This window comes from Agarivorans sp. Z349TD_8, from assembly GCF_050870825.2.
In the GTDB taxonomy this organism is placed as follows: Bacteria; Pseudomonadota; Gammaproteobacteria; order Enterobacterales; family Celerinatantimonadaceae; genus Agarivorans.
On record NZ_CP194037.2, the window covers coordinates 230,687 to 288,357 of the forward strand.

54 protein-coding genes and 1 pseudogene (2 of these 55 running past the window's edge) are annotated in these 57,671 nt (G+C 45.2%); 33 read left to right on the forward strand and 22 right to left on the reverse strand.

The annotated features are described in order from the left end of the window. The 7 genes from ACRRS1_RS00990 to ACRRS1_RS01020 all read left to right on the forward strand — a co-directional run. A protein-coding gene (locus tag ACRRS1_RS00990) for an alpha-amylase family glycosyl hydrolase (RefSeq protein WP_432468572.1) crosses the window boundary here: on the forward strand, positions 1 to 2,510 show its 3' portion. It extends 1,090 nt beyond the left edge of the window; only the last 2,510 of its 3,600 coding nucleotides appear in the window; its start codon lies off the left edge, out of view; its stop codon occupies positions 2,508 to 2,510. Between the two features lie 111 nt (positions 2,511 to 2,621). Beyond that, complete coding sequence (locus tag ACRRS1_RS00995; protein ID WP_432464189.1) at positions 2,622 to 4,040, forward strand: UbiA family prenyltransferase; 1,419 nt, start codon at positions 2,622 to 2,624, stop codon at positions 4,038 to 4,040. 3 nt (positions 4,041 to 4,043) lie between these two features. Next, entirely contained in the window at positions 4,044 to 5,348 is a 1,305-nt protein-coding gene (locus ACRRS1_RS01000) for an FAD-binding protein (protein WP_432468571.1), read from the forward strand. Then, complete coding sequence (locus ACRRS1_RS01005; RefSeq protein ID WP_432455057.1) at positions 5,345 to 6,079, forward strand: SDR family oxidoreductase; 735 nt, start codon at positions 5,345 to 5,347, stop codon at positions 6,077 to 6,079. Before ACRRS1_RS01000 ends, ACRRS1_RS01005 begins: the two co-directional genes overlap by 4 nt. Further along, positions 6,076 to 6,483 carry a GtrA family protein gene (locus tag ACRRS1_RS01010; protein WP_432455056.1) on the forward strand — a complete coding sequence of 136 codons (408 nt, stop codon included), beginning with the start codon at positions 6,076 to 6,078 and terminating at the stop codon, positions 6,481 to 6,483. The genes ACRRS1_RS01005 and ACRRS1_RS01010 overlap by 4 nt, the downstream gene beginning before the upstream one ends. Before the next feature lie 274 nt (positions 6,484 to 6,757). After that, positions 6,758 to 7,231: a cupin domain-containing protein gene (locus ACRRS1_RS01015; protein WP_432460660.1), complete on the forward strand. Its 474-nt coding sequence runs from the start codon at positions 6,758 to 6,760 to the stop codon at positions 7,229 to 7,231. A 94-nt stretch (positions 7,232 to 7,325) separates the two neighbouring features. Then, complete coding sequence (locus tag ACRRS1_RS01020) at positions 7,326 to 7,832, forward strand: GNAT family N-acetyltransferase (RefSeq protein WP_432455054.1); 507 nt, start codon at positions 7,326 to 7,328, stop codon at positions 7,830 to 7,832. A 117-nt stretch (positions 7,833 to 7,949) separates the two neighbouring features. Here ACRRS1_RS01020 and ACRRS1_RS01025 read toward each other — a convergent pair whose 3' ends face one another. Beyond that, positions 7,950 to 9,341, reverse strand: a complete 1,392-nt coding sequence (locus ACRRS1_RS01025) for an NAD-dependent succinate-semialdehyde dehydrogenase (protein ID WP_432468570.1) — start codon at positions 9,339 to 9,341, stop codon at positions 7,950 to 7,952. A 499-nt stretch (positions 9,342 to 9,840) separates the two neighbouring features. Here ACRRS1_RS01025 and ACRRS1_RS01030 point away from each other — a divergent pair, with 499 nt between their 5' ends. Continuing rightward, the gene (locus ACRRS1_RS01030; RefSeq protein ID WP_432455052.1) at positions 9,841 to 10,479 is read left to right on the forward strand and encodes a glutathione S-transferase family protein; all 639 of its coding nucleotides are present in this window, start codon (positions 9,841 to 9,843) and stop codon (positions 10,477 to 10,479) included. 581 nt (positions 10,480 to 11,060) lie between these two features. Here the strand turns inward: ACRRS1_RS01030 and ribB are convergent. Beyond that, positions 11,061 to 12,163, reverse strand: a pseudogene (gene ribB, locus ACRRS1_RS01035) (3,4-dihydroxy-2-butanone-4-phosphate synthase). Positions 12,164 to 12,545: 382 nt separating this feature from the next. On the opposite strand from ribB, the gene ACRRS1_RS01040 reads away from it, so the two are divergent. From ACRRS1_RS01040 to ACRRS1_RS01080, 9 genes are all read left to right on the forward strand, one after another. After that, on the forward strand, positions 12,546 to 13,481 hold the full coding sequence (locus ACRRS1_RS01040) for a D-ribose ABC transporter substrate-binding protein (protein ID WP_432455050.1): 936 nt from the start codon (positions 12,546 to 12,548) through the stop codon (positions 13,479 to 13,481). A gap of 79 nt (positions 13,482 to 13,560) precedes the next feature. Continuing rightward, complete coding sequence (locus ACRRS1_RS01045) at positions 13,561 to 14,145, forward strand: DUF2291 family protein (RefSeq protein ID WP_432455049.1); 585 nt, start codon at positions 13,561 to 13,563, stop codon at positions 14,143 to 14,145. 5 nt (positions 14,146 to 14,150) lie between these two features. Next, on the forward strand, positions 14,151 to 15,668 hold the full coding sequence (locus tag ACRRS1_RS01050) for a sugar ABC transporter ATP-binding protein (RefSeq protein ID WP_432455048.1): 1,518 nt from the start codon (positions 14,151 to 14,153) through the stop codon (positions 15,666 to 15,668). 2 nt (positions 15,669 to 15,670) lie between these two features. Next, the gene (locus ACRRS1_RS01055; RefSeq protein WP_432455047.1) at positions 15,671 to 16,747 is read left to right on the forward strand and encodes an ABC transporter permease; all 1,077 of its coding nucleotides are present in this window, start codon (positions 15,671 to 15,673) and stop codon (positions 16,745 to 16,747) included. 111 nt (positions 16,748 to 16,858) lie between these two features. Continuing rightward, on the forward strand, positions 16,859 to 17,689 hold the full coding sequence (locus ACRRS1_RS01060) for a transketolase (protein WP_432455046.1): 831 nt from the start codon (positions 16,859 to 16,861) through the stop codon (positions 17,687 to 17,689). Then, a complete protein-coding gene (locus tag ACRRS1_RS01065) occupies positions 17,682 to 18,626 on the forward strand; it encodes a transketolase family protein (protein ID WP_432455045.1) in 945 nt (314 codons plus the stop codon). The genes ACRRS1_RS01060 and ACRRS1_RS01065 overlap by 8 nt, the downstream gene beginning before the upstream one ends. A 1-nt stretch (position 18,627) precedes the next feature. Continuing rightward, a complete protein-coding gene (locus ACRRS1_RS01070) occupies positions 18,628 to 20,121 on the forward strand; it encodes an FGGY family carbohydrate kinase (RefSeq protein ID WP_432455044.1) in 1,494 nt (497 codons plus the stop codon). Position 20,122: 1 nt separating this feature from the next. After that, positions 20,123 to 21,541: an L-fucose/L-arabinose isomerase family protein gene (locus ACRRS1_RS01075; protein WP_432468569.1), complete on the forward strand. Its 1,419-nt coding sequence runs from the start codon at positions 20,123 to 20,125 to the stop codon at positions 21,539 to 21,541. 168 nt (positions 21,542 to 21,709) lie between these two features. Then, complete coding sequence (locus tag ACRRS1_RS01080) at positions 21,710 to 22,654, forward strand: sugar-binding transcriptional regulator (RefSeq protein ID WP_432455042.1); 945 nt, start codon at positions 21,710 to 21,712, stop codon at positions 22,652 to 22,654. Between the two features lie 255 nt (positions 22,655 to 22,909). Here the strand turns inward: ACRRS1_RS01080 and ACRRS1_RS01085 are convergent, their stop codons facing one another. Further along, positions 22,910 to 23,311, reverse strand: a complete 402-nt coding sequence (locus ACRRS1_RS01085) for a DUF2061 domain-containing protein (RefSeq protein WP_432468568.1) — start codon at positions 23,309 to 23,311, stop codon at positions 22,910 to 22,912. A gap of 507 nt (positions 23,312 to 23,818) precedes the next feature. Between ACRRS1_RS01085 and ACRRS1_RS01090 the strand changes: the two genes are divergently transcribed. Then, entirely contained in the window at positions 23,819 to 24,808 is a 990-nt protein-coding gene (locus ACRRS1_RS01090) for a transposase (RefSeq protein ID WP_432468567.1), read from the forward strand. Positions 24,809 to 25,417: 609 nt separating this feature from the next. Then, positions 25,418 to 28,465 (forward strand): STAND family AAA ATPase, encoded by a 3,048-nt coding sequence (locus tag ACRRS1_RS01095; protein WP_432468566.1) that lies wholly within the window; start codon positions 25,418 to 25,420, stop codon positions 28,463 to 28,465. Between the two features lie 78 nt (positions 28,466 to 28,543). Here the strand turns inward: ACRRS1_RS01095 and ACRRS1_RS01100 are convergent, their stop codons facing one another. Next, a complete protein-coding gene (locus ACRRS1_RS01100) occupies positions 28,544 to 28,807 on the reverse strand; it encodes a sigma factor-like helix-turn-helix DNA-binding protein (protein WP_439036001.1) in 264 nt (87 codons plus the stop codon). After that, positions 28,779 to 29,987, reverse strand: coding sequence for an IS256 family transposase (locus ACRRS1_RS01105; RefSeq protein WP_432467449.1), 1,209 nt, complete (start codon positions 29,985 to 29,987; stop codon positions 28,779 to 28,781). Before ACRRS1_RS01105 ends, ACRRS1_RS01100 begins: the two co-directional genes overlap by 29 nt. Positions 29,988 to 30,368: 381 nt before the next feature. On the opposite strand from ACRRS1_RS01105, the gene ACRRS1_RS01110 reads away from it, so the two are divergent. From ACRRS1_RS01110 to ACRRS1_RS01120, 3 genes are all read left to right on the forward strand, one after another. Further along, complete coding sequence (locus ACRRS1_RS01110) at positions 30,369 to 30,926, forward strand: zf-TFIIB domain-containing protein (protein ID WP_432464197.1); 558 nt, start codon at positions 30,369 to 30,371, stop codon at positions 30,924 to 30,926. A gap of 452 nt (positions 30,927 to 31,378) precedes the next feature. Next, positions 31,379 to 32,278: an RHS repeat-associated core domain-containing protein gene (locus tag ACRRS1_RS01115; protein WP_439033342.1), complete on the forward strand. Its 900-nt coding sequence runs from the start codon at positions 31,379 to 31,381 to the stop codon at positions 32,276 to 32,278. After that, positions 32,266 to 32,565: a hypothetical protein gene (locus ACRRS1_RS01120; protein WP_432464198.1), complete on the forward strand. Its 300-nt coding sequence runs from the start codon at positions 32,266 to 32,268 to the stop codon at positions 32,563 to 32,565. The genes ACRRS1_RS01115 and ACRRS1_RS01120 overlap by 13 nt, the downstream gene beginning before the upstream one ends. 412 nt (positions 32,566 to 32,977) lie before the next feature. Here ACRRS1_RS01120 and ACRRS1_RS01125 read toward each other — a convergent pair whose 3' ends face one another. From ACRRS1_RS01125 to ACRRS1_RS01145, 5 genes are all read right to left on the reverse strand, one after another. Further along, positions 32,978 to 34,162 carry an NAD(P)/FAD-dependent oxidoreductase gene (locus ACRRS1_RS01125; RefSeq protein WP_432468960.1) on the reverse strand — a complete coding sequence of 395 codons (1,185 nt, stop codon included), beginning with the start codon at positions 34,160 to 34,162 and terminating at the stop codon, positions 32,978 to 32,980. 71 nt (positions 34,163 to 34,233) lie between these two features. After that, complete coding sequence (locus ACRRS1_RS01130) at positions 34,234 to 35,757, reverse strand: copper resistance protein NlpE N-terminal domain-containing protein (RefSeq protein WP_432468564.1); 1,524 nt, start codon at positions 35,755 to 35,757, stop codon at positions 34,234 to 34,236. Positions 35,758 to 35,773: 16 nt separating this feature from the next. Next, positions 35,774 to 36,568 carry an HAD family hydrolase gene (locus ACRRS1_RS01135; RefSeq protein ID WP_432455031.1) on the reverse strand — a complete coding sequence of 265 codons (795 nt, stop codon included), beginning with the start codon at positions 36,566 to 36,568 and terminating at the stop codon, positions 35,774 to 35,776. Between the two features lie 66 nt (positions 36,569 to 36,634). Continuing rightward, on the reverse strand, positions 36,635 to 37,648 hold the full coding sequence (locus ACRRS1_RS01140) for an alpha/beta fold hydrolase (RefSeq protein WP_432455030.1): 1,014 nt from the start codon (positions 37,646 to 37,648) through the stop codon (positions 36,635 to 36,637). Positions 37,649 to 37,777: 129 nt separating this feature from the next. After that, positions 37,778 to 38,233 carry a DUF2214 family protein gene (locus ACRRS1_RS01145; protein ID WP_432455029.1) on the reverse strand — a complete coding sequence of 152 codons (456 nt, stop codon included), beginning with the start codon at positions 38,231 to 38,233 and terminating at the stop codon, positions 37,778 to 37,780. Positions 38,234 to 38,367: 134 nt separating this feature from the next. Here ACRRS1_RS01145 and ACRRS1_RS01150 point away from each other — a divergent pair, with 134 nt between their 5' ends. Continuing rightward, positions 38,368 to 39,318: a DMT family transporter gene (locus ACRRS1_RS01150; protein WP_432455028.1), complete on the forward strand. Its 951-nt coding sequence runs from the start codon at positions 38,368 to 38,370 to the stop codon at positions 39,316 to 39,318. Between the two features lie 119 nt (positions 39,319 to 39,437). Then, positions 39,438 to 40,370 carry a patatin-like phospholipase family protein gene (locus ACRRS1_RS01155; protein ID WP_432468563.1) on the forward strand — a complete coding sequence of 311 codons (933 nt, stop codon included), beginning with the start codon at positions 39,438 to 39,440 and terminating at the stop codon, positions 40,368 to 40,370. A 5-nt stretch (positions 40,371 to 40,375) separates the two neighbouring features. Here ACRRS1_RS01155 and ACRRS1_RS01160 read toward each other — a convergent pair whose 3' ends face one another. Next, positions 40,376 to 40,735 (reverse strand): DUF2500 family protein, encoded by a 360-nt coding sequence (locus tag ACRRS1_RS01160; protein ID WP_432468561.1) that lies wholly within the window; start codon positions 40,733 to 40,735, stop codon positions 40,376 to 40,378. Positions 40,736 to 41,072: 337 nt separating this feature from the next. Between ACRRS1_RS01160 and ACRRS1_RS01165 the strand changes: the two genes are divergently transcribed. The 3 genes from ACRRS1_RS01165 to ACRRS1_RS01175 are packed head-to-tail and all read left to right on the forward strand — an operon-like array spanning position 41,073 to position 43,267. Next, positions 41,073 to 42,776: an intermembrane phospholipid transport protein YdbH family protein gene (locus ACRRS1_RS01165; RefSeq protein WP_432468560.1), complete on the forward strand. Its 1,704-nt coding sequence runs from the start codon at positions 41,073 to 41,075 to the stop codon at positions 42,774 to 42,776. 17 nt (positions 42,777 to 42,793) lie between these two features. Then, entirely contained in the window at positions 42,794 to 42,934 is a 141-nt protein-coding gene (locus ACRRS1_RS01170; RefSeq protein WP_432456115.1) for a YnbE family lipoprotein, read from the forward strand. Positions 42,935 to 42,940: 6 nt separating this feature from the next. Continuing rightward, complete coding sequence (locus ACRRS1_RS01175; RefSeq protein WP_432455024.1) at positions 42,941 to 43,267, forward strand: YdbL family protein; 327 nt, start codon at positions 42,941 to 42,943, stop codon at positions 43,265 to 43,267. A gap of 13 nt (positions 43,268 to 43,280) precedes the next feature. Here ACRRS1_RS01175 and ACRRS1_RS01180 read toward each other — a convergent pair whose 3' ends face one another. From ACRRS1_RS01180 to ACRRS1_RS01190, 3 genes are all read right to left on the reverse strand, one after another. Further along, positions 43,281 to 43,601 carry a hypothetical protein gene (locus tag ACRRS1_RS01180; RefSeq protein WP_432468559.1) on the reverse strand — a complete coding sequence of 107 codons (321 nt, stop codon included), beginning with the start codon at positions 43,599 to 43,601 and terminating at the stop codon, positions 43,281 to 43,283. Then, complete coding sequence (locus ACRRS1_RS01185; RefSeq protein WP_432455022.1) at positions 43,598 to 43,909, reverse strand: DUF1820 family protein; 312 nt, start codon at positions 43,907 to 43,909, stop codon at positions 43,598 to 43,600. The genes ACRRS1_RS01180 and ACRRS1_RS01185 overlap by 4 nt, the downstream gene beginning before the upstream one ends. Positions 43,910 to 44,153: 244 nt before the next feature. Continuing rightward, positions 44,154 to 44,300, reverse strand: a complete 147-nt coding sequence (locus ACRRS1_RS01190) for a hypothetical protein (RefSeq protein WP_432455021.1) — start codon at positions 44,298 to 44,300, stop codon at positions 44,154 to 44,156. A 312-nt stretch (positions 44,301 to 44,612) separates the two neighbouring features. Between ACRRS1_RS01190 and ACRRS1_RS01195 the strand changes: the two genes are divergently transcribed. Together ACRRS1_RS01195 and ACRRS1_RS01200 are read left to right on the forward strand one after the other, a co-directional pair. Next, on the forward strand, positions 44,613 to 45,002 hold the full coding sequence (locus ACRRS1_RS01195) for a SirB2 family protein (protein ID WP_432464208.1): 390 nt from the start codon (positions 44,613 to 44,615) through the stop codon (positions 45,000 to 45,002). Positions 45,003 to 45,006: 4 nt separating this feature from the next. Next, a complete protein-coding gene (locus tag ACRRS1_RS01200) occupies positions 45,007 to 45,237 on the forward strand; it encodes a hypothetical protein (RefSeq protein WP_432464209.1) in 231 nt (76 codons plus the stop codon). Positions 45,238 to 45,476: 239 nt separating this feature from the next. On the opposite strand, the gene ACRRS1_RS01205 is transcribed toward ACRRS1_RS01200, so the two are convergent. The 5 genes from ACRRS1_RS01205 to def form a co-directional block, all read right to left on the reverse strand. Further along, complete coding sequence (locus tag ACRRS1_RS01205; RefSeq protein ID WP_432456114.1) at positions 45,477 to 46,925, reverse strand: TrkH family potassium uptake protein; 1,449 nt, start codon at positions 46,923 to 46,925, stop codon at positions 45,477 to 45,479. Between the two features lie 22 nt (positions 46,926 to 46,947). Then, positions 46,948 to 48,330: a Trk system potassium transporter TrkA gene (gene trkA, locus ACRRS1_RS01210; protein ID WP_432468558.1), complete on the reverse strand. Its 1,383-nt coding sequence runs from the start codon at positions 48,328 to 48,330 to the stop codon at positions 46,948 to 46,950. 69 nt (positions 48,331 to 48,399) lie between these two features. Further along, a complete protein-coding gene (gene rsmB / locus ACRRS1_RS01215; protein WP_432468557.1) occupies positions 48,400 to 49,722 on the reverse strand; it encodes a 16S rRNA (cytosine(967)-C(5))-methyltransferase RsmB in 1,323 nt (440 codons plus the stop codon). Continuing rightward, positions 49,715 to 50,671, reverse strand: a complete 957-nt coding sequence (gene fmt, locus ACRRS1_RS01220; protein WP_432468556.1) for a methionyl-tRNA formyltransferase — start codon at positions 50,669 to 50,671, stop codon at positions 49,715 to 49,717. The genes rsmB and fmt overlap by 8 nt, the downstream gene beginning before the upstream one ends. Positions 50,672 to 50,699: 28 nt before the next feature. Next, positions 50,700 to 51,197 (reverse strand): peptide deformylase, encoded by a 498-nt coding sequence (gene def / locus ACRRS1_RS01225; protein ID WP_432464213.1) that lies wholly within the window; start codon positions 51,195 to 51,197, stop codon positions 50,700 to 50,702. Between the two features lie 102 nt (positions 51,198 to 51,299). On the opposite strand from def, the gene ACRRS1_RS01230 reads away from it, so the two are divergent. The 4 genes from ACRRS1_RS01230 to ACRRS1_RS01245 all read left to right on the forward strand — a co-directional run bounded on the left by ACRRS1_RS01230 (position 51,300) and on the right by ACRRS1_RS01245 (position 54,675). Beyond that, on the forward strand, positions 51,300 to 52,373 hold the full coding sequence (locus tag ACRRS1_RS01230; RefSeq protein ID WP_432464214.1) for a LysM peptidoglycan-binding domain-containing protein: 1,074 nt from the start codon (positions 51,300 to 51,302) through the stop codon (positions 52,371 to 52,373). Continuing rightward, a complete protein-coding gene (gene dprA / locus ACRRS1_RS01235) occupies positions 52,374 to 53,477 on the forward strand; it encodes a DNA-processing protein DprA (RefSeq protein WP_432468555.1) in 1,104 nt (367 codons plus the stop codon). A 2-nt stretch (positions 53,478 to 53,479) separates the two neighbouring features. Beyond that, positions 53,480 to 53,953 carry a DUF494 family protein gene (locus tag ACRRS1_RS01240; protein ID WP_432455012.1) on the forward strand — a complete coding sequence of 158 codons (474 nt, stop codon included), beginning with the start codon at positions 53,480 to 53,482 and terminating at the stop codon, positions 53,951 to 53,953. 143 nt (positions 53,954 to 54,096) lie between these two features. Continuing rightward, positions 54,097 to 54,675 carry a DNA topoisomerase family protein gene (locus ACRRS1_RS01245; RefSeq protein WP_432455011.1) on the forward strand — a complete coding sequence of 193 codons (579 nt, stop codon included), beginning with the start codon at positions 54,097 to 54,099 and terminating at the stop codon, positions 54,673 to 54,675. A 236-nt stretch (positions 54,676 to 54,911) separates the two neighbouring features. On the opposite strand, the gene glnG is transcribed toward ACRRS1_RS01245, so the two are convergent. From glnG to ACRRS1_RS01260, 3 genes are all read right to left on the reverse strand, one after another. Then, positions 54,912 to 56,321, reverse strand: coding sequence for a nitrogen regulation protein NR(I) (gene glnG / locus ACRRS1_RS01250; RefSeq protein WP_432464216.1), 1,410 nt, complete (start codon positions 56,319 to 56,321; stop codon positions 54,912 to 54,914). Positions 56,322 to 56,333: 12 nt separating this feature from the next. Further along, the gene (gene glnL / locus ACRRS1_RS01255) at positions 56,334 to 57,389 is read right to left on the reverse strand and encodes a nitrogen regulation protein NR(II) (protein WP_432464217.1); all 1,056 of its coding nucleotides are present in this window, start codon (positions 57,387 to 57,389) and stop codon (positions 56,334 to 56,336) included. Between the two features lie 76 nt (positions 57,390 to 57,465). Continuing rightward, positions 57,466 to 57,671: the final stretch of a DUF4124 domain-containing protein gene (locus ACRRS1_RS01260; RefSeq protein ID WP_432468554.1), read on the reverse strand. 337 nt of this gene lie beyond the right edge of the window; the window shows 206 of its 543 coding nt (coding positions 338-543); the start codon falls outside the window, past its right edge; the stop codon is at positions 57,466 to 57,468.

Here is a 57,671-nt window from a genome sequence, read left to right on the forward strand (position 1 = left end):
TATTTTCTTCTGACGATTATTATATTGGTGCTAAATCGAATGCGGGCACCCTAGTCAATTTTGTCGGTAACCATGATATGGGCCGGTTTGCTTATTTCCTGCGTAAGGACTTACCTGAAGCTTCTGAAGCCGAATTGATTAAACGTTTTAAGTTGGCCCATGCTTTCATGTTTTTCGCGCGTGGTGTTCCTGTGATTTATTACGGAGATGAACAAGGTTTTGTCGGTGACGGAGAGGATCGGGATGCGCGCGAAGATATGTTGGCCAGTCAAACCGAGTCTTTTAATGACAACGATCTGTTGGCCACAGATGCCACGACTGCAGAAGCCAATTTCGACCTACAGCATCCTTTGTACTTAAGTCTGAAAAAATACATTGATGTATTTAAGTCAGAGACCGCGTTACGCCGAGGCAAGCAGTTCGAGCGCTATTATGACGATAACGATGAAAGTGCTGGCATATATGCCTTTTCACGGGTGATCCCTGAAGAAGGCTTGGATTATTTAGTGGTCTTTAATACCGCCAATCAAGCTAAGCAAGTGAGCTTGGATGCGACGGGCCAAACCTATCGGTTAGTCTATCAAGAGGATCCCGCAGAGCTAACGCGGCAACAAAATAATCAAGTTGAAGTAAGTTTGGCTCCACTTAGTTTTGCTATCTGGAAGTCGCAGACTGCTCTCGAAGCGGTGGATTTATCAGAGGCGGCACTCTCATTTACTGGGGTCAATAGAGGGGATGTGATTAGTGCCCGCAGTCGTATAGAGGTGACGGTTGACGGATTGAAACCAGCGGCAGTTGATTTGGCTAAAATTGAGTTTTCATATCACGAAAAAGGGAGCACAGAAGAAATTCAATTAGGAGCTGATTGGTCAGCACCTTACAGGATTTTTTGGACGCCTATTGGCATTGACGATGGGACTCAAGTCGAGTTGACAGCTACTTTGGTGAATACCCAGGGTCTGCAACTCAGTCAGTCGATTGATTTAGTGGTTGATCGACGGATCCCTGACGAAATCTCCTTGCACTACCAAAATGGCAATCGTCGTACTCAGGCATTTGCGATTAGCGACCAAGGGGCATTTCGCGGACCACTTGCGGTGGAACAGAACCAGATCCAACTACCGTGGGGCGATAATGATGCGGCACAATTTGTGGTGTTTGAGTCTTTCGATGTTAAAACCGGGCGCTATCAGTTTGACCGACCGTTTTTGGTTGAGCGCTCTCATTTAGTACAAGGAAGCCACCAACTCAAAGATGGCGGTCTTAAATCCGATATTTTTGTGAATAATCTGCAACAGTTGACTAAGCAAGAGCATGCGGTTGATCAAGCCTTACCCCCGACCTTGACACATATGGTCGACCCGCTTGAACAACCTTTTTTCTTGCGAGGTTCGATGAACGGATGGGCGGCCGTTGACCAAATGCTTAAGCAAGCTGACGGCTCCTATGCAGCCACTAGACTGGTTAAAATGGGAGGCAGTGAATTCAAGTTTTCTGACGCTAATTGGACGGCGTTCAATTTGGGAGGGGCGTATGGAAAACTTGGTTTAGTGCAGAGTGATAACCCGGCAAATCTTAACGACATCTTTGTTCGTGATGAGCTCTTTGAGTTTCGTTTGTTCACCATGTCTGATGAGCAAGGGCAGGTGTATCGCTTTCATCATTTGCAGCCAGTACCTGGGCCTTTGGCGAAACCTGTGGCCTTAGAATACCTACCGAAACATTGGAAAATTAAAGGCGATTTACGTTTTGCTTATCTTGATAAAAATAAATATCAGTTGAAAGTTCGTATTGAGCAAGCGGGGACCTATGCACTAAAAATGGATGGCATAGCCGTATCAGACAATAAAAATATTAAAGTTGATCAGAAAGTCGCTGTCAGTACTGGCGAGTCGGATGACTTAACTATTGCGGTGGAACATCCAGGCAGCTACATCTTTAGTTTAGATGCTAAGGATCTCGAGCATCCTAGCTTACTGGTTTATGAAGATACTCACGGCAAGGTTGATCTCGGCCCTTATGCCAAAACCCTATATTTACGGGGTTCGATGAATGGCTGGAGCACTTCTTTACCGATGGGGTACAGCGGGGCCAAACGATATTCGTTGGTCGTATATCTCAGCAAAGGGACTTATCAGTTTAAGTTGGCTGATGAAAGTTGGGGCCCAAGCAGCAATATTGGCGGCGATGCTTCAGTCGCCATCGCTCAAGAGATTGAGCTGGATACGGCGGCAGACAGCGGTAACTTAAGTATGACGCTGGTGGATGACGGGGTGTACCAGTTTACTTTGTTTGCTGCGAATAAGAGTAAGCCTTTACTCACCTTAGAAGAACTTCATCAAGTGATTATTCATTATTACCTGCCAACAGAACAACGCTGGGAAACTGAATTCGTGGATTTAGAACCACAACAAGCAGGCTTTGAGACTTGGTATATCGAATCGCTCGGGACGACATTCGCCAGCGAGCAAGAAGCTCTCGCGGCCTTGGACGCGAGCGAAGAAAGTTAAGCCTCGATAGTTCTAATTTGCTTACCGGTGTCTTTTAAACATCGGTAAGCATACAAGAAATAAGGAAATGTTGAGAATGAATCGCGGTATAAGCAACAAGGAAATCCAACGATGAGTGTTTGTCCTTTGGTGGTCGATCTCGATGGAACGCTGTTAAAAACTGATTTGTTATTTGAATCTTTGATGGCATTTTTACGCCGCCATCCACTGCAAGTTTTACGTTTATTTTGGTGGGTAATTCGGGGGAAGGCCTATTTTAAACATCAGTTGGCTAACTGGGTTGAGTTGGATGTGACCGTGATGCCCTACCACCTAGAATTGTTAGATTATCTCAAGGAACAACAAAACTTAGGGCGCAAATTGATCCTAGCAACGGGGTCGGATTTTGGTTTAGCCACTCAGGTCTCAGAGCATTTAGGGTGTTTTGATAGCACCTTTGGCAGTAGCTTGCATCTAAATTTAGTGGGTAATAACAAACGTGTATTGCTCGATAAACTTTATGGTGCAGGGCGTTATGATTACGCCGGAAATTCCGAGAGTGATTTGTCGATATGGGGATCTGCGCGTCGTGCATTAGTGGTGAACGCGAAGCAAGGGGTGCTTAAAAAAGCTGGTGTTTTAGCCCCTATCGAGCGGGTTTTTCTGCCAGAACGAGGGGTTTGGCGTGGTGCTATTCGAGCGATGCGTTTGCATCAATGGGCAAAGAACAGTTTGGTTATGGTTCCTTTATTTTTTGCTCATCAGTTTGCCGATCCAAATATTTGGTTGAAAGCCTTAGCGGCTTTTGTTGCCTGTGGTTTATGTGCGTCTAGCGTATATTTACTCAACGATTTACTCGATTTGACCGACGACCGCCATCATCATAGTAAACGCCGACGCCCTTTTGCCGCAGGGCAAACGCCGATCCCTTTGGGTTTGCTTATGATCCCGCTGCTGTTAATGGTTACAGCGGTTATTGTGAGCTGGCTCCCGCCGATGTTTGGCAAGGTCTTAGCGGGTTATTATCTGCTGACAATGTTATATAGCTTTTACTTGAAACGGGTGGTGCTGCTGGATGTGCTGGCACTGGCCATGCTGTACACCTTTCGGATTATCGCGGGCGGTTTTGCAGTTGGCATTGCGTTGTCTTTCTGGCTGTTGTCGTTTTCGGTCTTTTTCTTTTTAAGTTTGGCGATTGCGAAACGCTATACCGAACTCATGGTTGCGAAACGAACCCAGAAGCAGGAGTTGCGCGGAAGAGGCTATGAAACCGACGACATTACGCTGATTGCTTCCTTAGGGTCGGCGAGCGGTTATTTATCGGTGCTGGTATTAGCGCTATATATTAACAGCCCCACAATTACTGCTCTTTATACTCATCCGCAATTAATTTGGCTGGTTTGTCCGGTACTGCTGTATTGGATTAGTCGAGTATGGGTGATCGCCCACCGAGGCAACATGCATGATGATCCGATTATGTTTGCGCTCAAAGATCCAACTAGCCTGGTTTTAGGCTCGGGTATAGTTTCAATTATATTAATGGCGATTTAAATTATGAGTGAATTTCAGTCTTGGGGGCAGGTGCCATACGCTGAGCAGAATGTGTCTCCCTTTCTTTGGCGTCATCACAATCCATATCCGGAAGTTGATGCGCAGACCAATATTTTACCCTATGGCAATGGCCGTAGTTACGGTGACAGTTGTTTGAATCACACTGGAAGTCTGTTAAACATTCGACCGCTGAAACGTTTACTGTCATTTGACCGAGTGCAAGGGCGTTTAACTTGCGAAGCGGGGGTTTTGCTGAGTGAAGTTTTAGCATGTATTGTTCCTCATGGTTGGTTTTTACCGGTGACGCCCGGTACCCAATTTGTCACGGTTGGCGGGGCGATTGCGAATGATGTGCACGGCAAAAATCACCATGTTGATGGTACCTTTGGGGTACATGTTGAATGTTTTGAACTACTGCGTTCTAACGGTGAACGTTTGCTTTGTTCACTGCAACAAAATAGCGAATTGTTTCGTGCCACGATTGGTGGTCTAGGTCTCACTGGAGTGATTACTTGGGTGGAGTTTCGGCTTAAAGCGATCGGCTCGAATATGATTGATTCAGAGAACGTGAAATGCCGTAATCTTGATGAGTTTTTCTCTTTGGCCGAAGACTCTGATCAACAGTATGACTACACCGTGGCTTGGATAGATTGTTTGGCCAGTGGCGCATCACTTGGCCGAGGTATTTTCATGCGTGGTAATCATGCCTCGCAAGGGGTCAAGTCAGCGCCTCGTCTTTCCTTATCGGTGCCGTTGACCCCGCCAATTTCACTGATCAATAAACTCAGTCTGAAGGCCTTCAATTTTGCTTATTACCATAAGCAGATGGAGAAGGTTCACCAACAACGTACTCATTATCAACCGTTTTTCTATCCTCTGGATGCTGTGGGTGAATGGAATCGGATCTACGGACCTAAGGGATTTTACCAATATCAGTGTGTGATCCCTCTGGCTGATGCGAAAGCAGGGATGAAAGCGATCCTAACGGAAATCTCTGCTTCTGGCTTAGGCTCATTTTTGGCGGTATTAAAAATGTTTGGTGCCGTCGTCTCCCCAGGATTGCTGTCGTTCCCTCAAGAAGGAGTCACCCTAGCCTTAGACTTTCCTAATCAAGGCGATAAAACGCGTCAATTAATGCAAAAGCTCGACGATATCACCTTCAATCATGGTGGACGGGTGTATCCAGCGAAAGATGCACGCATGTCAGCGGAGCATTTCCAACATTATTATCCACAGTGGCGTCAACTGGAAGCCTTGAGGGATCCTAGACATAGCTCCAGTTTTTGGAGACGGGTAACAGAATTATGAAAATATTAGTCATTGGCGCAACCTCGGCAATTGCTCAATCGGTCATTCGTTTGTACGCTGTCGAAAAGGCCGAAATTTACTTGATTGCTCGAGATGCAGAAAAGTTATCAACGGTGTGTGCTAACGCAGAAGTATTGGGCGCATCGCGAGTGCATAGCTGTTGTGGCGATCTCAATAATTTAGCATTTCAAATCAAAGCGCTTGATGATGCTCAAGTTCAGTTACAACGTTTCGATCTGGCTCTGATTGCACATGGTACGCTCCCAAATCAACAAGACTGCAGCCAGTCGGTGGATGCAACTCTTGCCGCCATTGAAACAAACTTCACGAGTACCGCCGCGCTACTCACTGAACTTGCGAACCGCTTTGTGACTTGGCAAGCCGGCACCATTGCCGTGATTAGCTCGGTTGCTGGCGATCGGGGACGTCAATCCAATTATGTGTATGGTGCGGCGAAAGGCGCTTTGAGTATTTTTGTACAGGGCTTGCGTAATCGGCTATACCGCAACAATGTTGATGTGTTAACCATTAAGCCTGGCTTCGTTGATACGCCCATGACGGCAGACTTTAAAAAGGGGTTGTTATGGGCATCGGCAGATCAAGTTGGGCTAGGGATTAAAAAAGCGGTTACTCGGCGACGTTCCGTGGCTTACTTACCTGGATTCTGGTTCTTTATTATGAGTATTATTCGGCTCATCCCAGAAATACTATTTAAGAGGATGTCGCTTTGAGTTCTCGTTTAATCGTTCTGTATATTTTATTCGCCATCGCCGCGACTTGGGGGAATTTGACCACTCAGTGGTTGAGTGATCAGATTTATAAAGGGCCGGGGCAGTTTTATATTTCGTTGTTTACGGGAACTTTTGTTGGGTTATTGCTTAAATATTGGTTAGATAAGTCTTACATTTTTTATTTTCAAACCGAAAGTCGTGGTGATGATATACAAAAGTTCATCTTATATAGTTTTATGGGAGTTATCACCACCGTACTATTTTGGGGGACCGAATTGCTTTTTGCATTGTGTTTCGTCGATCTAGAGGGGGCCAAGTATGTGGGAGGTATCGTTGGCTTGGCGATGGGCTACCTACTAAAGTTTTACTTAGATAAACGCTATGTGTTTGTTACTGCAAATTAGTCATAGGGTACGACTTGACGACTGCTTGGGGGCCTGACAATGAGTTAGGCCTTTCTATTTTGAGTGGAATGAAAAGCCAGCTCTCTGGGCGGGTACTATTGACGGACCAATGGATTTTGAAATTTGCGTGACTGGCCGTGGGTATACGCGTTTTTAGCTGTGTTGGCTAATCGGATGAGTGGGGCGTTCATTCATTTTAGGCCGAATTCAGTGCACTTGGCTGCTATTGCAAGTACACTTTTGGCTGGATTCGAGCAGCAAATGGAGTAACTAAATGATGGATATTCAGCCGATCAATGTCGAATTAATACCAGAAAATAGCGCAAAAGCACTCTATCCTGAGCCATTTGCGTCGATGGTTAAGAGCCGGCGTAAAAGAAAGTTAGGTGACTACTTTGGATTGATGAATTTTGGTGTAAATCTGACGACTTTAGCACCTCATTCGATCTCTGCACTCAAGCATCATCATTCTAAACAGGATGAATTTATATACATTGTTTGCGGAACACCAACCTTGATTTACGGTGAAAAAGAAATTCTCATGTCTGCCGGAGACTGTATGGGTTTTAAGGCGAATACAGGCATCGCCCACCAACTCATCAATCGGACTGCGTTTGAGGTGAGTTATCTAGAAGTGGGGGATCGAACGCTGGACGATGCCGTTGCATATCCTGATGATGACCTCGCTTTGATTCATGAAAAGGATGGTTCCTGGTCGGTATTACATAAAGACGGCTCAGCCTATTAGCCCGCTCATGTGTTCATCAAAACAGTCGCTAGTTAAGTTGTCGCATTGTAAGATGCTGGCGTCTGTTTAGCTTGGCTATAGAGAAGGATTGTGCGTGGAAATTAGGTTTGGACGGCAGTCAGATATCGCTGCAATTACCGATATATTTAACTTTTATATATTGAACAGTTACGCTCGTTTTGAAGAGCGCATATTCACGCTGGAGGATCGCCAGCAATGGTTTGAGCAATTTCGGGCCGACTCAAAATATCAGCTTTATGTTGCCTGCCATGAGAATGACATTTTGGGTTTTGCTTGTTCTCAACAATACCGGGCGATTGAAGCATTTGACGATACTGTCGAGGTGACCATTTATTTACTTGAACGGGCAAAAGGGCAACGCGTGGGATCATTATTGTACCAGCGTCTTTTTAGCGAACTGGCTACTCAGAATGTTCATCGAGCGCTTTCTGGTATCGCGTTACCAAATGCAGCATCGATTGGATTGCATCAACAATTTGGATTTAGCCAAGTGGGAGTGTTTGATCAGTATGCGAAGAAAAATGGCCAGTATCTCAGCGCGATGTGGCTAGAAAAGGTGTTTTCTAATCATCCCGCTTAAGCATTCATCAGCCTGTTATGGGTGATAGCGAGCATTTAATTTTATAAAGTCAGTGGACTTTATTCATTGTAAATAAAACTGGGCGGTAACCACCCAGTTTTTTAATTCCTGCTCATCCTAGAAAGGGGCGTCGATATCAACCACATTCACCAGTTTATGGTTGACGAACTCCTTGATCCCTAAACCAATCAGTTCGCGACCATAACCGGAGTTGCGTATTCCTCCGAAGGGGAGATCTGCTTTTACCATGGTTGGATGGTTCACGAAAACCATTCCAGTAGAAATGCGGTGGGCAATTTGTTCGCCACGTTTTTCATCCGCAGTGAATACTGAGCCACCTAAACCAAATGGCGAATCGTTGGCAATATTTACCGCATCATCTTCATCTTCAGCGGGTAAAATCATTGATACTGGTCCAAAAAATTCCCAATAGTAAGCCGGATTATCGGCCGTAAGGTTGGTTAAAATAGTTGGCTGTACAAAAGCTCCCTGCTCTGGGACTTTAGGGCCGACTTCAGTTGCCGTAGCACCATAAGCCACCGCTTCTCGGATCTTCTGTTTCACTTCATCTGCGGCGGCTTGCGATGATAAAGGCGCTAATGTTGTTTCCACATCCATCGGATCGCCAGCCTTTAATGCGGCAACCCCTTGGCTATACAGGCTTAGAAATTCATCATAGACAGATTTGACAATAATCATGCGTTTAGAGGATACGCAGACTTGACCACCGTTCCAGTGACGGCCAAATACAGCCCATTTCACGGTTTTTTCGAGTTCTGCATCTTGCAGTACCACAAAAGCATCGGCGCCGCCAAGTTCAAGGGTTGATTTCTTCATTGCTTTACCTGCTTGAGCGGCCACAACTGCCCCAGCACCTTCTGAGCCCGTCAAGGCTACGCCGCGAACAAGTGGACTGCTAATGATTTTTTCAACTTGAGAGCGAGTGGCATATAGCTGTTGGAATGCGCCATTGGGTAAACCCGCTTCAGACATCAATTTAGCAAATGCAGCTGCGGCTTGAGGAACATTAGAAGCATGTTTGAGTAGTAAAGTATTGCCAGCAGATAGTTGTGGCGCCAAAATGCGGGCAATTTGATAGAAAGGAAAATTCCAGGGTTCGATCGCTAGCAGTACGCCGAGTGGTTCATGGTGTAAGGTTGCTTTACCTTCACTGGAGTCTGCTACTGGCAATGTTTCTGGGGCGAGCAGTGTTTCTGAGTGTTTAACATAGTATTCCATGATCTGAGCGGATAGCTCGACTTCGGCTTCAGCTTCAAGCAACAGTTTGCCCATTTCCAAGGTTAGGATCTTGGCATATTTAGTTTTGTTCTCTCTTAGTATATCGGCCGCGCGTTGTAAAATTTCTGCGCGCTGAGCAAACGATGTTTCACGCCACTTTAAAAAAGCTTGGTTGGCATTGTTTAGCGCCAGCTCGACTTCGTCGTCGGTCGCGTCAGCAAATGTTTTGATTAGGTCGCCAGTATAAGGATTCACGCTTGCGTAACTCATAAATAAAACCTCTAGAAAAATAGACTTTGGTGGTGAAGAGATGGCTGTCGGGTCATCGTGTATGGATAGACTGACGCAGCCGCTTAGCATTGCTTGAATGAAGCCGATTTGGCAGAAAAACAACAACTCAAATGGCTTAGGAATAAGATAAATTCTTTTCTTTAAACAAAACCTTAAGCGATTTCGATGAGGTAATTATGATGATAAAGAGTGGATAGAAGAAATTGTTTCAAACTATCTTATTGATAGTTTTTCCTGATGAGTCAACGTTGATACCACATTTTTGACCCCGACCTCATTTAAGCTGGGGCCTTCCGGTAGGGTTTGTGGTTGGTCTCTGGGTAACCGCTGGATTTATTTCAGCGGCGACACCTAGCGTTTTCAACTTTGCTTAAATACAGCGCTAGTGAAAAATGCAGCCATAAGTCATCAAGCCTAGGTGTAATCCTTGCTTGGATCGGTCAATATGAATTGCTTACAAATTGAATAGGAAATCAGCGTGTATCAACTTTACTACTATCCAAATAACGCAAGCTTAGCCCCGCATTTTTTGTTGTTTCATATGCAGCTCAAGTATCAATTATTGCTGGTTGACCGGAAATCCAATTTTCAAAAATCGCCAGAGTATCTAAAGCTAAATCCAGTGGGGCGAATACCGACACTGATTGATGAGGGGAGGGCAATTTTTGAAAGCACTGCCATTTGCATACATTTGTGCGAACAGCATCCCGAGCACCAGCTTATTCCTGACTTGGGGAGCAGGCTGCGCCCCTTGTTTTTTCAGTGGTTAGCTTATTTAAATAATACCCTTCAAGCGGAATTGATGGTTCGTTACTATCCGCACCGACACACCGACGATGCATGCGCCATTCCGAATATTGTAGCGGCACAAGATGAGCGGATCGCGGAAGCGTTAGCAGTGATTAATGCTCAGTTAGTGGGTAAACAATACTTGTTGGGTGAGCAGATCAGTGCATGTGATTTCTTCTTGTTTATGTTGGCCGAATGGTCATTACCGAGTAAGATCTCGCCTTTAGATTTTGAAGATTTGGCTGCCTATTTAAAACGTCTGTCGGCGCATCCAACAATTCGAGCGGTTTGCCAGTTAGAAGGGATTGATTTGACTCCTTTTGAATAACGGTGGGCTCAAGATGAGCCATGATTGAATTCACCTCGGCACGACCTTGGTAGGCCTTGCCGAGCGCAATCATCGTCTCTCCAAAGGCTTTATGCCTAACTATAATCACAATCCCAAAATCGACAAGCAAGCTCTGGCTTGATCTGATGCTGCGGTTTTGGCTGTCAGTAGACACTCTCGAAGTCTGTGTAAGATCAACATCTCTTGTTGAACTTTTGTTTTTACGGAAGCTGCTCGGGTATTTCGTCTATTACTGGCCTCAAAAGCTGCCAAGGTGTCCTTAAGCTCATTTTGTTACCACGAACAAATGGTTTTATATGTTGCGCAGGGTTCAGTTCTACATGATGCTCCATTGCTGAAAATACTCTGCCCTGCTAATGAGAAAATTATCGAGGAAATTATCGAGACAGCCATCTTAAGATACGATTGCATGAGTGACTGCCCCTGCTCATTTCTGTCAAGAGGAAATTATCGAGACAGCCATCTTAAGATGCTATTGCATGAGTGACTGCCCCAGCTCATTTCTGTCAAAAAAACGCTTCAAAGGTGGTCAAATTATATTGTTGTTCGGTAGTTGCGGGCTAATCTTGGCTGATTTCATATTTGTGAAAGGTATCTTCAATGCTGAGGTCAAATCCAGAGAGCGCGCCATACTTAACCGTGCTTGAAGTCAACAAACGCATTTTATGCACTCCTAAATGTTGCAATATTTGCGAGCCGATGCCTATTTCACTGCTTGCATATGGACTGTTGTTGCTACCTTGTTCAGCTGATTCAAAATAGCTTGGGCACTGAGTTGTCGACCAATGAGTACCAATATGCCACCAGTGAGACTGCTTTGGATTTGCTCCAAGGCGTCTTGAATATTCCACTTCTTGCTATCGATCTTAAATAGATCGAGTGGATAATTAAGCGCATGCACTCGCACCAGCGGGGCGCAGGCTTGGTCACTTTGAAAGTGCTCGCTTACTAGCGCGTAATGTAACTGTTGATCGATGGTATCTTGATAGGTCATGAGTTTGAATCTGCCATGTTGAGTATTCAGATGTTGCTCTAAAATACACTTCACGACTGTTTCGGTTTTTAATCGAAATTTGATTAAGTCAGCAATGGTTCCCAACTTGATATCATGTTTTGCTGCGAATTCTTCTAGCTGCGGCCGGCGGGCCATACTGCCATCCGGATTCAGAACTTCGATAATGGCACAAGATGGTTCAAGACCTGCAAGTTTTGCCAAATCACATCCCGCTTCAGTATGGCCCGCACGGATTAATACGCCACCAGGTTTGGCGACGATAGGAAAAACGTGTCCAGGAGAGACGATGTCTGAAGGCTGCGCAGCGTCACGGCTGGCCATCTTAATGGTATGAGCTCTATCTTGAGCGGAGATCCCTGTGCTAATTCCAGTGGCGGCTTCAATGGAAATGGTAAAATTGGTGCCATATTGTTCGGTATTATTTTTTACCATAATGGGCAGTTTAAGCTGCTGGGCGCGTTGTTCGGTAATAGTTAAACATAGTAGTCCGCGACCTTCAGTCACCATGAAATTAATCATCTCTGCAGTGATGTTCTCGGCAGCAACTAATATGTCACCCTCATTTTCTCTATCTTCATCGTCCATCAGGATGACCATCTTCCCGAGTCGAATATCTTCAATGATGTCTTCAATGCTACTTAAAGTCATATTTCGTGCTCGCTTGAATTTAAAATTACCAATGAATATATATGCTAGCGTTGCAGTTTAGCACTTTCAGGTGCGATTTTCATGAGTTCATTTGTGCATGTTTCGTTATCTGGATACAACTTTATTCCAATATATAAATCCTTTTAAATCAGTTAATTAGTATTATTTAGGCTTGGTTTCATCCTTTCCAACAGGCTGGCGTATGGATCGTTATCAGTATTATTTTTGGACCGTTTGATGTGCGGTTACGAGCAATTTATATTCAATGACTGTGATGCTGCTCAGGTTTTGTACATCTCGATGTGGACAGATTTTAGATCATTCACTAAGCTGATTTTGAATAAATAACGTTACGTGAATATATATTCAAGGGGTGATTATAATGATAAATAAAATACTAACTATCAGCGCATTAGCGTTAGCGACTACCTTCTCTAGCTTGTCTATGGCTGATAACGGTTTAATAGCAATTATTACGCCGTCCCACGATAACCCTTTCTTTAAGGCGGAAGCGATGGGGGCAAAAGCGAAAGCAGAAGAGCTGGGCTACACAACCTTGGTAGCGTCTCACGATGATGATGCCAACAAGCAAGACCAGCTCATTTCAACTGCAATCGCGAGAAATGCCAAGGCCATTATCCTCGACAATGCGGGTTCTGATGTGACTATCGGGGCTCTCGAAAAAGCTAAAAAAGCCGGGGTTCCAGCCTTCTTGATTGACCGTGAAATTAATAAAACAGGTATTGCGGTTTCTCAAATCGTATCCAACAACTATCAAGGTGCTCAGCTTGGCGCAGAGAAGTTTGTGGAATTGATGGGAGGAGAGGGGAATTTCGTTGAACTCTTAGGTCGTGAATCTGATACCAACGCCCATGTTCGCTCTCAGGGTTACCATGATGTGATCGACGATTACACCGACATGAAAATGGTGGCTCAACAAACTGCAAACTGGAGCCAGCCAGAAGCGTTTAATCGCATGGAGTCTATTTTACAAGCCAACCCAAATATTAAAGGTGTGATTTCGGGGAACGATACCATGGCTCTTGGTGCCGAAGCTGCGCTTAAAGCGGCTGGCCGGAGCGATGTGATTGTGGTGGGTTTTGACGGCAGTGATTATGTTCGAGATTCCATTATTGCGGGCGCAAATATTAAGGCAACGGTCTTACAACCAGCCTGGGACCAAGCGCAAATGGCGATGGTGCAGGCCGACAAATATATTAAAACTGGCAGCACAGGCTTAGATGAAAAACAATTAATGGATTGTTTATTGATCGATGAAAGCAATGCGAAAAACTTAGATACCTTTGCAATGAAGTAAATCCAATAGGAGCTAAGGCTTGCTTTAGCTCCTTTTTCTACTCGGCAATATCCAGTGGTATGTAAAGGATAGTTAGAACATGAGCGTGATGAATTTAAGCAAGTTTTCTTTAGTTCCATTGTTTTGTGTGGCGCTATTGGGATGTGATGTCGTTAAGTTGGACCAAAATGGCAAACCAATTATTCCGATGACTGCAAAAGAGGCTGCATCTCTTCAAAATTTAACACCAGAGGTGCTCGCAGAAAAATTTTGGGGGGACATTTTAAAAGAAGCAAAGGTCAAATCTAAACCGCTTGAACAGGGGAATAGTGGCGGCCTCAAAAGCCAGTTTGTTCGCATTAGTGGAGTGGTTGACCAGGTTGATGATAGTAAAAAAGCCGCGACAATGACGGTGGTGACCGGTGACCAACATGTGGTGTTACAGATTGGCCCGATCGTACGTGGCAACTCCATTAGAGATGCGACCAGTTTCATTAATTTTGACGACTTTAAGAACCAAGTTCAGTTTGCTCGTTTATCAAAAGAGCTGAATAAAAAAGCAATCCAAAATTTTGCTCGTCCTGATAGCTCTTGGGCCGGGAGTCCGGTCGAAGTATTAGCGGCCGTGACTTATAAAAATATGGGTGTCACACAAGTGATTCCTCTTGAAGTTATGAAGAGGTAGTCGGCATGAATTCGATGAATAAAGACATCATCATGAGAGCAGAAAATATCTCGATGGTATTTCCTGGCACCAAGGCCTTAGACCGTGTTTCGTACAATGTATACCGTGGCGCGGTGAACGTGATTATCGGTGAGAATGGTGCTGGTAAGTCCACCTTAATGAAGATACTCGCAGGGGTACAGAAGCAAACCGAAGGGCAAATGTTTATCGCAGATCAGCCGATCGCTTTCGATAGTACTCGTGGTGCGGCTGAACATGGCATTGGTATGGTTCATCAAGAGTTGAACCTTTCAGAAAATCTTACGGTTGCAGAGAATATTTTTCTTGGGCGTGAGAAACAGAAGGGTATTTCTCCCATCGATAATGCGAGTCAATGTGAGCTTGCAGCAAAACTCATGACACGTCTGAAACAAGATATTAATCCGAATGACCTAGTTGCCAACCTTAAAGTGGGTCAAAAGCAGCTGGTTGAAATAGCGAAGGCACTCTCAACTGAAGTGGACATCTTGATCCTCGATGAGCCGACTTCGGCCTTGAGTAAAAAAGAAGTCGACATTCTGTTTGAGGTGATCCGTGACCTTACCGCGCAAGGCGTTTCGATAATTTATATTTCTCACCGTTTAGAAGAGCTGATGGAAATTGGCACTTACATCACGATCTTAAGAGATGGCAAATTCCAAGCCGAAGCCGCGGTTGAAGATATCAGTGTTCCCTGGATTGTGCGTCAAATGTTAGGCAGTGATCCGGTGGTCGATTTTCTTCCGGAAGATAGAGAATTTGGAGTCAAAGTTCTCGAGGCGGAGGGCATTACTTATATCAATGAGTCTGAAGCGAAAGTGGTCAACGATGTGACCTTTTATGTTCGAGAAGGGGAAATTGTTGGTATTTATGGCTTGATGGGGGCAGGGCGAACCGAGTTGTTTGAGTGTTTGGTTGGGAAAGCGACTTACGCTGGCCGTTTTTCTTTAAATGGAAAAATTATTCGAGCCACTACCACCACTCCCGACCGAGTCAAAATGGGCATTGGATTGGTCCCGGAAGATCGCAAACAATCGGGTATTTTCCCGGTTAGTTCGGTGGCCAGTAACTTGACAATTTCAAGCCTTTGGAAGCGTTTAAAGGGGCTCGCTATCTCTGAGCAAGAAGAAGACAAGGCGGTTGCGGAAGCGATCGATAAATTGTCGATTAAAGTTTCTTCACCGAAAGTGGAAATTCAGGCTTTAAGTGGCGGGAATCAACAAAAAGTAGTGATCGGTCGTTCATTGCTCACTGAGCCGAAAGTGCTGCTGCTGGATGAGCCCACTCGAGGTATTGATGTTGGGGCGAAAGCAGATGTGTTTGAAATGATGGTTAAACTTTCCGAGCAAGGGATAGGCGTGTTGTTTTCCACCACCGATCTGAAGGAAATCATGGCGGTTTCGGACAGGATATTGGTGATGTCTAACGGCAAGCTATCAGCAAATGTTTTGCGTAGAGAGACCACCGAAGAAGAATTAGTACTAGCAAGTGCGCAGGGATTTTAATTATGAAAGCCAAAGTAATCGAGGGCATGGCGATGCCAACATCTCAGTTTAATTCAGCAAACATCGGTTTGATGTTATTGAAGTTAAGAACTTTTATAGCATTATTCATTATCTTAGGATTTTTCTCATTTACCGTGGATGGATTCCTTGCTCCGGGTAGTTTAATCATCATGGTTAAACATATCTCGATCAATGCTTTTCTCGCCTTGGGAATTACATTTGTCATCATCACCGCAGGTATCGATCTATCGATCGGTGCAACCCTTGGGTTTTGTGGCATGGTTGCAGGCTTCATGATTTCTAAGGGGATCGTGTTACCCATGTTTGGCATTGCTATATTTCCCAGTGTGTGGGTGATCGTGCCAACTGTAATGGTCGTTGGGGGCCTGATTGGTGCATTGAATGGAGTTCTTATCACGCGTTACAACGTTGCGCCCTTTATCTGTACTTTGGGCACCATGTATGTGATTCGGGGAGCTGCCATGTTGTTGTCTGGGGGAGAGACATTTCCAGGGCTACAGGGGAACGCGTTACTGGGTAATACGGGCTTTGACCAGATTGGTGCGGGTTATTTGTTTGGTATTCCGTATGCCATCTGGATGATGTTTGTGGTTGCGGCAATTATTGCATATGTGGCTAAAAAACTGCCCTTTGGTCGACACGTATATGCGATTGGTGACAATGAGCGGGCGGCTGAGCTTTCCGGAGTGAAAGTGAAAAACGTCAAGATTTGGGTTTACACCATATCCGGTTTGTGTGCGGCGATTGCAGGTATTGTGGTGACATCTCAATTAGTTGCAAGTCATCCTGCAACTGGTACTGCCTTTGAGATGAATGCGATTGCTGCCGTGGTTCTCGGTGGAACTTCTTTAGCCGGGGGACGTGGGACGATTACAGGGACGCTTATTGGTGCCTTTGTTATTGGTATTTTGGCTGATGGCCTAGTCATGATGGGGGTGAGTGAATTCTGGCAAATGGTGATCAAAGGCATCGTCATCATTGTTGCGGTTATTATTGATCAGATGCAAAGCAAGATGCAGTACAAAGCTGCGATTACGTCTCAGAAGTCTGTTGACTAGGTTTATTGTTGGAGAAGCAAAATATCGTCTTGTTCACATTTTGATCTTTTGACGCTATTTTTTTTCTCCCCATGAATATATATTCAGTATTGAATATATTGGAGGTTTGTTATGAATCCTTATCGTTTATCAATTGATGAACTTGCTAAGAAAGCCACCGATATTCGCAAACGAATTGTGGTGCTAAATGCGGAAAGTCCCGCTGGTGGACACACTGGTGCTGACTTATCGCAAGTCGAGCTCGTCACATCTTTATATTTTCGAATTTTAAATTGCTCTCCTGATCGGCTCGATGATCCAGAGCGTGATATTTACATTCAATCGAAAGGCCATGCTGCAGGTGGCTACTACTGCTGTTTATCTGAGGCGGGTTACTTTCCAAGTGATTGGTTAGCGAGCTACCAGCACCCTGATTCCAAATTGCCGGGCCACCCGGTGAAACACAAGACGCCGGGCGTGGAACTTAACACTGGAGCGCTTGGTCATGGTTTACCAGTCGCCGTTGGGCTTGCATTAGCGGCCAAAAAGTCGGGTAGCCAGCGAAAGATTTATGTATTGACTGGGGATGGTGAATTGGCCGAAGGAAGTAATTGGGAAGCGGCTTTAGTGGCAGCCCATTATGGATTGGATAACTTAATTATTATCAATGATAAAAATAAGCTGCAGTTAGCGGGCTTTACCAAAGACATTCTGCAAACCGATCCCTTGGATAAGAAATGGCAAGCCTTTGGAATGCAGGTGAGTGAATGTGAAGGCAATAACATTGCGTCGGTCGTCTCGGCTCTGGAAAGTTTGAAGCCCGAGGGAAAACCGCATGTGGTGATTGCCAATACCATTAAAGGTGCGGGGATCTCGTTTATTGAAGGGCGTCCAGAATGGCATCACCGAGTTCCGAAAGGGGAAGAAGTCACTTTAGCGTTGGAGGAGTTGAATCATGGCTAACGCAGAGCATTTTGCAAATATTATGGTTGAACGTTTTATCGCAGCTGTGAATCGAGGGGTCGATCTTGTGCCGGTGGTTGCCGATTCAACCTCTACCGCGAAGATTGCACCGTTTATTCAGGCTTTTCCTGATCGCCTCGTCAATGTTGGGATCGCCGAGCAAGCCTTGGTGGGAACGGCGGCCGGTTTAGCGCTTGGCGGAAAGGTCGCGGCAACCTGTAATGCGGCGCCATTTCTGATCTCACGTGCGAATGAACAGGTTAAGGTGGACGTTTGTTATAACAATACTAATGTGAAGTTATTTGGTCTTAATTCGGGCGCTAGTTATGGCCCCTTGGCCAGTACTCACCATAGTATCGATGATATTTCGGTGATGCGGGGTTTTGGCAATATTGAGATCTTTGCGCCGGCATCGCCCTTACAGTGTCGTCAAATTATCGATTATGCGATTGAAAAACAAGGCCCTGTTTATATCCGGATGGATGGTAAAGAACTCCCTGAGTTATTTGAGCAAGACTATCAGTTTAAACCGGGACAGATTGATGTATTAGCAACAGGCTCTGACCTGGTATTCGTGGGTATGGGCTCAGCCATGCATGAAGTTGTCGCGGCGGCCGAGCAACTTCGTGAGCAGGGAGTTTCGCCGAAAGTGCTGTGTATCTCTTCGATCCGACCGTGCGATGTTGAGCAGTTAGCCAAGCTTTTGGCAGGTATAAAACATGTGATTAGCGTGGAAGAACATAATGTCAATGGGGGCGTCGGTGCTTTGGTTGCGGAGGTGATTGCTGAATTTGGTACGGCAAGTCGTTTGAAACGGCTTGGGATCCCAGATGGTGGCTATGCCTTAGCGGCCGATCGTAAATCATTACGCGCACATCACGGGATTGATGCCAAGGGCATCGTGAGCCATGCGCTTGAGATGCTCAAGGAGAACTAATATGTCTCAGCCGTTTATCCTCGCCATTGATGAGGGGACCACCAATGCCAAAGCGATTGCCGTGAACCAAAGTGGCGAGGTATTGGCGAAGGGCAGTGTGGGTCTTGAATTGACTCACCCTCATCCGGGCTGGGCGGAGCAAGATCCAGAACAAATTTGGCGGGCAACTGTTGCAGCCATCGAGCAATGCGTGGTGGCGCTTGAGCCTGATTTGCTCGCTGGTATCGCGATCAGTAATCAACGCGAGTCGGTGTTAGTTTGGGATCGTAAAACTGGAGCGGCCTTAACACCGTTGGTGAGTTGGCAGTGCCGTCGCTCGGAAGCAATTTGTGAGCAGGTCGGCCAAAAGCCGGAAGCCCAACAAGTCAAAGCCTTAACCGGATCGGTGATCGATCCGCTTTTTCCTGCATCAAAGATCCGTTGGTTGTTAAATCATATCGACAACGGAACGGAACGGGCATTACGGGGTGAGTTATGTGCCGGAACGGTCGACAGTTGGTTGGTTTGGAAATTGAGTAACGGTAAGCAATTTGTTACCGATGCTTCTAACGCTTCGCGTTACCAATTGTTCAATATTAATCGCTTTGCATGGGATCCCCTATTGTTAGATTTGTACCAGATCCCTGTGCAATGCTTGCCAAAAGTGGTTGCCTCTAGCGGTGAGCGTGGCCTAACACAAGGTTTATCCTTTGTTGCCGATGGTGTGCCTATTTTGGCGCAAGCGGGTGATTCTCATGCGGCTCTGTATGGTCAGGGTGGGTTTAATCCCGGAGTTGTGAAGGCGACTTATGGTACTGGTAGTTCGTTGATGGTGCGCATCGAACAAGCACCTAAACACGATTTTGGCGTGTCGACTACGGTGGCTTGGGATGATGGTAAACCCAGTTTGGCGATGGAAGGAAATATTACCCATACCGGCTCGGCGATTAAGTTCATCTCTAAAATATTGGGGATCTTGGATATCGACACGCTCAGCCAGCTTGCCTGGTCGGTCGAGGATGCAAATGGTGTCTTTTTTGTGCCCGCGTTGGCGGGTTTGGGAGCGCCGCATTGGGACGTGAAGGCGCGAGGTTTAATTACTGGCTTAACCGATGCCGTCACACCCGCACATATTGCCAGAGCAGCTTTCGAATCGGTCGCATACCAAGTGGCTGATTTATTGTTTGCGATGGAAGCTTCTGCCGAAATCTCACTATATGAGCTTTCGGTTGACGGTGGACCTACCCAAAATCGTCAATTGATGCAATTTCAAGCAGATTTACTACAAAAACGGATTGTGAAACGCGATGTTGTTGAAGTTTCAGCTCTTGGCGCGGCTTTTCTTGCGGGTAAAGCTTTAGGCTGGTGGCCAGACGCCGCCAGTCTATCGAAGCTTTTACCAGCGAGTGAAGTCATCACTCCAAATCCAAATATGATCCATATTCACAATAATTATAAGTCGTGGAAGCGAGCGGTTCAGCGAACTCGTTTTCAAGCTAATGACGGAGAGGTCTAGAATGAAAGATACCCAACAACAAACTACCTTAGCGGTTTTATTTGGTAACCGTAATTTCTTCCCAAGTTACCTGCTGGATGATGCCCGCAAAGATACTCAAACGGTGTGTGAAAGCTTAGGTATTAAAACCATTATGTTGTCAGATACCGAAACACCCTATGGAGGGGTGGAGACCTATCAACATGCAAAAATTGCCGCCGAAATGCTCAAACAGCATAAAGATGACATTCAAGGGATCTTAGTTTGCTTGCCAAACTTTGGTGATGAAAAAGCAATTGCCGATGCCATCCGTATATCGGGTGTGAATGTTCCGGTACTAATTCAAGCGGAATCCGATTCGCTAGATAAGATGGGCTTAGCCACCCGTCGTGACAGTTTCTGTGGAAAGATTTCACTGTGCAATAATCTTCGCCAATATGGCATTCCTTTTTCACTGACAACTCAGCACGTATGTGAGTTGAAAAGCGATGTATTTCTACAAGATTTAACTCAATTTGAAAATGTTTGCCGGGTTGTTAGCAAAATGAAAGGTTGCCGTGTGGGGGCGATTGGTGCCAGACCTGCCAGCTTTAATACTGTTCGTTATAGTGAAAAAATTCTTGAGCGTTTGGGCGTTACCGTTGAAACGATTGATTTGTCGGAAATTTTCGCAAGCGTAGACAATGTGCAAGATAACGATTTGCGGATTGCCGAGAAGCTGAGCTTATTGAAGTCGAATGCAGATACCCAAGAGATCGCCGAAGACAAGTTGCTAACAATGGCTAAATTGTTTGTGGTGATTAGCCAGTGGATTGCCGAAAACGACATTCATACCACCGCCATTCAGTGTTGGACCTCGTTGCAGAAAACACTGGGGGTAAATGTTTGTTCGATTATGAGCGTGATGTCTGGCCAGCTGATCCCAAGTGCCTGTGAAGTTGACGTGATGGGAGCGTTGTCGATGTACGCGCTGTCCATGGCTTCGCAAAAACCAGCATCGATAGCTGATTGGAACAATAACTTTGGTGAAGATCGCGATAAGTGTGTGTTATTCCACTGTGGTAACTTCGCGACCTCAGAATTAGACAATCCTTTTATGAGCACCGCCGATATTATTGGCACCACGGTGGGTTGTGGGAATACTTGTGGCGCGATAAATGGCCGGATGAAACCAGGTCCGCTTACTTATTTCCGCCTTTCTACCGATGACTTTACCGGGAAAGTAAAATCTTACGTTGGCGAAGGAAAATTCGTTGATGATGACTTAGATACTGTTGGCTGCCGCGCGGTGGTTCAGGTTAAAGAGCTGGAAACCCTACTCTCGCATATTTGTAATAATGGTTTTGAGCACCATGTTGCAATGAATCACTCGTCAACTGGGGATGTGCTTTATGAAGCATTCACCAAGTACTTGGGGGTTGAATGCTACCAACATAGTTAGTGGTTTGAGATTTCCATCCAAGATAAGTTTTTGAAAGCTTGTTGAGGGCCTTGACCAACTTGCCTCGCAAGTTGGTCTTTTTTAAACATAAGCTTTTCGTGAATTTATATGCAAAATTGAATATAATTGCGGGCAAGTATATCCCGTATATTTGTTGTAAGGATGATTATGTTGAAGAGAGACGAACAGCGATTATTAGTCAAGATTGCCACACTTTATTACAACGAAGGTAAAAAACAGTCTGAGATCGCGAAGAAGCTCGACCTTTCTCAATCATTTGTTTCTCGGGCGCTTTCACGTTGTACCAAAGAAGGCATCGTTAAAATTAGTGTGGTTCAACCTGCCAACGTGTACCTAAATCTAGAAGCTGAATTGCAAAATAAATATTCTTTGATGCAGGCGATTGTGGTGGATGTGGCAGAAAATGCCGATGAGTATATGATTAAACGGGCAATCGGCTCAGCTGCCGCGCACTATATGCAAACCTCTTTACCAGCTAGCTCCTTAGTAGGCGTTTCCGCTTGGAGTGGCACCATTCGAGAAATGGTTGAACAGTTACATCCACTTAATGTGAAAGCAAATGGTGTTGTTCAACTATTGGGAGGGGTTGGAGTAAATGGCAACGCTCAGGCTTCTATGCTTACTCATTCATTAGCCGAACTACTCAATTGTCAGCCTCATTTATTGCCGTCTCAGAGTATCGAAAGAACAGTTAATTATAAAAAAATGCTACTCAATACCGAAGAAGTCAGCTCAGTGGTCAGCCTCTTTAATCAAGTGGATTATGCCTTGGTTGGGATTGGCATGCTGGAGCCATCTCATTTATTAAAGTCTTCTGGTAACTACTATAACCCTGACATGTTGGAAGAGCTCTCTAAACGCGGTGCGGTTGGTGATATTTGCTTGCATTATTTTGATGCTGACGGGAACGCCGTGTTAGCCGAAGATGAAGATCCGGTGATAGGTATGGATCTTAAGTTACTTAGAGACTGTCCTCGGGTGGTTGCCTTAGCTGGTGGTTTAGATAAATTGGCGGCGATTAAAGGCGCACTTACTGGTGGTTATTTAGATATTTTATTTGTAGATGTTCATACCGCAAAGAAATTGATTTAATCCTTTTAGGCTGGCAGCTTTGCTGGTTTCACACCCAGAGTTTGTGAGTTATTGAAAAATATAAACACGCTGTTTCTACTTAGCACATAAATTATCTTTGGCTTATAAAATACGCAGAATGATATCGCTTCAAGCCAGCTGAATGCTGACTAACATGCTAAAACACCAGCAATACTTAAATCGACTGCTAATGTTGCCTGTTGCATCAATAAGCAGTCATCAAGGCTTTGATGAAAAATGAGGATGCCAGCATCTTTATGATGCGTAGTGCATACTTCCCTTAGCAAAATCAGTCTGCTGAGTTCTGCGTAGCCATACTTTTTCGTGGAAGAAGTAAGCCACCGAGTTAATTGTTGGTTCAATCGTCGCCATCAGACCACCAATGAAAGAATCGCCGGTTAATGCATAGGTAACCATAAATGCCACACTGAAGTGAATCATCGCAAAGCTTATCGTTTTCACTTGTGTCATCGATTCATGACGTTTTAGAAATGAGATGTTCTGCCAAGCTTTTTCGTGAGCATAAAAAGCGCAGGTATTAATTGAAGGTTCAATCATGGCAATTAAGCTGCCGAGCAAGAAGTCACCGGTTAAAGTAAAAGCGACCAAGGTTGCAATGGTAAAGTGAATTGCTGCAAAAGTTATTGTCTTGATCATCGTGTTGCCCCTAAGAATTTTCTCTATGTCGATGTGGATATTATTGAGAATTATTCGCATTACTTAAAATGGATAGTTTCGATGAGTACGATAGTTTTGGGCTATCGAAATTAAATAATTGATTGTTTGTCAAGTGAGGTAGGCAAAACTCAAGCTAAATCTGGTGCCGCCAAATGCTGAAGACATGTGTCATCGTTCGAGTAGAAGTACTGCATGATGAACACATCGATGCTGGAGGTAGTTCTGAGTGCTGGATTGAACTCAATGAGTGAAAATCAGACATTCATACGGTGGCTCTGGATGGTTGTCTTCAATTGGGCGGGTTTTAAGCTCTTGGTTATCAGTAATAGAGAATAAGGTGATAGCCTGCTGTTGTTACTCAACTCGGTTCACATAAAAAGATATCTAGACATCCATCCCTAAAAAGATATCTAGACATCCACCCCAAATAGCCAAATGCCAGTAATAATCTAAACTATCAATAGTTGATTTTTTGGAGTTATTGCCATGCCTCGGTCAAGACAGTCGCAAGTGAGCTTATCGGATACACCTTATTATCACTGTGTTTCCCGCTGTGTTCGGCGGGCTTTTTTGTGCGGTAAAGACCAACACACAGGTAAAAGCTATGAGCACCGCCGCCAGTGGGTGGAAGATTATTTGCTGCAACTTACTGCGGTGTTTGCCATTGATGTCTGTGCTTATGCAGTTATGAGTAATCATACCCATGTGGTATTGCACATTGATAAGGCCAAAGCCGAAGCCTGGTCCATGGATGAAGTCTTAGAGCGCTGGCATATTTTGCACCAAGGCACCTTACTGACTCAGATGTATCTCAATTCTGAGTTACGTCCAAAGTTAAGTGAGGTGCAACTACAGGCCATTCACGCCACCGCCGAAGTGTATCGGACTCGGCTCTTTGATTTAAGCTGGTTTATGCGCCATTTAAATGAACATATTGCTCGAGCTGCCAATAAAGAAGACCAATGCACTGGGCGGTTTTGGGAGGGGCGTTTTAAATCTCAAGCGCTTTTAGATGAAGCAGCCCTAGCAGCTTGTATGGCCTATGTGGATTTAAACCCGGTTCGCTCAAATATGGCGAGCACGCCTGAAACCTCAGACCACACCAGTATCAAACAGCGCATTCAGCAAGCCAAACAAGGTCAGCAACCCAAGCCGCTAATGCCCTTTGTCGGTAACCCCAGAGAAACCATGCCCAAAGGTTTACCCTTTGAGCTACGAGACTACCTGCAACTGGTGGAGCTCACCGGCCGCGTTATCAGAGAAGATAAACGCGGTTATATCGATGATGCACAAGCGCCCATTTTACAGCGCTTACAAATCGATGAAGAAAGCTGGTTAGCCTTGAGCACTGGTTTAGAGCATCACTTTGCCAGTGTGGTTGGGGCTGGGCATTCACTAGATCGCTATAAGCGTGAGCACAATCAACAACGAATTAAAGGCATGGCAGCTGCTAAGCGCTGGCTGGATGTTGGCTAATAAACTATGGTCTGATTTTTTGTCGACCGAGTAGGTCTTTAGCAAACTTAGAAACACTGCGTCCACGAGCTTGCTTATTGCGCTATCTCGCCATAAAAACGTCTATTAATGCTACAACTTTTACATTCAGGTCGCTTTCTGTGTATGAGGAGTTGATACTCATCGCATGATGTTGGCGGTTCAATTGAAGCCTTAAGATGGCTGTCTTGAATAACTTTGCTTTGAATAACTTTGCGAAAAGGTGTTATTGTTGGTTTTGTTTTTAGAATGGGTGTTTAGTTTATTCTTTCTGTGTTAGCAACGGGGTAAAAGCTTTCGCCTACGGCGACGTCATTTTTCTTTGGCGAGCAAAGAAAAATGAAGCAAAAAGAAAGCTCGCCCTGCATCTTCTTAAACCCTGCGTTGCGCATTCTCAAGGGCGTTGAAGTAACTCGCTACGCTCAAATAGACTTCAACTTTGCTCCCTTGTTCATTTGCGCTACTCGGCGAAGATGATGGGATTTAAAAGCGTAATCTTGGCTATCGAGAGTGTGAAAGGAATGGGTGTCTAGTTTATTCTAATAGATCAATAAAGCAGGCCTTTCAATGTAGGAAAATAGGATTAGAAGAATGAATAATGAGCTATTTGTCGTTATTAGCGATATACATGCAAAAGAGAATAACTGTGATGAAGTTAATAGACGACTTACTGAACTTAAAGAATGGATAAAAAGAAAATCTATACGTGGTGAATATAGTTCTGTAGCGATACTAGTTGCGGGTGATATTGCCTTTAGTGGATCCTGTGAAGAGTATGATCTAATACGATCGTCTTTCCAATCTCTTTCAGATGAATTAAAAATAATACTAACCCCTGGTAACCATGACCATGACTTTTCCAAATATACAGGCGGAGCTCGTGATGTATTGATAAGTTCAAATGGTGTTACTTTTGATGAATCTGTCTATCAAATTGTAACAGCTGGCCAACAAGACTATTTTGATTTTGAATCTAATATTTGTAATGTTGAGGCTTCTAGCTCAACTCTTCTATCCAAAGAATTTAAAATTAGCAATAACGTATCTATACAAACAATAAATACAGCATGGTGCTCCAAAATTCATGAAAAAGGTGGAGACCTAACTGTCCCCATTGACCAGCTAATCGAACCTTCTGGCAATGAGGAAATCAAGGTTGTGTTCTTTCATCATCCGCTAAGCTGGTTAGAACCAAATAACCATAAGGAGGTTAGAAACTTCCTAAATAGCAATAGAAATATCATTATATCTGGTCATGAACATATTGAAAATAGTTTTAAAGTTGAAACTGATAATAATAAGACACTGATTGTTGAAACTTGTTCATTCCATGATACTAATGTAGAAGATAATGGATTTATTAGCTTTTCTATAGAAAATGAAGATATTTTAATAGAAAAACATATTTGGGAAGATGATCGATTCACTAGTTTAGAGAGTAAGAGAAGAAGCGATATAGTAGATTCTAGTTCTTTGTATTTTAACGGATTCAAAGTAAAAGATAGTTACTATGAAATGTTAGTTGATGTTGGTACAGGCTTCTCTCACCCAGAAAAAGATGAACTTAACATCCATGATATTTTTATATATCAGAATGTTAAAAACCTTGATTCGAACTCTACTACTGTTAAAAGAGAAAGTTCTCAGAATATTCTTTCCCAATATCCTGATAATAATATTGCTCTATCCGGAGAAGAAAGCACAGGTAAAACATCCCTTTTAAAGAAGCTATGCCTTGATACATTAAGTGATGGTAAGTTTTCAGTATTTTTAGATGGGTCAGAAATAAACAAAGCTAATAAGTTTAAAGATAATAAGATTGAGGAATGTATAAAAAAGCAATATGAAGAGTTTAGCTTAGATAGACTATTAGCAACTAGTCAAGATAGATTGATATTTATTGACAATTTCAACTTAATAAAAGGGGATGAAAAATCATTAAGAAACTTAATAGATACATTAAGAAAATATTTTACAAAGATAATATTAACTGTTTCTGATTCATACACTTTAAATCATGACAAAATAAAAGGCGACGATATATTAAGTGATTCCTTTGTAAAGCTGGAAATATTGAAGTTAGGCCATGCTTCTCGTTGGGATCTGATAACAAAATGGAACAACTTAAAAAATGAATGTCGAGAATCAGCTCAAGAGTTAATAATTAAAACTGATCATGCAAATAAAGAAATTAGTCGAGTAATAGGTAAGAATTATATACCTTCAACTCCATTTTATCTTTTAACAATGTTACAATCCATGGATACAAGCATATCAGCTGAATTAAACACAAGCTCTTATGGCCATTATTATCATTATTTAATAACATGTAGTTTAGGTCTTGCAGGTGTAAAGAAAGATAAGCTTGACGGCATATTTACCTATATCACCGAGATGTCGTACTTTTTTTATAAATCAGAGCATCAAGAGTTATCAAAAGATGACTTGTGGGACTTTAACTCTAGAATCAATGATGAGTATACACTTAAAATTGATTGTGGTAGTAGACTTGATCAGCTAGTTGCTGCAAAGATAATCAAAGACAATAATGGTTATTACTCCTTCAGATATCCCTACGTTTACTACTATTTCCTATCAAAATACTTATCTGACAATTTATCTGAGCATGGTATTCAGGATATTGTTTCAAATCTAATATCAGGTTTAGATAAAAGAAAGAATATTAATACATTAATGTTTCTAACTCATCACTCAAAAGACAGCCGTATACTTGATGGTATAGTTAATCATTCTAAAACCATACTCTCAGATTGCAGTACATCTCAACTAGATGAAGATGTTCTTTTTATTAATAATATAGTTGATGAATTAAATCTGGAAGAACTTGTGTTTGTTGAAAGTAGCGTTCAAGAAAATAGAGTTAAGGCTGCTAAAGAAAGAGAAGAGTATGAAGATATCCAAAGTAATCATGAAGAAGAGCTTGATAAGAATAGTCAAGATGAAACCTATAGTAGATCAAAGTCGCCGTTAAACAGCTTATTACATGATTTTAATCTAGCTTTTAAGTCAGTTGACTTAATTGGGCAACTAACCAGAAACTATCATGAGTCTCTAAAAACAGGGCCAAAAATTAATCTCGTAACTGAAGCGATAGAATCTCCATTACGGGCGCTAGAGGCATTCTTAAGAATAATGCGTGATGATCATGAAACACTCATAGATATGCTTAAGAAAAAGATCCAAGAAGAGTTTGAAGTTCCCGAAAAGTCAAAGGGAGATATTGACTTAATCGCTAGACAGCTCGTATTCAACATGGTTAGATTTGTATCATTCTCTATAATAAAAAAAGTATCTTCTGCTATTGGAAGTAGAGATCTTATTCCACTAATTGAAAAGGCTTATAGTAATAAAGATAAATCTAACGCTATAAGGCTGATAGAGCTTTCAGTACAGTTAAATTTAGGCAATCTTGGATCTATTGAAAAAATAAAGAAAATGAGCAAAGATTTCCAAATTAATACCGTATCAGGTCATATTTTAAGGGATTTGATAGCTGAATACTTGTATATGTTTGAAGATAATGAACGCAATAGGAAAGCAGTTTGTTCTGCGGTTAAAATAAACTACATACCAATGCAAAGTTATCAACAACAAAAGTTATTATCAAAAACTTCATAATGAAATTAGCCCGTTATAATAAATTTTGTGACGGGCTATAACGACATAAATTATGTTCGATCCATTGTACAATATAATTTAACTATTAGATCGAAACTTGTTAGCTTTGTTTTCTATTGACCTGACACGGTTGAAAACTGTTCGGACACCAACTCCAAGGGCTTGCGCAACCTCTTTCTGAGAGTTACGTTCCAATATTAGCTCAAGAACTTGCCGCTCTTTCTCGCTCAGTTTATCCAATATAGCCAGAGACAACTGCTCATCTGCAACCTCTTGTTCGACCCTGTAAATAATTCTGTGTAACTGCTTTGGGTTACAAGTAATCAGTAAGTCGGTCTTCAAACATAATCATAAAGCGATTGAGAGCCTGTCGCCAGTTTCTTATTGGCATCGACCAGCGTTTCGATGCATCCATAATTGCAAGATAGACAACTTTCCTCGCTGATTCATCCGTGGGGAATAGCTTACGCTTCTTTGTCGCTTTGCGTATCACACTGTTCAAGGACTCTATCGCATTCGTCGTGTAAATGGCTTTACGAATGTCCTGAGGGTAGCTGAACAATGTATTTAAATTATCCCAATGCGCTGTCCAAGAGCGGCTTATCTGTGGGTATTTATCATCCCACTGGTCACCAAATTGTTCGAGGGCCAGAAGCGCTTCTTCCTCGGTATTCGACTGGTAAATACCTTTGAGATCTGCCGTTACAGCCTTGTAGTCTTTCCAAGGGACATACTTCATTGAATTGCGCACCATGTGGACGATACAGAGCTGTATTTGGGTTTTTGGGAATACGGCGTTAATAGCATCTGGAAAGCCCTTCAAGCCATCAACACAAGCGATAAGAATGTCGTTGATACCTCGAGTCTGGAGTTCAGTGAGAACGCTGAGCCAGAACTTCGCACCTTCCGTTTCAGATATCCACATCCCCAAAAGTTCTTTCTGACCTTCGATATTTACGCCCAGAGCCAAGTAAATCGCCTTATTGACGACCTGTTTGTTTTGGCGGATTTTCACCACGATGCAATCAAGGTAGACGATGGGATAGACTACATCCAGTGGCCGTGATTGCCATTCAACAACCTGCTCTAGAACTGAGTCGGTAACTTTAGATATGAGGCTTGCAGAGACATCAGCATCGTACATTTCTTTGAACGTAGCGACGATTTCACGAGTTGTCATGCCTTTGGCGTAAAGGCTTAATATCTTGTCATCCATCGATTGAAATCGAGTTTGATGCTTACGAACAAGCTTCGGTTCAAACGAGGCATCTCGGTCTCGAGGTACATCCAGTTCAATCTCACCATCGTCGGTGATCAAGGTCTTGGATGAATAACCATTACGACTATTCTTATCGGGCTTTTCAGCGTGTTTCTGATAACCGAGGTGGTCATCAAGCTCAGCATTTAACGCTGTCTCAACAGTCACCTTGGTTAACATTTTACGAAAGTCATCTAGATCTGAAGGGGTCTTGATTGACTTAGCGGCTTCACGAGCAAATGCTTCGAGAGCTTTCTTATCCATGTTGCTTATCCTTAGCCTGTTCAGGCCTAATTATAAGCAATTACACAATTTAATTTACAGGCTCTCTTGTTCGGGTGACTGCCTCAAAATTGCCTCTATAGTCCCAAGTGCTTCTATACTCTCAAACCTTATATTTTGCGAACCCAGACGAGCTTGCTTATTGCGCTATCTCGCCATAAAAACGTCTATTAATGCTACAACTTTTACATTCAGGTCGCTTTCTGTGTATGAGGAGTTGATACTCATCGCATGATGTTGGCGGTTCAATTGAAGCCTTAAGATGGCTGTCTTGAATAACTTTGCGAAAAGGTGTTATTGTTGGTTTTGTTTTTAGAATGGGTGTCTAGTTTATTCGTTTATTCAGTTTTCACGAGGGAAATTATGAATTGTACAAGTTGTAAAAATGGAGCGTTATTTCCGAGTTTTATTGACGGCCAATTTCGTGCACATACGTGCTCAAATTGCGGTGGAAACTGGATTTTAATCGAAGACTACGTTTCATGGAAAGAAAGAAATCAAGACTACAAATTTTCTGAAGATATTTCGATTGAAGAATCTGAAGTAATGGATAACAAAAAAGCTATGTTGTGTCCGTCATCTGGGACAATAATGAGAAAATTTAGAATATCTTCTCAAAATGAACATAAAGTCGATTATAGCTCTGTTGTTGGTGGATTATGGTTAGATAAAGGTGAATGGGAATTATTAAAAAGCGAGGGATTAGCTGGTTGTTTAAATTCAGTAGTAACACAAAGTTGGCAGCGTAATATTCGTCAAGATAGCGCAAAGCAAAATCTTGCAGACATTTATGAATCTAAATTTGGTGTTGAAACTTACTCTAAATTGAAAGAAATGCGTGCTTGGTTAATGTCACAAGAACATAAATCAGATTTAAGAGCTTACCTTTTGGCAGAAGACCCTTATTCCGCAGAGAAGTAGTAAAACAACATAACAAGCCATTGCAGTGCTGGGATTTTTACAGTGGGCTTCTCTCACTGCGTTCGTTATCTTAGCCAACAATAAAAAGTCCCTGAATGGGGTGTTGCATCCAAGATGGCTGTCTTGAATAACTATTGAAGCCTTAAGATGGCTGTCTTGAATAACTTTGCGAAAAGGTGTTATTGTTGGTTTTGTTTTTAGAATGGGTGTCTAGTTTATTACTGCGTTGCGCATTCTCAAGGGCGTTGAAGTAACTCGCTACGCTCAAACAGACTTCAACTTTGCTCCCTTGTTCATTTGCGCTACTCGGCGAAGATGATGGGATTTAAAAGCGTAATCTTGGCTATCGAGAGTGTGAAAGGAATGGGTGTCTAGTTTATTTTCTGTAAAATGAAAGTGCGGTAAGCTTAGCGATACTAGAGCCGACGCGTTATGGCTTTACTGGCCATGAAATGCTTAATGAGGTCGGCATTATTCATATGAATGGACGGATCTACGATCAAGCCAGCGGGCGTTTCTTGCAGGCTGATTTTTACATTCCTCACCCAACGCAACCAACCTCATTCAATCGATACGTATATGCGATGAATAATCCGTTAAATGTTATCGACCCAAATGGGTATTGGGACACTTGGAATGACACTGGGCATAATGGTGACCCTGATGGGCCTCATGCTTCGGGTAATGATGGTTGGAAGGGAGACCCTTACTATTCGGATACTTACAAAGACAAATTTGGTCCCGTAGTCAATACCCAACCGGATGGTACTTACACTAATAATGTAACCACATTTGATGCTGGTACTATGACTGTAGTGAATGAGCTTGGAGAGTTTACCAAGCACGACATAACGGGATTCGAAATTGATAGAAAGTTGAATCGGTCTTCATGCTCTGGCCGCCCCTGTGGGAACCGAGGAGAGCGGCGAGGTGTAAAGATTGGACTTACTTTTAACTACACTAATCCAATGATTGTGGGGGCAGCTACAGTGAATTCTATTGTAGCAAAAGAACCATTGTATCCAGGTGGATATACACTTAGTTTAATGCAAAACCCCGATACGACAGAAGGGTATCTAGCTTTTGGCCCAGATTATGCCTTCGGTATATCTGCTGTAAAAGCCGTAAGTCTTGATGTCATGTATGCAGACGCTGACCCTGACACTGAAGCAACACTGGCGTTAGGAGTAGGAGTGAAAGCTCATTTTCAAAATGATAAGCTGGTAGGTGTTAGTCTCGTTGCAGGTTATGGCTTATCTAAAGTATCTAAGGCACTTACGGGGCAGTCAAAATCAACTTCTATGGAAGTGGGAGTTAGTCCTGAAATGGGGAGGTACGAATGGGGGAGTTAGAATTGAGTGGACTGCTATGCAATCCAATAGTTGAAAAGATTGTAATAGGTGCGTTTATAATCAGCTTTTTTGGTTTGATTATATCTAGCTTTTTTTTACATAAAGGGAGTGAGGATGTAGATAAAAAAACCTGGCTTCGAGACTCATTAGGGGGACTGGAAGTTTTCTTTACCGACCGTTACTTAGCTCCAGAAGCTAAAAAATGGCGAGTGCCGATGATTGTTTGCGTATTCATGATCGCTGCGTGCATCTATTTGTTTAATAAAGCGAGTCCATGTGCAATATGAAAAAATTAATGGAGTCAGAGTCATTTTAAATGCTTTAGCCTCTTTCTTAGGTAAGGCTCTATTTTGTGTACAAGGATGTCCCCGTGAACAAGTGATCCCTAGTACTAAAGCTGGACACAACTTTGTAGTTAATTGGCGTGTGTGGCATAGACTAAGTTACCTGAATGTTTAGCTTCACACGCTCATCGTAACTCATTGTTGTCCAAAAGTGAGTTACAAAACTAAGCCAAAAGATAACACCCTATTGTGGCTAGCTCTTTCGATGAGATTGAATTAGCGTTTCCGGTCGAGCTAATTATTTTTCAAAACGAAGACAATCTATTTTCTATGATTTCAATGTGTTAGAGACTTTTACTAAAAAGATTGTCTTCGTTCTATTCAAATAGTCTTCGTTTTAATTTCATCAATACAACTAACAATCCAGCCCGCAGGCGACGCCGGAGGCCCAGGCCCATTGAAAGTTGTAGCCGCCTAACCAGCCGCTTACGTCCATCACTTCTCCAATAAAATACAAGCCTTTTACTTTCGTTGCTTGCATGGTTTTTGAGCTGAGTTCATTGGTGTCGACGCCGCCGAGGGTCACTTCTGCGGTGCGATAGCCTTCGGTGCCGTTCATGGTGATTTGCCAATCATTGAGTTGTTTGGCAATGCTGTCGCGCTCGCCATGGCCCAATTGATTAAGCGCTTTGGCAAGCTGCGCTTGGTCAAACAAGGCTTCGACTAAACGTTTGGGAAGCCATTGGCTGAGGGTGTTTTTGAGGTTTTGTTTGGGGTGTTGTAACAGCACCTGTTCCAGCAGGGCTAGCGCATCTTGTTTTGGGAGCAGGTTAATGTGGATCGCTTCGCCGGCTTGCCAGTAGTTAGAGATTTGCAGAATCGCGGGGCCAGATAGGCCGCGATGAGTAAATAACAGCGCTTCGCTAAATTGGCTGCCGCAGGCGGCGGTGATACAGCAGGGGACGGCGATCCCGGAGAGCGCTTCAAAACGTTGTTTTTGTTCGCTATGCCAGGTGAATGGCACTAGGCCTGCGCGGGTTGGCAATAGTTTGAGGCCAAATTGTTCGGCAATTTTGTAACCAAAGGGGCTGGCGCCAAGTTTGGGCATGGATAAACCACCAGTTGCGATGACCAGTGAGCTGGCTTGATAAGATTGGCCAGCGGCTTGGACTTCGAAGCTTTGTTCATCGAGCTGTTGAATACTGCTGATTTCGCTGCGCAAGCGGATGTTCACAGCTGCCCAGTCACATTCGGTGAGCAGCATGTCGACGATCTGTTTGGCGTTGTCGTTGCAAAACAGCTGCCCGTGGTCGCGCTGGTGGTATTCGATGCCGTGGTGCTCGACCAATTCGATGAAGTTGCTTGAGGGATAGCGAGCTAAAGCTGATTTTACAAAATGCGGATTACTACACAGATAGTTGTTGGGGGCCACATTGATATTGGTGAAGTTACAGCGTCCCCCGCCACTGATGAGTATTTTGCGGCCAGCTTTTTTGGCGTTATCCAGCACCAGCACTGAGCGCCCGCGATAACCTGCGGTGGCGGCGCACATTAAACCCGCGGCGCCGGCGCCAATAATAATTACATCGAATGTTTGTATCATGCCTGCCCCCAAAAAATCAGCGGCATTGTACCGCTAGCGCTGCTCCGGCGCTAGCGGGGATGTTGCGCTTATTTTAAGGCGCGCCCAACGTCTTGGCTAAACGGCTCAGCAAGGAAGGTGATGCCCGCTAAGGGTGCCGGGTTTGGCGCATCGGGCTGAATGCTCGGGTTTACCGGATAACTTAAACCGTCGAAACGCAGCAGCCGAAGCCCCGGGATCGCGCCGCCGCCAGAAACTTCCAGCAGTAGATCTTGCCAGCGGGCGTTACTGCTGGAAGCAAGATAGAAGGGGGGGCGCACCAGCGTGGTTTTACTGAGGAAGCGATAGCCGCTGTCTTTAGCTTCAAAAATTAATAAGCTGCAGCCGCCGCTGCCACACCAGTCCAGATAAGTGATTATTTCATCTTGACCATCCCCGTTGAGATCAAATTTCCACCATTGGTAGCGGGTGCCATTTAGCGCGGTGCGGTGTAGCTTGAAGTATTGTTTAAGCGCGCCTTCAACTTGTGGATGGTAGTCGCTGCTGGCGAGCAGGCTGGCTGGCTCGAAACTACGTTGGATATGGCTTGGCTCACTGGGGCTTGTTGCCGGTGCTGGGCCATTCATTTTCATCATATTTAACCCCAGTTTGCCCTGCTGCTGTTGCTCGGGGTCACGCAGTCGCAGCAACATACCGTCCCAATCAAAATACATCTGGCTGTTTACCGGTTGGTTTTGGCTTTGGCTCAGGGTAAGTAGCAGGCTAGTTTGATCAAGCGGTTGCCAGTAGCCTTTTTCAATAAAGCTTTTGTCTTGAGCGAGATAGTTATTTTGTAATTCAGCACTTAAATCTTGGTTGAGAGTGAGATTGACCATTCGGCCACTGCCTGATGCGGTGGCGAGTTTGGCTTGGTAGTTGCCGCTAAGTGGTTCAATATTTTGTTGAAAGGGGCGACGGGCGCAGCCCTGATAGCGAAGCCCTTGGTAGAGTAGCTCGGCGTGATAGGCATAAACGGTATCGGCCATGCTGTCGAAACACTGTTCGGCCTTTACCGCGAGTCGCAGCTGGTCAGCAGATTGCCAAAACTGAGTGCCTTGATCCACACCGCTACGGTAAATTGGGTGGCTGCTCGTACCGGCGAGAGTACTCAGTTGCAGTTTGCCTTCGTTGATGTCGATTCGCCAGCTGGGTTCGTTTCCCATAGCGTGAAGCGCTGGGGTTTTGGCTTCACATCCGGGGCCTTCGCTGGCCAGATACTGCCAGCTTTGTGGGCTGATCTTGGCCCGATAATCCGCTTCAGGCGCCTGCATACCCACGTTGTTGAAACGACCGTCAAATTCTACGTAGACTTGGCTGTGGTTGGCAAAACGGCTGAGCAGTTGCCGGTCATCGCTGGATAAATCGAGCCAATAAGCTTGCTCTCCTTGGCAGGGAGTGAATATTGTGGCCTCGGGTGAGTTGACTAACCAGCCCTTTAATCGGGTGTTTGGTTGATGAGGACTCGGTGGTGCCTCGGATGGTTTGCGTGGCTGAGTGGGGGGCGGTGTTGGGGCGCAGGCTACCAAGCCGATACTCGCGAGGGACGCGATGCAAAGTCGTTTGATTAGCCTCATCGTGATTTCCTTTTATTTATAGCTTAAATGTACCGATTAAAAATTCCGCCACACCATTTTCTTTATTGCTAAGTGTTTGTTCTAAGTGAGGTAATGTCAACTTTAAACGGTCGTGTGCGTTGGCCATGATTACCCCTTTGCCGACCAAAGAGAGCATTTCTTTGTCGTTAAGGCCATCACCAAAGGCAATACAGTGCTCTGGTGCGATGGATTTTTGCTCTAATACCGCTTGTAAGGCTGCGCCTTTGTTGGCCTTGGCTGTCATTACCTCAAGGCAGTCGGGTAGTGAGAAGGTAATATTGAGGCTGTCACCAAATTCATCGACCAGTTCCTTTTCGAGCTGTTGTAGTAATTCATGTTCTGCAACAAAAAATAGCTTACAGATATGCTGATGATCTATCCGATCGAAGTCGGTCAACTGATAGTTAAAACCAGAGTGCTTGTTGAAGGAGCGGACGTATTCATTGTTTTCTTCAACGTACCAGTTGTCTTCGTGGTAAATATTTCGATGAAGTGGGTATTTTGCCGATAGCTCCAGAATACGAGTGATTTCAGCGGAACTCAGATCTGCACGATACAGAACTTCGCCGGCTTTATTGTGGACGCGGGCACCATTGGAGGTAATTAAATACATTGGAAAGTCGAATTGATCGGCGATTGGTCGCACATCGTTGTAGTGGCGTCCGGTGGCAATTAAAAACTTAATATTTTGCTCATAGAGGCGAGCAATGGTTTGTTGGGTATGTTCTGAAATTTGATGCTCTGCATTGAGCAAAGTGCCGTCAAGATCGGTTGCGATTAATTGGTACATATCGATTACTCCTCGGTGAAACTGCGACCGGTGGCTTTAGCCTCTGCTGAGACTGGTTTGATGAGCTTAAGCTCGGTGTTGTTCAAAAAAAATGAGAATGCTCGCCAAGGCTGGGTTGCGGATCTCATCACTCTCGAAAAAAATCTCATGTTTGGCCCCTATCACGGGCATCAATTGAGCGTTACTTGATTTACCTGCTGAGGCAGTCAACCTATGGAAAAAGGCATTTTGCCCTTCTGCTGTGACAATAGGATCTTGCTCCGCTTGTAATAATAATAGCGGAATATTGATGTGAGCAGCGTCTTCAATGCTCAGTTGCATGGCTTGAAAACTTTGTTGTAACCAGCGGTTACTTGGGCCGCCGAGTTGGATCGCTGGGTGCTCGACATAAGTTTGCAGGATTTGTTGATAGCGAGCCGGGCTATGGCTCAGATGATTGCGACTAAACTCACTTGGCCGATAGTCGCCTTGACCCAAAGCATAATGAGGTCCATAGCCGAACTGCCGCTCTAAGTGCGCCAGACCTGCGGCTAGCGTCTTCACGATAGGTTTAGGGAGCAGCCCCAAATTAATCCCGAACATGGGGGCCGACAGCGCCACGGCCTGAAAGTGATTTGGATGCTGCTGTAGGTAGCGAGCGGCGATGGTGCCACCCATCGAATGGGCTAATAAAAAATGCTGTTGGTATTGGCAGGGCAAGACAAACTGCTGCACCAGTTGCTGGAGATCATCAACAAAGTATTGAAAATTTTCGACATCCCCAAGTTGCCGGCGAGGGCTTTCTCGATCTGATAAGCCTTGGCCGCGATGGTCAATGATGAAAATATCGTAACCTTGCTGAGCGAGATCGTAGCCTAATTCGTAATACTTGAGGTAGCCTTCGGTACGACCCGGAGAGATCACAATGGCTTGATGTTTAGGCTGAGCGGCGTTTAATTTGGCGAAGTGAATACGCAGGTCATTCACCCCAGAAAAGCTGGATAGTTCGGCATATTGTTGCCAGTAGGGCAGGATGAGCTGCTGATATTGCCTCTCGAGTTGATTTTCCTGACCGAGCAGATAAGGCGGTGTACGCATCATTCAACCTCGAATGTGTCGCTATGAATAGCTATGGAGTTGCGCATTATCTCAGCGAATGAACATAGTCACAATTGGCAAATTAAGGCGTTTGCTTGGTCGAGTCGAGAATTTTGCTTACAGGTGCTTTATTTAATCGCCGAAACCGGCCCGGGCGAGGGTGACTAACATTGGAATAAGCAGTAATACGCCGAGCTCTAAACGAATTAACCAAATCACCGAAGCGTGTTGGCGATAGCTAATCATGGACGGTTTGCCTTGTTTTAAGGCTCGTCGCCAGCGATAAAAGGTAGCCGATGGATACAGCGAGAGTAGAACGACAACGAAAAATAGCAGCATTTTTAGTGCAAAAAAAGGATTGTCGAGATAACTTTTGTCGGTGCTTTGAAATACAGATAATCGTAATGCACCGGTAATGAAGATTAATACGGTGGCGATGGCATGGGTGGCATCGGCCAACAGTAGCTTCTTGACATCGTCCTGAGTCATGCCTCGGCGAAAAAGAAAGGCTTCTGAGTACAATGCGCCCGCCAGCAACACAATTGCCGTGACATGCAACCCTGCATTTATGGCCTCAATTAAACTCATCGTTCAGTATCCAAGAAAATTTGTTGTTCTAGAAAACGCTATCAGCGCAGCAGGATAGTACTGCAAAACCATCCTTGATGCTATACCCTAACAGGCCTAAGTACTTGAGGTCTAGGGTATATAAGGACGCATTAATGAAAGCAAAGCTATCGGCATATGGTTTGTTGTTGTTACCGCCATTATTTTGGGCCGGTAATTTTGTCACCGGTCGCTATATTGCGGGGCAAATACCGCCAATGTCATTATCTTATTGGCGTTGGACGATAGCCTCGCTGTTGGTCTTGCCTTTTCTTTATCGGAGTCTGTGGCAACAGCGGCGAGTGATTCAACGCTATTGGTTGCGCATTAGCTTACTCGCTTGTTTAGGCGTAGCTGGCTTTAATTCCTGTGTTTACATTGGTTTGCAGAGTACAACCGCGACCAATGCTTTGATTATTAATTCGATGATCCCGATCTTTATTTTGCTGGTGAGCTGCTTAGGCTTCGGTCAGCGAATGGGAATGAAACAGATCCTCGGTATTATATTGTCGTTTTGCGGGGTATTGGCCTTGTTGGTAAAAGGGCAATGGCAGTCACTGGCAAGCCTAAGCATCAATCGCGGCGACAGTTGGATCCTGTTATCGGCAGTTATTTGGGCGTTGTACTCCATTGGTTTACGTTTTAAACCGTCCCAGCTAAGCGGTTCCGCCTTTCTTGGTTCAACCTTGGTGATAGGATCACTGGTATTAAGCCCATTTTATTGGCTTAATTTGCCGCAAGCGGCTTTTTCTTTGAATCACGATAGTATGGTCGCCTTGGCCTATGTGGCGGTTTTCCCATCGTTATTGGCTTATCAAAGTTGGAATTATGGCGTGAAAGTTGTTGGCGCAAGTGTTGCTGGTCAATACATTCATTTGATGCCTTTGTTTGGCGCGATCCTCAGCGTTTCATTGTTAGGTGAGCAATTAGCGGTTTATCATCTGATTGGTGCCTCGTTTATTGCTGCTGGCTTATTGGTGGCCCTGCTTCCCGTGGGTTTGCTGCGCCGACGTTTTGTTGGTTCGTCTATTGAGGCGGAGGGCGCAGAGTCGAAGCATGTTGGCTGAATACTCGCGCTAAGCTGCTTGGTTCATTCAATAGTTTTTTCCTATCAAATAAATCAATGCAATCGAATTTAAGTATGGGCTAATTCGACTTAAGCTAGTCCTATGATTTTCTTGAGAGCATGATGATGTACCCAGCGACTAATTGTTTCGGCCCATGCCAGCAGACCCCAATTGTTGAAAACACAGCTTTAGTCGCCGAAGGGGGCGGACAACGCGGTATTTTTACTGCCGGTGTGCTCGATAGCTGGATGAGCTTGGGGTTCAACCCGTTTCAGTTACTGATTGGCACCTCTGCCGGTGCACAAAACTTATCTAGTTATATGAGTTGTCAGCATGGCTTCGCCCAAAAATCAATTACCGAGACCTCTCGCCATGCACGATTTTTCAAGTTAAGCCGTTCGCTTACCGGGCGAAGCATCATCGATTTGGATTGGTACTTTGAACAGGTGAATCGGCCAGCCGATCCCTTAAATGTGAACAGTGCGGCGTCTTTGTTACGGTATCGCCGTTTATTGTTTGCCACGACCAATACTCGCAACAAGGCGGCACATTATTTTAGCCCTAGTCGGGACAATTGGTTGCATCTGCTAAAAGCCTCAAGTGCCTTACCATATTTATACAAGGGGGGCGTTGAGATTGAGGGGGAGCACTACGTTGATGGTGGCTTGGCTGCTCCGATCCCTGTGGAAGAAGCTTATCGGCGGGGGGCAAAAACGATTGTGGTGATTCGAACCAAGCAACAGGATTATGTGGCTGAATCCCCTTGGAGCCAACGTTTAAAAACCTGGGTTTGCCAATCGGGAGAATGTCCGAAAGCGCTCGATTATCAGTTGATACATGAACAGGCTTACCAACAGTCTTTGGATTTTATGCATCAACCTCCAGAAGATGCGCAAGTGTTTCAAATTCATCCCAGTCAGGCTTTATCGAGTAAGTTACTCGGCAGTAAAACCTCTGCCCTAGAGCAAGACTATCAACTAGGTCTTGAGGCCGGTTTTCGCTTTGTTGAACAGTTCGAGCAGACGACGCCGTTGGGAACTCCGTTGGCTTAAGCTTATTATGGATCGCTGAGCTCTGAAGGTTTTGTTTCGAAACTAACCAATCGGCTGCCTTGAACCGTAAGTTGACCTTCGAGGCCCTCGCTAAATTGCTCAAACTGGTTTTTCTTTAGTTGAAAGCGCCGAGATTCACCGCCGGTTAAGGGGGTGAATTCAACAAAGTAACGATAGCTGTCGGGCATGCTGTCACGTGATTTGCCAACTGGCTTGATGGTTTGTCGTTGATGCGAAGTGACCCGAACGTCTAAGCGATGTAGGGGTTGTTGGTTATCCCAGCGACGTTGTTGAATATGACGCCAAGCTTGGTATAAACCAAGGCCAACAATTATCGCCATCCCTGCCGCCCACCACCAAGGCATTAGCGCTTGCTCCGATGGGACTGAATGAAGTGATGAATGGTATGCATGGGTCCTTGGCTCCTGGGGTTTGAAGTGACTATTTATTGGTTTTGGCCTTTATCTGAGACCCTAACCAGTTATCATCATAGCTTGCTATGGAGTCAAGTTTATACTTTTTCCGTTGTATTTGAGTGTTAATACGCCATCGTAGATTTGTTTAGCGACTCGTTATTGGCGATAAAAGCGCTTAGTATAAAGTGATGTCGATGGTGGATGGAAGGATGAGTGTTTGCTGAGCTTAAGTGGGCTGCGAATAAGATGCTGTAGAGTCATGCGCAGGCGCCACCGTTGGATGCTGATGGCGAGTTTTATTTGCTTGTTGGTGGGCAAGCTATACGCCACTGAGCTGAGCGCGGATATGCTTCAGGCTCAGTTTGGAGGGTGCCCACAAGTCCGCACTAGCGGTCTTCGTCTGCAAGCGATCCCCCTGCGTGTTAAGGTGGAAAGTATTGAAATCGACCTTGCTTGTCTGTTGGCGCAAGGCCAGCATGCTCAGCCGTTTCGCTTGGTTTCGTTAAAGCCTCTTGCTCAGCAGTTGTTTCAAGGTTTATTGGACTTACCGAGCTCGGTGGTTGCGAGCTCGGTAGCGGTCGATCGCCTGCAAGTTAAAGCGGGAGCGCAGTCGCTATTTGATGGCCAATTACAACTCTCACAACGAGGCCAGCAATGGCTTGCCAGCTACCAACAAGAGGATGGTTTGGCAATTAAGCTGCAGCTGTTGCCAAAAGCTGAGACGCTCATCTTAGAAGGCCATCTAGGGAAGCATAGCTTGCGTGCATTGGCTGGTCTGATTCAGCAGCCGCAATTGGATGGGCCAATATTTGCCGATGCAGATTTTTCCTTGCGGGGAAAAGCGGGCCAGCACTTACAATTAAATGCTCAATTTAAGTTACCTACTTTGGCGATGGAGGGGAAGGCTTGGCTGCAAGGGTGGCAAGATTGGCGGCTAAGGCTGGAGAGTTCTAGTTTTCATTGGCAGGGAAAAGATTGGCCGAGTGTTGAGAGCAAAATCCAAGCAAAAGGTTGGCAAGTTGAGGTTGCCGATTGGCAACTTAAAGGTGAAGGCCTGTGGCAGTGGACGCCAGCGATGCAGCTGTCGGGGCTGCTACATAGTGATAATGTATTACCCTTGCAACAGGCTCTTTTGCCTTTAGCTGAACCAGCAAAATTACTGTCGGGAGCTTTGGAATCACACTTCACTTGGCAAGCGGAGCAACTGACAAGCCAGTTTAAACTCAGTGGCCTAAATGCTTTGTGGGGAGAGTTGGCATTGGCCGATGCTCAGCTCGCGGGGCAGCTCGATTATCAGCCAGATCTTGGTTGGAAACACGCGGGAGAGTTGCAAGTTAAGCAATGGGATATCGGTTTTCCGGTGAGCGATATTCAACTGCATTGGCAGCAGCCTAACTATGCCCCTTTGGAACAATGGCACTCGCTACTGTTAGACGATATCTCTTTTGGGTCTTTAGGTGGACGGGGCAGGCTTGCTCAATTGAGATTGAAGCTACCGAGCCAAACATCTTTGCAGTTGAGCAAGGTCCAGTTATCTCAGTTGGCGACACTTTATCCCGAATTAGCTTTAAGCATGCAGGGCTCGGTATCAGGGACGCTTCCCCTGCAACTGAGCAGACAGGGTTTGGCAATCAAAGGCGGCTCGCTGGCGGTTGTTGAGCCGCATGGGCATATCGCTCTCACTCACCAATCCTTACTGGCGGTAAAAGCGCAGCACCCTTCTTTAGATTTTGCTCTAAGCTTATTGGAAGATTTTGATTATGAAAAGCTTGCAGCTGAGCTAGATTTTGCCGAAGATGGGCTGCTCGATATGCAAGTGCAACTGATTGGACGCAATCAACAACTGAGTCCTCGTTTGGTGACTTTGAACTATCGTCATCAAGAAAATATTTACCAGTTATTACGTAGTTTACGTATTGGCCAACAATTGTCAGGACAACTACAGCAATGGATAGACGACAGCGCTTCAGAAGTATCCCCTTTGCCTTAGCGGTAACTTTTGGGCTTATGGCCTGTACCCCAAGGGTGGAGGTGGCCGTAGATAAGCCAATTACGGTGAATTTAAATGTCAAAATTGACCATGAAATTCGAGTGCGAGTTGATAAGCAGCTCGATGATTTGTTTAACGATGAAAGCGGGCTATTTTAGGAGAGTATGATGAAGTGGAATAGCTGGATTTTAAGCCTATTATTGTGTTTTAGCTTATCGGTATCGGCGATGGACTTAGATGATGCCAAGGCCAAAGGTTGGGTCGGTGAACAAACCAATGGTCTATTAGGAATTGTAAGCCATCGCGCAGAAGTCAGTGATTTGGTGAATAATATCAATCAACAACGACTTGCCAAGTACCAACAAATTGCCAAGGAAAATGGCTTAAGTGAGCAGCAGGTCGCTATCCTCGCGGGAAAAAAAGCGATTGAACGTAGTCAAAGTGGTCATTACATACAATCGCCCGCTGGAACTTGGTTAATAAAACCCTGACCGTTTATACGTCTTAAGACGCTAAATAGCGTCTTACTTCGTGGCACACTTGTTGATAGCAGTCTACGCAGGCACTTAGATCTTGTTCCAATGTCTCACTGTGCTTGAGTTGCTGTACACAGCGGTTTAGTGGAGTGCTACACAGTAAAGACGCAAGGCCTTGCAACTGTTGCAGTAAACCCTTTGAACAACACTGTTGTTGTTGCGCTTGAGCAATTAAGAGCAGGTCTTGTTTGCTACTCTGCAGAAAATCTTGCAACCAATGTCGAACCAGCGCTTCATCGCCAAACTGAGCCTTCAGTTTAGGCCAGTCGATAGCACTAAGCCGACTCATGGTTTTGGTGTGTAAATGGGCGAAGGAAACTGGGTTATGTTGGTGACTTCATGGATTTTTGCGGTGCCGATATCATCGACAGCATCGATGCGCAAAATATTATGCATCGGTACGTAGGTGCGGCTCACTCCGGAGAACTCAGTTTTTAATTTTTCTTCATTAGGATCGACCACGAGCTTGGTTTGAGTATCGAAGACTAAGTCGGCTAACTCAACGAAGCCGAACATTGAACCTTGGGAGACATCTCTGGCATAGAGCTCATAATTTTTGCCATTAGAAATAAAATTAACGCGATAAAGTTGCGACATGCTTACTACTCGTATGATGTAACTAATTACATGGATTCAAGAATCTGTAATATAAGACTATTTGATAAGGTTTCAAGCTGAGGCTGATTCTAACTAGATAGCGGATCTAAGGATAGTTCGCTGACATTTATCAACAAAAAACTGCCTTTGCGGCTAATTCTTAGTTAATTCATCTAAGTGGACTTTATCCGCTAGTCTATTCAACTATGCTGTATTGAACAACACGATTCCTGTTCGATGGTGTTTAATTGTTGTCATCGGATGTAGAGGCTGCAAGCTCTGCCATCTCATTAGGGTCAACGCCTAATTCTTGGCAAGCATCTAAAAATGAAGCGCCAGTGTGACACATTAAAATATCAATTGCGGGCAGTAAATTAGGTGCTTCTGACATGTTTGGCCTCATTATGTTGTTAATAAAAAGATAATAATGTTAAGCACTGTCCCATAGTTTCACGACAAGCCCTAGAGATCTCGATCACAAAAATACATTTACTCTACGGATGATTTAAGTCGTGGCTGTTGTCGCTTGGCGGCGATAGGCGGTTTTTTAATGAGCTTGCAAACTTTATGTTAAGCGTTTGTGGTGAGCTGAAAATAATTGTTATCGCTTAGCTAAGCTCATACACTGAGGCATTATTGTGACACCCGATGATCCGCAGCGGCTGAGTTCGCGGCGGTTCGCTATTCATAACAAGGAATTACCATGCTTGAATACTATTCAATGGCCAAACATCTCCATATGACGCTGGCGACGCTGAGTATTATTGGTTTTGTTTTCCGCTGGTTGTTAGCCTTGAAAGGCTCAGCGATGCTCAATCGCAGATGGTTGAAAGTTTTCCCTCACTTGGTTGATACCTTACTATTGGTCGCAGCTATTTTCTTGTGCATTGCTTCGCAACAATATCCTTTGGTTGAAAATTGGTTGACGGTTAAGGTTGTATTATTAGTGGTCTATATCTTACTGGGAGTGTTTGCCTTGAAGCGTGCGCCGAACCAGTTGATTCGAATATTGGCTGGCCTGGCCGCCATTGCGGTGTTTGCTCAGCTGTTGGTTGTGGCGATAACCAAGTCGCCGCTCGGGCTATTGGCTTAAGTGTATGTTTCGATTATCGCTTCGTTCACTGCTGCTTAATCTATGGCATTTCTCTATCGTTTATAGTGTGGTGCTGATTAGTATTGGCTATTGTGAGGTGATGCAGCTGGATTTTGAAGTGGTGGACCAGGGGATTAATCGGCACAAATGGAGCATTATTGGCCTATATTTTCTATATTTGACCTTCTGGTGGTGGCTTAATCCTTATTTTAGCCGCTTACGACGCTCCTACTAAATCAGGCCGCTTTACTTGTTGTGAGTGCGGTTAAAACGGTTCACTGTTGCTTGGTCATATGGGTTTGATTCGCTAAGATTTTTCTGGCCATACTAAGCTCAAATGCTGCTTGAAAAGTTCGAGTCAAAGTCTGCTGTACTGGCTTACGAGGTATGTGGGTTAAAATGCTCCGCAAACACCAGGCGCTTAACAAAGCGCTTCGTTGAATGGGCAGCTAAGCGAGCAAGCTCAATTGCCGCTTAGTTATAACGCCAATAACTGGGTAAGAATAAGACCAATACTGTTAGTACTTCTAGGCGTCCCAACAACATGCCGATCGAGAGTAACCACTTTGCGGAATCTGGTAGCAGGTGAAAGTTATGATCAGGGCCGATCACTCGACCGAGACCGGGGCCCACATTGGCTAAGGCGGTCATCGCGCCAGATAAAGCGGTGACCGGATCTAAACCGAGTAAGGCGAGGCCGCTAGCGAGGATGATCAGGGTAAAGAAGAACGCAAAAATAAAGGCGACCAAGGAGCGAATATGCTGCTCACTCACAACCCGGCCGTTATAGCGGTGTGGGTAGATACCGTTGGGGTGTAGTAATTGTTTGAGTTGGCGTGAAAATAAACCACTGGCTAATTGAAAGCGGAAAATTTTAATTCCCCCCGAAGTCGACCCCGAACAAGCACCCACCAACATTAAAAAGATAAATAACACGGTGGTGAAGTTCCCCCAATGGCTGAAATCGGTGAGGCCATAGCCAGTGGTGGTGATGATGGAAATAATATTGAAGGTGCTAATCCGCATTGCATCGAGCAATGAGAAAGTTCCATGCAGCCATAGCCAAAGGCTCATCATGCCGCCTAATACTAAGATGACGGTAATAAACCCTCGGACTTGAGCATCTCGCCAGATATAGCGTAAATCGCGGTGGCGTAGGGTTTGCACCAATAATAAGAACGGCAGGCCACCTAGCAGCATAAACATACTACTAACCCAATGACTGGCGTTACTAAAGTGTGCCATCGATTCATCGGAGGTGGAGTAACCGCCGGTGGAGATAGTCGTCATGGAGTGATTGATCGCTTCAAACCAGTCCATACCCGTAATATGGTAGGCAACAGCACAAAGTAACGACAGTAATAAATAAACCTTCAGCATATTACTGGCGACGTTTTTAGTTTTGGGCGTGTTTTTATCTGACCAGTCGGAAGATTCAGTTTGGAACAGCCGCATTCCGCCAACATTTAAAAACGGTAAGATGGCTACGCTGAGTACGATAAAACCAATGCCACCTAACCATTGCAACATCGAACGCCACAGCAAAGCACTCTTGGGCATGTCATCTAATCCGGCCAATACCGTTGAGCCAGTTGTGGTTAGGCCAGACATGGTTTCAAAAAAGGCATCGGTAAAACTAATGTGGTCGATACGATAGAGCGGCAGCGCGCCAAATAGACAGGCAACCAGCCAGACCGTGGTGGTGAGCAAAAACATTTCCCGAACCGATAGCTTGAATGTGGCCTTACTGCCCCAACGAATTAGCGCAAAGGAGGTGGTTTGAGTCAGTACAATGGTGTAAAAAAACTCAATGTAGTCGGGCTCATCGTAAGCCATACCTAAAGCGAGTGGTGCTAACATGAGTAAGCTGAGTTTCGATAACACTAGCCCGACGATAAACATAATCGGCCGTAGATTTGGGATAATCACCTGCGGTTACCTTAAATTACAGGAAGAAGGGGCTAGGTTGGAATAAACGTTCAACCTCAGGAATAAACTTCTTATCCACTAAGAACATCACCACGTGGTCATCTTGCTCGATCACAGTATCATCATGCGCGATAATCACTTGGTTATTGCGCATGATCGCGCCGATGGTGGTGCCCGGAGGAAGCTTGAGCTCGCCAACACTGCGGCCGACAACCTTGGAGGTATTATTATCACCATGAGCAATCGCTTCTATCGCCTCAGCAGCGCCATGACGCAAAGAGTAAACATTAACAATGTCAGCACGCCTTACATGAGTTAACAGCGCTGAGATCGTCGCTTGCTGCGGTGAAATTGCAATGTCGATGGCACTCCCACCGCCTTGTACTAATTCAACATAAGCACCGCGTTGGATCAACACCATGACTTTCTTGGCGCCCATTCGCTTGGCGAGCATCGCCGACATAATGTTCGCTTCATCGTCATTGGTGACGGCAATAAAGACATCGACCTGCTCAATATTTTCTTCGCTCAATAGTTCTTGATCGGAAGCATCACCACAAAACACAATTGTGTTATTGAGCATTTCTGCGAGCTGTTCGGCTCGTCGTTGATTATGCTCTATCAGTTTCACGCTGTATTGACTGTCGAGGCGTTTGGCTAAGGCGGCTCCAATATTTCCCCCTCCTACGATCATGATCCGGCGGTAAGGTTTTTCGAGCTTTTGCAGTTCTGCCATGACCTTACGGATGTGATCGCTCGCGGCGATAAAGAACACTTCGTCATCGGCTTCAATCACCGTAGTGCCTTGCGGCCGAATCGCGCGTCCTTGGCGGAAAATCGCAGCAACTCGGGTTTCAATGTCAGGCATGTGGTCCCGCAATACTGATAAAGCGTTTCCGACTAAAGGCCCACCATAATAGGCTTTAATGGCAACCAAACCCACTCGGCCACGGGCAAACGGCATCACTTGCAGTGCGCCAGGGTAGTCGATGAGGCGGCTGATATAATCGGTGACTAGCTGCTCAGGTGCGATCAGATGATCGACGGGGATGGCTTCGTTACAAAACAAAGCCTCTTTTTCCGCGAGTAATTCTTCTGAGCGGATCCGCGCGACTTTATTTGGTGTATTAAAGAGGGTGTAGGCGATTTGGCAAGCTGCCATATTGGTTTCATCGCTGTTGGTAACGGCCACTAACATGTCGGCGTCATGCGCGCCTGCTTCACGTAGTACACTGGGGTGGGCTGCATGCCCCAATACGACTTGTAAATCAAACTTGTCTTGCAGTTCTCTAAGGCGATCCTGATCATTATCAACAATAGTGATGTCTGATTTTTCGCCGACTAGGTTCTCTGCTAGCGTGCCGCCAACCTGACCCGCGCCAAGAATGATTATTTTCATTATCCTAACAATACCTCAAGCATTCATTGCTAATTTTTAGTGTTACCTTTGCTGCAGCTAAAGGCAAGCTTAACTGTTGCTTTTACGCAGACGCGCATAATAAAAGCCATCCATGTTATTGTCACCGGGTAAAAGTTGCCAGCCGGGTTGCTGAGCCGTTTCGTTTTGGTTAATTGGGAGCAACTCAGCATCAGCAGTTTGTTGCAAAAATACCGCGATTTGTTGGTAGTTTTCTTCTGGAAGTACCGAACAGGTAGCATATAGCAATACGCCTCCGGGCTTAAGATGTTGCCACAGCGCCGTTAATATTTGTTGCTGTAGTTTTACTAGCTCGGCGATATCGGCTTCTCTGCGGAGCCATTTTATATCGGGATGGCGACGGATTACACCAGTAGCGGAACAGGGCGCATCCAGTAGAATTCTATCAAAGGGCTGCTGATTCCAACGCTCAGGTTGGCTGGCATCGGCACAATGTAAGGTGGCTTTTAGCTGCAAACGTTGTAGATTTTCACTAACACGATTGAGTCGAGTTTGCTCGGTATCGACCGCGACGAGTTCGGCCAGTTGTGGCTGCAATTCCAAGATATGACAAGTTTTTCCGCCTGGTGCGGCACAGGCATCTAAGACTCGTTCTCCCGCCTGGGCATCGAGTAGCGCAGCTGCCATTTGGGCTGCGCCGTCTTGCACCGAAGCTGCCCCTTGAGCAAAATCAGGTAACTTATTGACTGCTTGGGCTTTCTCCAGGCATAAGGCTTGGGGGGCTAGCTCGCTATGCTGGCTGCCAATTTCCAGCTGGTTTAACTGTTGTTGATAGTCTAGAGTCGTGCCTTGAAGGGCGTTGACCCGCAGCCACATCGGCGCATGTTGGTTATTGGCGGATAAAATATCCTGCCAACGCTGCGGATAAGCAGCCTTGAGTCGTTTGGTGATCCAGCTTGGATGACAAAATTGCAGACTATCGTTGGCGGTTAACTGCGGTTCAAGTTGCTCGCGTTGGCGCTCGGCATTTCGCAGTACCCCATTGACTAATTTCTTTAAGCTATGCAGCTTGAGTTGCTGGGTGGCTGAGACGGTCTCAGAGACTGCGGCATGCGCAGGTACCCGCATATAAAATAGCTGATAGAGCCCCACCATTAATAAAAAGTGGCCGTTACGGATTTTGCCTTTGAGGGGTTTATCCATCAATTGCTGTAACACCGCTTCGAAGCGCGGCAACCAGCGCAATACCCCAAAACACAGCTCTTTAACTAGCGCATGATCTCGCGCCACGACTTGCGGTAATACTCGAGGCAGCATTTGGCTTAAGGATTGTCCCTGGTCGACCACTTGAAACAAAATATTGGCGGCTGCCGCACGGGCGTTAATTTGTTTGAGCTTTGGCTGTTCAGCCATGTTTATTCTCCAGCACCAGGCCGGGGCTAAACCAGTCCTTTCGGGCATTGAGTACATCGGCGGCGGCTAAGGCTTTTTTGCCCGGCAGCTGAATTTGTTCTAAGCGTAAGGCGTCTTTGCCAGTTGCAACCACTATTCCACCCTTATCGGCGCTGAGTATGGTTCCCGGGGGGGCGGTGTTTAGCATGGCCACAACACTGGCTTGCCAGACTTTCACATTTTGCTCGGCGACCGGAAAATAGCTGACAGGCCATGGATTAAAGGCGCGAATACAGCGTTCGATAAATTCGGCGTCTTGTTGCCAGTTGATACAAGCTTCGGCTTTAGTTAACTTTTTCGCGTAATTCGCTTGCGTATCATCTTGCGGAGTAGCGGTTAACTTGCCTAGGGCCATGCCATCAACCGCCTGGATGAGCGATTGAGGGCCAACTTCGGCCAGTCGCTGATACAGGGATGCGCTGGTTTCATCCTCGGCGAGGGCGACTTTTTCAAGTAATAACATATCGCCGGTATCTAAGCCGATATCCATCTGCATGATGGTGACCCCGGAATGGCTGTCACCGGCCCAAATAGCGCGTTGGATCGGCGCAGCCCCACGCCAGCGAGGCAATAGAGATCCATGCACGTTGATACAGCCCAAGCGTGGGCTATCTAGGATGACTTGTGGCAATAGCAAGCCGTAAGCCACCACCACCATTAAATCGGCATTTAATTCCGCTAACTGTTGTTGTGCGGTTTCAGTTTTAAAATTCTCCGGCTGATAAACGGGAATTTGGTGTTGTTCGGCCAGTTGTTTTACCGGACTAGTTTGCAGCTTTTTTCCGCGCCCCGCTGGGCGGTCGGGCTGAGTGTAAGCCGCGACGATCTGATGTTCGCTATTGATGAGTGCTGCTAAATGGCGCGCCGCGAAATCGGGCGTGCCTGCAAAGATGATCCGCAATGGCTTCACGCTGTTCTCCAAATTTGATGTTTTACGATTAGCGTTTTGCAAGCTTTTGGAGCTTGGTTTTTAGCCGTTGGCGTTTGAGCGGGGAGAGGTAATCGATAAACAATTTCCCTTTCAGGTGATCTAACTCGTGTTGTACACAAATCGCCAATAAGCCTTCAGCTTCAAAAACTTGCTGGTTGCCATCGGTATCTAGTGTTTGTACTTTAATCTTTTCAGCTCTTGGCACATCAGCGCGATATTCAGGCACTGATAAACAACCTTCTTCGTTTAACTGTTCACCTTCACTTTCGATGATTTTGGCATTAATTAACACCAGGGGTTGATTGCGTTCTTCCGATACGTCGATAACCACGATCTGTTGATGAATGTTGACCTGAGTCGCAGCTAGGCCAACTCCTTCTTCTAGATACATGGTTTCAAACATATTTTTGATTATAATTCTAATACTATCATCAATATTCTTAACGGGTTGCGCTATAGTCCTCAGACGCTCGTCGGGAAAACGCAATACTTCGAGTGCAGCCATAACTTTAGTCTTTATTCAGGTTTTGGTAGATTGAAGGTAATTCTAGTCATTTATCTGACTAAAAAACAGCTTTGCATAATAGGGATGTCGTCGGGAGACACTATGAAAGGGATTAAATGGGCTTGGTTAGTGGCTGCGTTACTACTTGCTGGTAACCTAATGGCCGACACTTTGCGTTTAAAAGATGACTTCCCCGAAGTGTATGTGGTGAAGAAAGGCGATACCTTATGGGACATCTCGGCGCTTTATTTACACTCTCCCTGGTTATGGCCACGCTTATGGCAATTTAACCCACATATTGAAAATCCGCATCTGATTTATCCTGGTGATCGCTTATCGTTAATTTATGAAAATGGCGAGCCACGCTTAGTGCGCAAGCGGATCGTTAAGAAATCACCGCAGGTGCACATTGAAGAAAAACAGCAGCCTATTCCAACCATTCCTCTGGCGGCGATTGGCAGTTTCTTGTCGCATGATCATGTGATTGACCAGCAGTCGCTACAAGATATCCCTTATGTACTCGGTGATAACGATGCTGAGTCGCGGATTGCTTTAGGGCGGGCTATTTATGTTCGAGGTGAGGCCGAACCGGGTAAATATTACGGGATCTATCGAGTCGGTGATAAATATACAGATCCCGAGACTAAAGAAAATTTAGGGCAAAAACTGAATTTTATTGGAGTGGGTTTGGCGGAGCGCTTACACCCAAATAATATGATCCAGTTTAAGGTTGTTCAGGTACTCAAAGAAATTAATCAAGGTGACATCATGCTGGCGTTGCCTGACCAAGACCGCTTACCCGCCTATTTTGTGCCAAATAATAAGCAACTTGCTTCGCCCGGGGTGATTCTTTCTGCTGCCACCGATACCTCTGTAATGAGTCGTAACGATGTAGTGGTGATTAATAAAGGTATTCGTGACCATGTTGCGCCGGGGGATATGTTTGCGATTACTCAACCCGGCCAGGTGATGATTGATAAGGTACAACGCAAGTCCTACGAAGAGACGGCTAATCATTACGATAGATTGTTTAATAAGGAAGATCAGCGGGTGACCTTGCCGAATGAAAAAGTGGGCGAATTAATGGTATTTAAATCTTATGATAAGGTCAGCTATGCCATTATTACCGACAGTAGAGTGATGGTGCGGGCAAATTATTTGGTCGAGAGTTTATAGTTGCTGCCGAGCTTAACGCTTGAACAGTACCTGCGGCTGGCCGGAGTGCCCCGCTTTTCTCCCAGCCGCCTGTTGGCGGTCTTAACTCGTTGTAGTGTAGAACAATTATTTGCTGCAGATGCCAAGCAACTTGCTGCCTGGCAGTTTAGTGAGGCGCAAATTAAGGCGCTGTTGCACCCAGAACAAGTGCGTATGTCGCTTGCCCTGCGTTGGTTAGAGCAGGAGCGATGTCATTTATTGGGTTGCTTCGACCCGCTTTATCCCGAATGTTTAAGACAAATACAGCGGCCCCCTTTGCTGTTATTTGTGCGAGGCCATCCAACCTTACTCAGCAGCCAGCAACTTGCAGTTGTGGGCAGTCGTCATGCGAGTTGGCGGGGCCTACAGCAAGCTCAAGACTTTGCTCGTCAGTTAACACAACAAGGACTAACTATTACCAGTGGCTTGGCTTTAGGCGTTGACGCTGCAGCCCATAAGGGTGCTTTGCAGGCGAGGGGCGACGGCACGATTGCAGTCGTGGCGACGGGGCTTGATCGCGTTTATCCAAAACGGCATCAGGCTTTGGCGCATGAGATTGCGGAACAAGGCGCGATGGTAAGTGAGTTTTGGCCCGGTACCGCTGCGAAGGCTAATCACTTTCCTCGGCGAAATCGTATTATCAGTGGTTTAAGTTTAGCGGTCTTGGTGGTCGAAGCCGGGCTGCCTAGTGGCTCTTTACTCACCGCAAATTATGCCGCAGAACAGGGCCGTGATGTATTCGCTGTCCCTGGAGCTATTGATGACCCTTTGCATGCAGGTTGCCATCACTTAATTCAGCAAGGCGCTAAATTAGTCACCTCTGCGGCCGATATAACAGAAGAGTTAGTTGGTTTTGTTGCTCAGCCAGAACAGCATTTAGCGTCGCTGGAGCAAAATATGCAAGAACAAGATTTGCCTTATCGGCAATTGTTGGATAACTTAGCATATGAGAGCACTTCAATTGATGATTTGGTCTTAAGCACTCAACAACCTGTTGATGCTGTACTGGCTCAGTTAACTGAGCTTGAGATATTGGGTGTTGTGGCCGTCGTGCCAGGTGGTTATGTGAAGCTGAGGAGGAACTAGTTATGTTTGATATCCTCATGTATCTATTCGAAACTTACATTCATAGTGATGTAGAGCTGCTGATGGATCACGATGAGCTTACAGAAGAGCTTAGCCGTGCGGGATTTCATAAAGAAGAGATCTATAAGGCCTTAGATTGGTTGGAACAACTTGCAGCCTTGCAAGATAGTGACAAACAACCTTATTTGAATCCTTCAGATATACCATCATTACGCATTTATACTGCGCCAGAAATTGCCAAGTTAGATGTTGCTTGTCGAGGTTTCCTACTGTTCTTAGAACAGATGAAAGTCTTGAATGCTGAAACACGTGAAATGGTAATTGACCGGGTGATGGAGCTTGACGGACCAGAACTTGAGCTGGAAGATTTGAAATGGATCATTTTGATGGTGCTATTCAATGTTCCCGGTAGTGAGTCGGCCTATCAGCAAATGGAAGAATTGTTATTTGATCTTGGTGACGGGCCTCTGCATTAAAGTGCTTAGGTTTGAAGCGATGATACACCGCTAACTGGCGGTGTTTCAGGCTGCTTATTGCTCAATCAGACACGCCGCTGTCGAATTAATACGCCTCAACCTGCAATTTTGTTATGCTTAGCCAAGTTGAATGAGGTGTAGCCATGTCCAAAATTGATCCTAAATTGTTTTCTGCGCATGAACATGCCTTAGAGAAAGAATACGAGGTTTGTCCCAAGTGTGGTGGTGAGCTGCAGCATCGCAGTAGTAAATCGGGAGCTTTCTTGGGATGCAGCCAATATCCCAGCTGTGATTATAGCCGTGCTCTACACCAGCAAGACCACTCCTTGGAGAAAGTTTTACCCGGTACTATTTGTCCCGATTGTGGGGAGCCCTTGATGTTGCGACAAGGCCGCTATGGCATGTTTATTGGTTGCAGTGCTTTCCCCCAATGTCAACATATCGAATCGGCTCAGCCGCAAGCCGAAGACTCGCCCGATATCCAGTGCCCTGCCTGCGGTAAAGGGCAACTGGCGAAACGTCAATCTCGTTATGGTAAAACGTTCTATGCTTGTGATTGTTACCCGAAATGTTCGTATGCGGTCAATGATAAGCCAGTCGCGAAAGCTTGCCCAGATTGTGGCTGGAAACTATTAGTACTGAAAAAAACCGCAGCAGGAATACGTGAAGTTTGTCCGCAAAAAAACTGTCAGTATAAGAGTGCACCAATCGAGCAGAATTAAACTGGCGCAAACATTAAGAAAATAGAAAGGGAAGCTCGCTTCCCTTTTTGCTGGCTTCATATCGCACCGCGTGTGAGATAAACAGTTATACCAATCTAACTCATGATCGGTTCATTCCTGCTGGCCTAAATCACCGCTAACGGCGTGATGTATTTTGTCATTAGAGCCACTAATTACTGATTATCGGCAGATTTATGCTGCGCAATAAGTTGAGCACATAATGAGTCGGATTGGTATTAGTCTTCGACGTTCAGCTCTTTGAGTTTACGGGTGAGAGTATTTCTCCCCCAGCCTAATAAGCGAGCGGCTTCTTGTTTATGCCCATGGGTATGTTCTAAGGCGGTGGTGAGCATGATCCGTTCAAAGTCGGGCATGGCTTCACCCAAAATATCAATTTGTCCCGAGACTAACTGTTGCGACACCCAAATTTTTAGCAGGGTTCTCCAGTTTCCTTCACTATTCTCCTCGTGTTCGGTGACGACCGGTTTGCTTAACTCAGTCGGAAGATCCGCCGGTAATACTTCTTGACCACTGGCCATCACCGTAAGCCAGCGGCAAACATTCTCGAGTTGTCTTACATTACCTGGCCAAGCTAGTTGCATCATGAACCTTTGGGTATCTTTGTGTAAGGATTTACTCTCTACATTTAGTTCTTTGGCGGCCTGGCTTAAGAAGTGTTTGGCGAGTGATGGAATGTCTTCACGACGTTCACACAGGGATGGTAAGTGAATTCGAATCACGTTGAGGCGATGGAATAAATCTTCACGGAAGTCGCCTTCGGTCACTTTCTTCTCTAGGTTCTGGTGGGTTGCCGCAATGATCCGTACATCCACTTGAACAGGTGAATGGCCTCCGACCCGATAAAACTGTCCATCCGCTAATACCCGTAATAAACGAGTTTGAATATCTAGGGGCATGTCACCAATTTCATCTAGAAATAGGGTACCGCCGTTGGCTTGTTCGAAGCGTCCATGACGAATATTGTTAGCACCCGTAAATGCCCCTTTCTCGTGGCCAAATAGTTCTGATTCGATTAAATCTTTAGGGATCGCGGCCATGTTTAAGGCAATAAAGCTGCCATTTGCGCGGGGGCTGTGTTTGTGCAGTGCATGGGCAACCAGCTCTTTACCGGTCCCCGATTGACCGTTAATCAAAACTGAAATGCTAGAGCGGGATAGGCGTCCAATCGCCCGAAACACTTCTTGCATCGCAGGTGCTTCACCAATAATTTCTGGTGCGGGAGAACTGGGTTTGCTACTGACTTTATTACCTTTTTGCTCGCGGGAAACGGCAACGGCCCGTTCGGTTAAGGCGACTGCTTCATCAATGTCGAAGGGTTTGGGTAAGTATTCGAATGCGCCCCGTTGATAGGCATTTACCGCACTATCGAGATCGGAGTGGGCGGTCATAATAATCACCGGCATTTCTGGAAAATGGGTCTGGGTTTTTTCGAGTAAACTTAAACCATCCATGCCTGGCATTCTAATATCAGAAATAACCACATCGGGCTGCTCGTAATCGAGCTGCTGTAGCATCAATTCTCCATCGGCAAAGCTTAAGCAGTCGTAGCCCGCAGTTTTTAATGCTTTTTCCAACACCCATCTGATAGAGCTGTCGTCATCAACTACCCATACTGTTGCTGCCATCTTAGTACATCCTTAACGTCTTAGGGGAAGATGAATGGTAAACTCGGTGTGACCCGGCCAACTTGCGCATTCAATCTTGCCTTTATGTTGATTGATTAAATTTTGTGCGATTGATAAGCCCAAACCAGTGCCGCCTTCTCGTCCCGTGACCATAGGGTAAAATAGGGTGTCGAGAAGTTCGGTTGGTATGCCTGGGCCGTTATCGATGATTTTAATTTCTGCTGCTAATCTAAAGCGCCGGCCCGCAATGGTGGCTTGGTGCGCGGTTCTGGTGATGATATTGATGGTTCCGCCTGCAGAGCCAAGCGCTTGAATTGCATTCTGTACAATATTGAGGAAAGCCTGCAGTAATTGTTCGTGGTCCATTTCAAAATCGGGAATACTTGGGTCGTAATCACGATCGATGGCGATCCCCTCGGGGAGTTCGAAGCCAACTAATTGGCGTACTTTTTCTAATACCGAATGCACATTGTGTAATTCGTGTTGACCGGGACGCTGTGGCCCGAGTAAACGATCAACCAGTTTTCGTAATCGATCCGCTTGCTCGATGATAATGCCAGTGAACTCTTTCAGTTCTGGATTTACCAGTTCTTTTTCCAATAGCTGTGCTGCGCCCCGTAATCCACCTAGTGGATTTTTTATCTCGTGAGCTAAACCGCGCACCAATTCCTTGGCCGCTTGTTGCTGTGCGTGTTGATAAAGTTCCTGTGAGATTTTCTTTTGTTGGCCAATGGCACGCATTTCTAACATTAAGCGATAGGAATGTTGCTCTTGTAATCGGGTCGCCGAGAGCTCAACCAAGGCATGATGGTTATCAAACACCAAGGTGACTTCGTTGTCGGTAAAGCTTTGACCAACCCCGCAGATGCTGCCTAACTTACTTAGGTCTAGTGAGCTGTGTTTAATTTGTAAAGTCAGTGGTTCGTTGATCAGCCGTTTCGCACTTTGCCCGAGTAATTGCTCGGCCGAAGCATTCACATATTGGATATTGAGTTCAGCATCGAGCAACACTATCGCTGTTACCTGATTTTCAAGTACCAAGCGCTCTAGCCCAGAAATCTTCAACACAACTCTCTCCTGAATGGGTTGCACCACTTTGGTGCCTCTGCACTAATTTTAACGCTAAATAGCAGAGAATGAGAACTTAGCTTCCCCCTGCTGTAGTGCTTACGCTGTCTGATGTTTTAGCACGGTGCAAAAATATGGTTATTGTCTCGGATGATGCAATAAGCTTGCCCGAACTATCGACTAGCTGCACTTGAATTGTGTGGGCGCCTCGATCAATGTTGGTGAGTTGAAAATGAGCTTGTTTAGATAACTGGCCTTGAGGCAGCTGATCGAGCACTAATT

What these genes read in the sequence shown, in the direction of transcription:
- ACRRS1_RS00995 (WP_432464189.1), top strand. Translation starts at nt 2,622, where the DNA reads ATGAGTGTTTGTCCTTTGGTGGTCGATCTCGATGGAACGCTGTTAAAA.
- ACRRS1_RS01090 (WP_432468567.1), top strand. Translation starts at nt 23,819, where the DNA reads ATGCCTCGGTCAAGACAGTCGCAAGTGAGCTTATCGGATACACCTTAT.
- trkA (WP_432468558.1), bottom strand. Translation starts at nt 48,330, where the DNA reads ATGAAAATAATCATTCTTGGCGCGGGTCAGGTTGGCGGCACGCTAGCA.
- ACRRS1_RS01120 (WP_432464198.1), top strand. Translation starts at nt 32,266, where the DNA reads ATGGGGGAGTTAGAATTGAGTGGACTGCTATGCAATCCAATAGTTGAA.
- ACRRS1_RS01025 (WP_432468570.1), bottom strand. Translation starts at nt 9,341, where the DNA reads ATGAGTTACGCAAGCGTGAATCCTTATACTGGCGACCTAATCAAAACA.
- glnG (WP_432464216.1), bottom strand. Translation starts at nt 56,321, where the DNA reads ATGGCAGCAACAGTATGGGTAGTTGATGACGACAGCTCTATCAGATGG.
- ACRRS1_RS01115 (WP_439033342.1), top strand. Translation starts at nt 31,379, where the DNA reads ATGCTTAATGAGGTCGGCATTATTCATATGAATGGACGGATCTACGAT.
- ACRRS1_RS01195 (WP_432464208.1), top strand. Translation starts at nt 44,613, where the DNA reads ATGCTTGAATACTATTCAATGGCCAAACATCTCCATATGACGCTGGCG.
- ACRRS1_RS01105 (WP_432467449.1), bottom strand. Translation starts at nt 29,987, where the DNA reads ATGGATAAGAAAGCTCTCGAAGCATTTGCTCGTGAAGCCGCTAAGTCA.
- ACRRS1_RS01135 (WP_432455031.1), bottom strand. Translation starts at nt 36,568, where the DNA reads ATGTACCAATTAATCGCAACCGATCTTGACGGCACTTTGCTCAATGCA.
- ACRRS1_RS01005 (WP_432455057.1), top strand. Translation starts at nt 5,345, where the DNA reads ATGAAAATATTAGTCATTGGCGCAACCTCGGCAATTGCTCAATCGGTC.
- ACRRS1_RS01230 (WP_432464214.1), top strand. Translation starts at nt 51,300, where the DNA reads ATGAAAGGGATTAAATGGGCTTGGTTAGTGGCTGCGTTACTACTTGCT.
- ACRRS1_RS01200 (WP_432464209.1), top strand. Translation starts at nt 45,007, where the DNA reads ATGTTTCGATTATCGCTTCGTTCACTGCTGCTTAATCTATGGCATTTC.
- ACRRS1_RS01180 (WP_432468559.1), bottom strand. Translation starts at nt 43,601, where the DNA reads ATGAGTCGGCTTAGTGCTATCGACTGGCCTAAACTGAAGGCTCAGTTT.
- ACRRS1_RS01015 (WP_432460660.1), top strand. Translation starts at nt 6,758, where the DNA reads ATGATGGATATTCAGCCGATCAATGTCGAATTAATACCAGAAAATAGC.
- ACRRS1_RS01050 (WP_432455048.1), top strand. Translation starts at nt 14,151, where the DNA reads ATGAATTCGATGAATAAAGACATCATCATGAGAGCAGAAAATATCTCG.
- rsmB (WP_432468557.1), bottom strand. Translation starts at nt 49,722, where the DNA reads ATGGCTGAACAGCCAAAGCTCAAACAAATTAACGCCCGTGCGGCAGCC.
- ACRRS1_RS01185 (WP_432455022.1), bottom strand. Translation starts at nt 43,909, where the DNA reads ATGTCGCAACTTTATCGCGTTAATTTTATTTCTAATGGCAAAAATTAT.
- ACRRS1_RS01040 (WP_432455050.1), top strand. Translation starts at nt 12,546, where the DNA reads ATGATAAATAAAATACTAACTATCAGCGCATTAGCGTTAGCGACTACC.
- ACRRS1_RS01075 (WP_432468569.1), top strand. Translation starts at nt 20,123, where the DNA reads ATGAAAGATACCCAACAACAAACTACCTTAGCGGTTTTATTTGGTAAC.
- ACRRS1_RS01130 (WP_432468564.1), bottom strand. Translation starts at nt 35,757, where the DNA reads ATGAGGCTAATCAAACGACTTTGCATCGCGTCCCTCGCGAGTATCGGC.
- ACRRS1_RS01065 (WP_432455045.1), top strand. Translation starts at nt 17,682, where the DNA reads ATGGCTAACGCAGAGCATTTTGCAAATATTATGGTTGAACGTTTTATC.
- ACRRS1_RS01165 (WP_432468560.1), top strand. Translation starts at nt 41,073, where the DNA reads ATGGCGAGTTTTATTTGCTTGTTGGTGGGCAAGCTATACGCCACTGAG.
- ACRRS1_RS01045 (WP_432455049.1), top strand. Translation starts at nt 13,561, where the DNA reads ATGAGCGTGATGAATTTAAGCAAGTTTTCTTTAGTTCCATTGTTTTGT.
- ACRRS1_RS01240 (WP_432455012.1), top strand. Translation starts at nt 53,480, where the DNA reads ATGTTTGATATCCTCATGTATCTATTCGAAACTTACATTCATAGTGAT.
- ACRRS1_RS01070 (WP_432455044.1), top strand. Translation starts at nt 18,628, where the DNA reads ATGTCTCAGCCGTTTATCCTCGCCATTGATGAGGGGACCACCAATGCC.
- ACRRS1_RS01000 (WP_432468571.1), top strand. Translation starts at nt 4,044, where the DNA reads ATGAGTGAATTTCAGTCTTGGGGGCAGGTGCCATACGCTGAGCAGAAT.
- ACRRS1_RS01150 (WP_432455028.1), top strand. Translation starts at nt 38,368, where the DNA reads ATGAAAGCAAAGCTATCGGCATATGGTTTGTTGTTGTTACCGCCATTA.
- ACRRS1_RS01110 (WP_432464197.1), top strand. Translation starts at nt 30,369, where the DNA reads ATGAATTGTACAAGTTGTAAAAATGGAGCGTTATTTCCGAGTTTTATT.
- ACRRS1_RS01175 (WP_432455024.1), top strand. Translation starts at nt 42,941, where the DNA reads ATGATGAAGTGGAATAGCTGGATTTTAAGCCTATTATTGTGTTTTAGC.
- ACRRS1_RS01155 (WP_432468563.1), top strand. Translation starts at nt 39,438, where the DNA reads ATGATGATGTACCCAGCGACTAATTGTTTCGGCCCATGCCAGCAGACC.
- ACRRS1_RS01060 (WP_432455046.1), top strand. Translation starts at nt 16,859, where the DNA reads ATGAATCCTTATCGTTTATCAATTGATGAACTTGCTAAGAAAGCCACC.
- ACRRS1_RS01245 (WP_432455011.1), top strand. Translation starts at nt 54,097, where the DNA reads ATGTCCAAAATTGATCCTAAATTGTTTTCTGCGCATGAACATGCCTTA.
- ACRRS1_RS01160 (WP_432468561.1), bottom strand. Translation starts at nt 40,735, where the DNA reads ATGCCTTGGTGGTGGGCGGCAGGGATGGCGATAATTGTTGGCCTTGGT.
- ACRRS1_RS01140 (WP_432455030.1), bottom strand. Translation starts at nt 37,648, where the DNA reads ATGATGCGTACACCGCCTTATCTGCTCGGTCAGGAAAATCAACTCGAG.
- ACRRS1_RS01085 (WP_432468568.1), bottom strand. Translation starts at nt 23,311, where the DNA reads ATGATCAAGACAATAACTTTTGCAGCAATTCACTTTACCATTGCAACC.
- ACRRS1_RS01190 (WP_432455021.1), bottom strand. Translation starts at nt 44,300, where the DNA reads ATGTCAGAAGCACCTAATTTACTGCCCGCAATTGATATTTTAATGTGT.
- ACRRS1_RS01095 (WP_432468566.1), top strand. Translation starts at nt 25,418, where the DNA reads ATGAATAATGAGCTATTTGTCGTTATTAGCGATATACATGCAAAAGAG.
- ACRRS1_RS01145 (WP_432455029.1), bottom strand. Translation starts at nt 38,233, where the DNA reads ATGAGTTTAATTGAGGCCATAAATGCAGGGTTGCATGTCACGGCAATT.
- ACRRS1_RS01170 (WP_432456115.1), top strand. Translation starts at nt 42,794, where the DNA reads ATGGCCTGTACCCCAAGGGTGGAGGTGGCCGTAGATAAGCCAATTACG.
- ACRRS1_RS01080 (WP_432455042.1), top strand. Translation starts at nt 21,710, where the DNA reads ATGTTGAAGAGAGACGAACAGCGATTATTAGTCAAGATTGCCACACTT.
- def (WP_432464213.1), bottom strand. Translation starts at nt 51,197, where the DNA reads ATGGCTGCACTCGAAGTATTGCGTTTTCCCGACGAGCGTCTGAGGACT.
- ACRRS1_RS01055 (WP_432455047.1), top strand. Translation starts at nt 15,671, where the DNA reads ATGAAAGCCAAAGTAATCGAGGGCATGGCGATGCCAACATCTCAGTTT.